This window comes from Paenibacillus sp. A3M_27_13 (assembly GCF_024213315.1).
GTDB classification, from domain to species: Bacteria; Bacillota; Bacilli; order Paenibacillales; family Paenibacillaceae; genus Paenibacillus; species Paenibacillus polymyxa_B.
The window spans coordinates 1-57,671 of record NZ_JANAVE010000013.1 but is presented as its reverse complement, the minus strand read 5'-3'; the positions used below and the strand labels follow the sequence as shown (position 1 = coordinate 57,671).

At 47.4% G+C, this 57,671-nt stretch carries 60 protein-coding genes and 1 riboswitch (2 of these 61 only partly in view); of the genes, 3 read left to right on the top strand and 57 right to left on the bottom strand.

Translation table 11 applies throughout. From position 1 onward, the window contains the following. On the bottom strand, window positions 1-5 hold the 5' end (the start) of the coding sequence (locus NLX82_RS26375) for a helix-turn-helix domain-containing protein (protein ID WP_175405216.1). The gene continues 196 nt to the left of window position 1, outside the view; only the first 5 of its 201 coding nucleotides appear in the window; it begins with the start codon at window positions 3-5; its stop codon lies beyond the left edge, outside the window. Next, window positions 1-505, bottom strand: the 5' portion of a protein-coding gene (gene folK / locus NLX82_RS26370; RefSeq protein ID WP_023986458.1) for a 2-amino-4-hydroxy-6-hydroxymethyldihydropteridine diphosphokinase. Its footprint begins 44 nt before the window's first position; the window shows 505 of its 549 coding nt (coding positions 1-505); the start codon lies at window positions 503-505; its stop codon lies off the left edge, out of view. The genes NLX82_RS26375 and folK overlap by 49 nt, the downstream gene beginning before the upstream one ends. A 9-nt stretch (window positions 506-514) precedes the next feature. Beyond that, window positions 515-877, bottom strand: a complete 363-nt coding sequence (folB, locus tag NLX82_RS26365; RefSeq protein WP_023986457.1) for a dihydroneopterin aldolase — start codon at window positions 875-877, stop codon at window positions 515-517. A 457-nt stretch (window positions 878-1,334) separates the two neighbouring features. Next, entirely contained in the window at window positions 1,335-2,201 is an 867-nt protein-coding gene (gene folP, locus NLX82_RS26360; RefSeq protein ID WP_023986456.1) for a dihydropteroate synthase, read from the bottom strand. Further along, a complete protein-coding gene (locus tag NLX82_RS26355) occupies window positions 2,198-3,094 on the bottom strand; it encodes an aminotransferase class IV (RefSeq protein WP_023986455.1) in 897 nt (298 codons plus the stop codon). Before NLX82_RS26355 ends, folP begins: the two co-directional genes overlap by 4 nt. 3 nt (window positions 3,095-3,097) lie before the next feature. Beyond that, window positions 3,098-3,673, bottom strand: coding sequence for an aminodeoxychorismate/anthranilate synthase component II (gene pabA / locus NLX82_RS26350; RefSeq protein ID WP_254349269.1), 576 nt, complete (start codon window positions 3,671-3,673; stop codon window positions 3,098-3,100). Between the two features lie 5 nt (window positions 3,674-3,678). Continuing rightward, window positions 3,679-5,301 (bottom strand): anthranilate synthase component I family protein, encoded by a 1,623-nt coding sequence (locus NLX82_RS26345; protein WP_076265356.1) that lies wholly within the window; start codon window positions 5,299-5,301, stop codon window positions 3,679-3,681. Window positions 5,302-5,427: 126 nt separating this feature from the next. Then, window positions 5,428-6,366: a cysteine synthase A gene (cysK, locus tag NLX82_RS26340; RefSeq protein ID WP_028542507.1), complete on the bottom strand. Its 939-nt coding sequence runs from the start codon at window positions 6,364-6,366 to the stop codon at window positions 5,428-5,430. Between the two features lie 239 nt (window positions 6,367-6,605). Then, on the bottom strand, window positions 6,606-7,550 hold the full coding sequence (locus NLX82_RS26335) for a peptidyl-prolyl cis-trans isomerase (protein ID WP_023986453.1): 945 nt from the start codon (window positions 7,548-7,550) through the stop codon (window positions 6,606-6,608). A 20-nt stretch (window positions 7,551-7,570) separates the two neighbouring features. Further along, window positions 7,571-8,455, bottom strand: coding sequence for an Hsp33 family molecular chaperone HslO (gene hslO / locus NLX82_RS26330; RefSeq protein ID WP_254349268.1), 885 nt, complete (start codon window positions 8,453-8,455; stop codon window positions 7,571-7,573). 219 nt (window positions 8,456-8,674) lie between these two features. Then, window positions 8,675-9,442: a type III pantothenate kinase gene (locus tag NLX82_RS26325; protein ID WP_023986451.1), complete on the bottom strand. Its 768-nt coding sequence runs from the start codon at window positions 9,440-9,442 to the stop codon at window positions 8,675-8,677. Between the two features lie 6 nt (window positions 9,443-9,448). After that, window positions 9,449-10,339, bottom strand: a complete 891-nt coding sequence (nadC, locus tag NLX82_RS26320) for a carboxylating nicotinate-nucleotide diphosphorylase (protein WP_254349267.1) — start codon at window positions 10,337-10,339, stop codon at window positions 9,449-9,451. Beyond that, a complete protein-coding gene (nadB, locus tag NLX82_RS26315) occupies window positions 10,329-11,942 on the bottom strand; it encodes an L-aspartate oxidase (RefSeq protein WP_254349266.1) in 1,614 nt (537 codons plus the stop codon). The genes nadC and nadB overlap by 11 nt, the downstream gene beginning before the upstream one ends. A 277-nt stretch (window positions 11,943-12,219) precedes the next feature. After that, complete coding sequence (gene ftsH, locus NLX82_RS26310; RefSeq protein ID WP_028542511.1) at window positions 12,220-14,259, bottom strand: ATP-dependent zinc metalloprotease FtsH; 2,040 nt, start codon at window positions 14,257-14,259, stop codon at window positions 12,220-12,222. 97 nt (window positions 14,260-14,356) lie between these two features. Then, complete coding sequence (gene hpt, locus NLX82_RS26305; protein WP_023986447.1) at window positions 14,357-14,896, bottom strand: hypoxanthine phosphoribosyltransferase; 540 nt, start codon at window positions 14,894-14,896, stop codon at window positions 14,357-14,359. A gap of 47 nt (window positions 14,897-14,943) precedes the next feature. Further along, window positions 14,944-16,392, bottom strand: coding sequence for a tRNA lysidine(34) synthetase TilS (gene tilS / locus NLX82_RS26300; RefSeq protein ID WP_254349265.1), 1,449 nt, complete (start codon window positions 16,390-16,392; stop codon window positions 14,944-14,946). 66 nt (window positions 16,393-16,458) lie between these two features. Further along, window positions 16,459-17,397, bottom strand: coding sequence for a protein kinase domain-containing protein (locus tag NLX82_RS26295; RefSeq protein WP_023986445.1), 939 nt, complete (start codon window positions 17,395-17,397; stop codon window positions 16,459-16,461). Then, window positions 17,381-18,130, bottom strand: a complete 750-nt coding sequence (locus NLX82_RS26290) for a vWA domain-containing protein (RefSeq protein WP_254349264.1) — start codon at window positions 18,128-18,130, stop codon at window positions 17,381-17,383. The genes NLX82_RS26295 and NLX82_RS26290 overlap by 17 nt, the downstream gene beginning before the upstream one ends. A 126-nt stretch (window positions 18,131-18,256) precedes the next feature. Continuing rightward, the gene (spoIIE, locus tag NLX82_RS26285) at window positions 18,257-20,764 is read right to left on the bottom strand and encodes a stage II sporulation protein E (protein WP_028542513.1); all 2,508 of its coding nucleotides are present in this window, start codon (window positions 20,762-20,764) and stop codon (window positions 18,257-18,259) included. A gap of 292 nt (window positions 20,765-21,056) precedes the next feature. Further along, window positions 21,057-21,263: a hypothetical protein gene (locus NLX82_RS26280; RefSeq protein WP_023986442.1), complete on the bottom strand. Its 207-nt coding sequence runs from the start codon at window positions 21,261-21,263 to the stop codon at window positions 21,057-21,059. A 6-nt stretch (window positions 21,264-21,269) separates the two neighbouring features. Beyond that, entirely contained in the window at window positions 21,270-21,794 is a 525-nt protein-coding gene (locus tag NLX82_RS26275) for a S1 domain-containing RNA-binding protein (RefSeq protein ID WP_014279051.1), read from the bottom strand. A gap of 123 nt (window positions 21,795-21,917) precedes the next feature. Beyond that, window positions 21,918-22,247: an FtsB family cell division protein gene (locus NLX82_RS26270; protein WP_013308137.1), complete on the bottom strand. Its 330-nt coding sequence runs from the start codon at window positions 22,245-22,247 to the stop codon at window positions 21,918-21,920. A 4-nt stretch (window positions 22,248-22,251) separates the two neighbouring features. After that, the gene (gene yabQ / locus NLX82_RS26265; RefSeq protein ID WP_023986441.1) at window positions 22,252-22,830 is read right to left on the bottom strand and encodes a spore cortex biosynthesis protein YabQ; all 579 of its coding nucleotides are present in this window, start codon (window positions 22,828-22,830) and stop codon (window positions 22,252-22,254) included. Continuing rightward, window positions 22,827-23,111, bottom strand: a complete 285-nt coding sequence (gene yabP, locus NLX82_RS26260) for a sporulation protein YabP (protein ID WP_013368685.1) — start codon at window positions 23,109-23,111, stop codon at window positions 22,827-22,829. Before yabP ends, yabQ begins: the two co-directional genes overlap by 4 nt. A gap of 179 nt (window positions 23,112-23,290) precedes the next feature. Continuing rightward, complete coding sequence (locus NLX82_RS26255; protein ID WP_016818913.1) at window positions 23,291-23,569, bottom strand: RNA-binding S4 domain-containing protein; 279 nt, start codon at window positions 23,567-23,569, stop codon at window positions 23,291-23,293. Beyond that, window positions 23,569-23,841, bottom strand: coding sequence for an HU family DNA-binding protein (locus NLX82_RS26250; protein ID WP_007428028.1), 273 nt, complete (start codon window positions 23,839-23,841; stop codon window positions 23,569-23,571). Before NLX82_RS26250 ends, NLX82_RS26255 begins: the two co-directional genes overlap by 1 nt. A 333-nt stretch (window positions 23,842-24,174) precedes the next feature. Next, window positions 24,175-25,674, bottom strand: coding sequence for a bifunctional methyltransferase/pyrophosphohydrolase YabN (gene yabN, locus NLX82_RS26245; RefSeq protein ID WP_068938701.1), 1,500 nt, complete (start codon window positions 25,672-25,674; stop codon window positions 24,175-24,177). A 159-nt stretch (window positions 25,675-25,833) separates the two neighbouring features. Next, window positions 25,834-27,492 (bottom strand): putative polysaccharide biosynthesis protein, encoded by a 1,659-nt coding sequence (locus NLX82_RS26240; RefSeq protein WP_068938702.1) that lies wholly within the window; start codon window positions 27,490-27,492, stop codon window positions 25,834-25,836. Between the two features lie 141 nt (window positions 27,493-27,633). Further along, window positions 27,634-28,176 carry a stage V sporulation protein T gene (spoVT, locus tag NLX82_RS26235; RefSeq protein ID WP_254349263.1) on the bottom strand — a complete coding sequence of 181 codons (543 nt, stop codon included), beginning with the start codon at window positions 28,174-28,176 and terminating at the stop codon, window positions 27,634-27,636. 167 nt (window positions 28,177-28,343) lie between these two features. After that, window positions 28,344-29,462, bottom strand: coding sequence for a peptidylprolyl isomerase (locus NLX82_RS26230; RefSeq protein WP_023986437.1), 1,119 nt, complete (start codon window positions 29,460-29,462; stop codon window positions 28,344-28,346). Beyond that, window positions 29,446-32,973, bottom strand: a complete 3,528-nt coding sequence (gene mfd / locus NLX82_RS26225; RefSeq protein ID WP_254349262.1) for a transcription-repair coupling factor — start codon at window positions 32,971-32,973, stop codon at window positions 29,446-29,448. The genes NLX82_RS26230 and mfd overlap by 17 nt, the downstream gene beginning before the upstream one ends. A 134-nt stretch (window positions 32,974-33,107) precedes the next feature. Next, window positions 33,108-33,338: an anti-sigma-F factor Fin gene (fin, locus tag NLX82_RS26220; protein WP_013308128.1), complete on the bottom strand. Its 231-nt coding sequence runs from the start codon at window positions 33,336-33,338 to the stop codon at window positions 33,108-33,110. Window positions 33,339-33,424: 86 nt separating this feature from the next. After that, window positions 33,425-33,985 (bottom strand): aminoacyl-tRNA hydrolase, encoded by a 561-nt coding sequence (gene pth, locus NLX82_RS26215; protein WP_023986435.1) that lies wholly within the window; start codon window positions 33,983-33,985, stop codon window positions 33,425-33,427. 74 nt (window positions 33,986-34,059) lie between these two features. On the opposite strand from pth, the gene NLX82_RS27850 reads away from it, so the two are divergent. After that, window positions 34,060-34,260, top strand: a complete 201-nt coding sequence (locus NLX82_RS27850; RefSeq protein WP_023986434.1) for a hypothetical protein — start codon at window positions 34,060-34,062, stop codon at window positions 34,258-34,260. Between the two features lie 68 nt (window positions 34,261-34,328). Here NLX82_RS27850 and NLX82_RS26210 read toward each other — a convergent pair whose 3' ends face one another. The 13 genes from NLX82_RS26210 to NLX82_RS26150 all read right to left on the bottom strand — a co-directional run bounded on the left by NLX82_RS26210 (window position 34,329) and on the right by NLX82_RS26150 (window position 46,917). Beyond that, window positions 34,329-35,282, bottom strand: a complete 954-nt coding sequence (locus NLX82_RS26210; RefSeq protein WP_013308125.1) for a ribose-phosphate diphosphokinase — start codon at window positions 35,280-35,282, stop codon at window positions 34,329-34,331. A gap of 59 nt (window positions 35,283-35,341) precedes the next feature. Continuing rightward, window positions 35,342-36,739: a bifunctional UDP-N-acetylglucosamine diphosphorylase/glucosamine-1-phosphate N-acetyltransferase GlmU gene (gene glmU / locus NLX82_RS26205; RefSeq protein ID WP_080658680.1), complete on the bottom strand. Its 1,398-nt coding sequence runs from the start codon at window positions 36,737-36,739 to the stop codon at window positions 35,342-35,344. A gap of 345 nt (window positions 36,740-37,084) precedes the next feature. After that, window positions 37,085-37,372, bottom strand: coding sequence for a septation regulator SpoVG (gene spoVG / locus NLX82_RS26200; protein WP_007428016.1), 288 nt, complete (start codon window positions 37,370-37,372; stop codon window positions 37,085-37,087). A gap of 175 nt (window positions 37,373-37,547) precedes the next feature. Next, the gene (gene purR, locus NLX82_RS26195; RefSeq protein ID WP_013308122.1) at window positions 37,548-38,375 is read right to left on the bottom strand and encodes a pur operon repressor; all 828 of its coding nucleotides are present in this window, start codon (window positions 38,373-38,375) and stop codon (window positions 37,548-37,550) included. A 181-nt stretch (window positions 38,376-38,556) separates the two neighbouring features. Next, window positions 38,557-39,411, bottom strand: a complete 855-nt coding sequence (ispE, locus tag NLX82_RS26190) for a 4-(cytidine 5'-diphospho)-2-C-methyl-D-erythritol kinase (RefSeq protein WP_013308121.1) — start codon at window positions 39,409-39,411, stop codon at window positions 38,557-38,559. A 144-nt stretch (window positions 39,412-39,555) separates the two neighbouring features. After that, on the bottom strand, window positions 39,556-39,735 hold the full coding sequence (locus tag NLX82_RS26185; protein ID WP_007428013.1) for a small, acid-soluble spore protein, alpha/beta type: 180 nt from the start codon (window positions 39,733-39,735) through the stop codon (window positions 39,556-39,558). Window positions 39,736-39,897: 162 nt separating this feature from the next. After that, entirely contained in the window at window positions 39,898-40,179 is a 282-nt protein-coding gene (gene veg, locus NLX82_RS26180) for a biofilm formation stimulator Veg (RefSeq protein ID WP_013308120.1), read from the bottom strand. A gap of 201 nt (window positions 40,180-40,380) precedes the next feature. Then, on the bottom strand, window positions 40,381-41,277 hold the full coding sequence (gene yabG, locus NLX82_RS26175) for a sporulation peptidase YabG (protein WP_023986432.1): 897 nt from the start codon (window positions 41,275-41,277) through the stop codon (window positions 40,381-40,383). Window positions 41,278-41,332: 55 nt separating this feature from the next. Beyond that, the gene (gene rsmA, locus NLX82_RS26170; protein WP_023986431.1) at window positions 41,333-42,217 is read right to left on the bottom strand and encodes a 16S rRNA (adenine(1518)-N(6)/adenine(1519)-N(6))-dimethyltransferase RsmA; all 885 of its coding nucleotides are present in this window, start codon (window positions 42,215-42,217) and stop codon (window positions 41,333-41,335) included. Window positions 42,218-42,224: 7 nt separating this feature from the next. Then, window positions 42,225-42,770: a ribonuclease M5 gene (rnmV, locus tag NLX82_RS26165; RefSeq protein WP_013308117.1), complete on the bottom strand. Its 546-nt coding sequence runs from the start codon at window positions 42,768-42,770 to the stop codon at window positions 42,225-42,227. A 146-nt stretch (window positions 42,771-42,916) separates the two neighbouring features. Continuing rightward, window positions 42,917-44,065 (bottom strand): resuscitation-promoting factor, encoded by a 1,149-nt coding sequence (locus NLX82_RS26160; protein WP_071559543.1) that lies wholly within the window; start codon window positions 44,063-44,065, stop codon window positions 42,917-42,919. Window positions 44,066-44,336: 271 nt separating this feature from the next. Continuing rightward, window positions 44,337-44,619: riboswitch (cyclic di-AMP (ydaO/yuaA leader) on the bottom strand. 201 nt (window positions 44,620-44,820) lie between these two features. Beyond that, window positions 44,821-45,591: a TatD family hydrolase gene (locus NLX82_RS26155; RefSeq protein ID WP_068938706.1), complete on the bottom strand. Its 771-nt coding sequence runs from the start codon at window positions 45,589-45,591 to the stop codon at window positions 44,821-44,823. Between the two features lie 42 nt (window positions 45,592-45,633). Further along, window positions 45,634-46,917: an HD domain-containing protein gene (locus NLX82_RS26150; protein ID WP_023986428.1), complete on the bottom strand. Its 1,284-nt coding sequence runs from the start codon at window positions 46,915-46,917 to the stop codon at window positions 45,634-45,636. 331 nt (window positions 46,918-47,248) lie between these two features. On the opposite strand from NLX82_RS26150, the gene NLX82_RS26145 reads away from it, so the two are divergent. Beyond that, window positions 47,249-47,503 carry an AbrB/MazE/SpoVT family DNA-binding domain-containing protein gene (locus NLX82_RS26145; protein WP_007428005.1) on the top strand — a complete coding sequence of 85 codons (255 nt, stop codon included), beginning with the start codon at window positions 47,249-47,251 and terminating at the stop codon, window positions 47,501-47,503. Window positions 47,504-47,627: 124 nt separating this feature from the next. Here NLX82_RS26145 and rsmI read toward each other — a convergent pair whose 3' ends face one another. The 10 genes from rsmI to NLX82_RS26095 all read right to left on the bottom strand — a co-directional run bounded on the left by rsmI (window position 47,628) and on the right by NLX82_RS26095 (window position 55,645). Next, window positions 47,628-48,509: a 16S rRNA (cytidine(1402)-2'-O)-methyltransferase gene (rsmI, locus tag NLX82_RS26140; protein WP_023986427.1), complete on the bottom strand. Its 882-nt coding sequence runs from the start codon at window positions 48,507-48,509 to the stop codon at window positions 47,628-47,630. Further along, window positions 48,506-49,261: a tRNA1(Val) (adenine(37)-N6)-methyltransferase gene (locus tag NLX82_RS26135; RefSeq protein WP_254349261.1), complete on the bottom strand. Its 756-nt coding sequence runs from the start codon at window positions 49,259-49,261 to the stop codon at window positions 48,506-48,508. Before NLX82_RS26135 ends, rsmI begins: the two co-directional genes overlap by 4 nt. A gap of 90 nt (window positions 49,262-49,351) precedes the next feature. Then, entirely contained in the window at window positions 49,352-49,726 is a 375-nt protein-coding gene (gene yabA / locus NLX82_RS26130; protein WP_025722558.1) for a DNA replication initiation control protein YabA, read from the bottom strand. Between the two features lie 27 nt (window positions 49,727-49,753). Next, window positions 49,754-50,554, bottom strand: a complete 801-nt coding sequence (locus NLX82_RS26125; RefSeq protein WP_013308110.1) for a PSP1 domain-containing protein — start codon at window positions 50,552-50,554, stop codon at window positions 49,754-49,756. 138 nt (window positions 50,555-50,692) lie between these two features. Beyond that, the gene (gene holB / locus NLX82_RS26120) at window positions 50,693-51,688 is read right to left on the bottom strand and encodes a DNA polymerase III subunit delta' (RefSeq protein WP_023986424.1); all 996 of its coding nucleotides are present in this window, start codon (window positions 51,686-51,688) and stop codon (window positions 50,693-50,695) included. A 247-nt stretch (window positions 51,689-51,935) separates the two neighbouring features. Beyond that, on the bottom strand, window positions 51,936-52,379 hold the full coding sequence (locus NLX82_RS26115) for a YaaR family protein (RefSeq protein WP_013308108.1): 444 nt from the start codon (window positions 52,377-52,379) through the stop codon (window positions 51,936-51,938). 197 nt (window positions 52,380-52,576) lie between these two features. Next, the gene (locus NLX82_RS26110; protein ID WP_007427998.1) at window positions 52,577-52,906 is read right to left on the bottom strand and encodes a cyclic-di-AMP receptor; all 330 of its coding nucleotides are present in this window, start codon (window positions 52,904-52,906) and stop codon (window positions 52,577-52,579) included. A 74-nt stretch (window positions 52,907-52,980) separates the two neighbouring features. Next, a complete protein-coding gene (gene tmk / locus NLX82_RS26105; RefSeq protein WP_013308107.1) occupies window positions 52,981-53,628 on the bottom strand; it encodes a dTMP kinase in 648 nt (215 codons plus the stop codon). 103 nt (window positions 53,629-53,731) lie between these two features. Continuing rightward, window positions 53,732-55,315, bottom strand: a complete 1,584-nt coding sequence (locus NLX82_RS26100) for an aminotransferase class I/II-fold pyridoxal phosphate-dependent enzyme (protein WP_076265347.1) — start codon at window positions 55,313-55,315, stop codon at window positions 53,732-53,734. Between the two features lie 144 nt (window positions 55,316-55,459). Then, a complete protein-coding gene (locus NLX82_RS26095) occupies window positions 55,460-55,645 on the bottom strand; it encodes a sigma factor G inhibitor Gin (protein WP_023986422.1) in 186 nt (61 codons plus the stop codon). Window positions 55,646-56,045: 400 nt separating this feature from the next. Between NLX82_RS26095 and NLX82_RS26090 the strand changes: the two genes are divergently transcribed. After that, window positions 56,046-56,573, top strand: coding sequence for a hypothetical protein (locus NLX82_RS26090; protein ID WP_023986421.1), 528 nt, complete (start codon window positions 56,046-56,048; stop codon window positions 56,571-56,573). A 373-nt stretch (window positions 56,574-56,946) separates the two neighbouring features. Here NLX82_RS26090 and NLX82_RS26085 read toward each other — a convergent pair whose 3' ends face one another. Continuing rightward, a complete protein-coding gene (locus NLX82_RS26085; protein WP_013308104.1) occupies window positions 56,947-57,366 on the bottom strand; it encodes a hypothetical protein in 420 nt (139 codons plus the stop codon). Between the last annotated feature and the right edge of the window lie 305 nt (window positions 57,367-57,671).

Genomic DNA, 57,671 nt, shown 5'->3' with positions numbered 1-57,671 from the left:
TCCAAAGCTGTATGCCGTCCTTTCCATCCACAGAATTCAATGCAGTATGCACGATACTGTACAGACCGGACGGATCTTGGTTCGGAACGATATCAGCCAAAGGAACCAGCACAAAAGCACGCTCCAACATACGAGGGTGAGGAAGCTCCAAATCCGGTGTAGCCAGTTGCGCCGCTTCCATCCATAACAAATCCAGATCAATGGTTCGTGGCCCATTAGGAATGTGTCTTACTCTCCCCAGACGACTCTCCACCTCCAGCATATATACCAGAAGCTCCTCTGGAGCAAGTGTTGTAGATACGGCTACCGTCATGTTCAAAAAAGAAGGTTGATCCAGATACCCAACAGGCTCTGTTTCGTACAGGCTGGAGCACCGAAGCACCCGTATACCCGGATGTTCGTCCAGCGCCGTAATGGCTTCATACAGGGTATGCTCGCGCTCCCCCAAATTAGCCCCTAAAGCAATATAAGCCTCTGATGCCTCAGAGGTCGAATGTGCATTCATGTATCGTTCCTACTTTCTTGCGCGATAAAGCTCAACCGTCACGCCTTGAAAATGAATATCAAACGGCGGATGCGGCTTTGTGACTTTGACAGTCAGTGCATTGACACTAGTATAAGTGTCCAGTAGGGAAGATGCAATACGTTCGCCCAAAGCTTCAATCAATTGGTAAGATTCCTTTTCTACAATATCTTTAACGGTGTAATGCACCTCGGCGTAATTAACCGTTTTGTCCAAGGCATCCTGCTCACCCGCTTCACGCAGATCAAGCTCCAGTTCCAAATCAATATAGAAACGTTGTCCCAGCTTGCGCTCCTCTGGAAAAACGCCATGATATCCGTAATACTCCATACGATGCAAAACCATTTTATCCATCGTGGGTATCCCCCCCTGTTTTTTATTAGATTTTCTCAATAAGCTCAACTTAAAAGTTTCGTATCGTGCCATTGCGCAGTCGGATGGTGCTCCCCATCGCCACTGCCCCAGATTTCTTGAATAAAACCTATAATAAAGGTAGAAATTCGGGGAAGTGATGCTTCCGAAGCGAGCTTTCCTACGGAAAGCTTTTAAAGCGACCGCTTTGCTTGTACAGCACCATTCCGCCTACTCCGTTCTCGTTCTACTTGATCTATTCTTCTGTTCACCTTACACAATAAATAACTCCCTAAAAATACAGTGACTTTATGGCGCGTTGTAGCGGAATGAAGGATTTGAATCCGGAGAAGCGAAGCGCTCGCCTTTGCAACGGGATTCTAACAGTCATATGCTTACCAATTCAAAAGAATCCCGTTGCAACAGCGATCGCAGGATCAAATCATTCATGAAGCGTCTTCTAACCACCATAACTCAGTGCATTTTTAGACCCGTACACCATCGCATCACACATACGTACGGTGCGCTTGATTTGCGCCACATCGTGTACACGCACAATCTGGCACCCTTGAGCAATGCCAAAGGCAACGGTAGCCGCCGTGCCCTCCACCACATCATTCACAGGCAAATCCAGTGCTGTACGAATAAACCTTTTGCGCGACGTAGCCAATAACAGCGGAAAGCCCAGCTGACTCAATGTATCGAGAGAAGTCATGGCATGAATATTTTCATCGTAATCCTTGGCAAAACCGATACCTGGGTCTAAAATGATCTGTTCCTCACGTACCCCCGCATCCAGCGCTAATCGGATACTTTCTTTTAAATCGGACAGCATATCAGAAACCAAATCACTATAGTTACGGTCATGACGATTATGCATCAAAATGACCGGGCAATCGAATTCCGAAGCTACACGTGCCATATCGGGGTCTGCCTTAAACCCCCACACATCATTAATGATATGTGCGCCAGCCTCAAGTGCCTGCCTGGCTACCTCGGCTTTGTAAGTATCTACAGATAACGGAATGTGCGGTGCGATACGATGGATAGCCTGAACGACCGGAATGACCCGAGCCAGCTCCTCTTCCACACCTACTGGATCATGACCCGGGCGAGTAGACTCCCCACCAATGTCAATGATATCCGCTCCATCTTCCACCAGCTTCAATGCATGTAAAACAGCAATCTCGGGACTATAATGTAATCCTCCATCGGAAAATGAATCCGGGGTCACATTCAGTATACCCATGATCTGTGTGGAATGTCCGAGCGTAAGCTCGGCATCCCCCATTCGGTAACTACGTTGATAAAGGGTCGGTATGTTCACTTGATCCCTGCTTTCTGTCTATAATCGTGCAACAGCAAAGCTGTTATGGACCTGGGCTGTGTCAAGGGAACCGATAAATGGTTCGTTGCTCCTCCCGGCTCCAACAACAAATCCACGGGCCGTATTTCTTGTATAGAGTTGGTCATAAAAATTTCATCAGCCTGTTTCAGCTCGTCCCAGCGGTACAGGCCTTGCTCACAAGGAATGTCTCGCAGATGCGCCAGCTCCAAAATGAACTCACGCGTAATGCCTGGCAGAATCCCTGTAGACAAGTCAGGGGTATACAACGTATTGTTCCGCACAAAGAACAGATTGCTGACCATTCCTTCTGCCAGAAAACCATCCGCCGTAAGCATCATTCCTTCAGCCTTATAACGGACAGCCTCGGCATACTGCTGAAGTTCCCGCTTTGCAAGAATATTATTCATATAATGGAGCGACTTTAAGCGAACCTCACCCTCTGGAGTGTTTCTGGGGGTTCGCAACAACTGAAGCGCCGATGGGGAAGTGGATTGCCCGGTTTGTGTATTGGTAGAGGGCAACGGTTTAGCGAACAGAATATGATTAGGACGCGTATAGTCCCCCGTCGGCAAGCCTAGCACCTCTTCGCCAGCTGATACGGTGTAACGGATATAGGCTTCATCCAATCCATTCGCCACCATCAGATGTTGGATGTGTCTCGTAAGTTGCTCCTCATCCGGTTGAAAAGGAATGCCGAGCATTCGGCAACCTTCCTGCAGTCGATGTAGATGCCGATCCAGCAAGAATGGGACACCCTTGTAGGTGCGGAATGTTTCAAACAAGCCCATTCCGTATAAAAAGCCGTGATCACTTACGTGAATCACGGCTTTTGCGGCTTCCGTGAGGACGCCGTTGACTCCGATATATTTCATGAATCAGACGCCTACCTTGCGTTTTAGGAAATTGCGTAACAGTTGATGCCCATAATCCGTAATAATGGATTCTGGATGGAACTGAACTCCTTCTACGGCAAATTCTTTATGCCGCAAACCCATAATTTCACCTTCTGCGGTTTCCGCGGTAATCTCTAGACACTCAGGCAGACTCTCGTGCTCCACCAGCAATGAGTGATACCGGGTTGCTGTGAACGGAGAAGGCAAGCCTTCAAATACTGACGTATTGTGATGAAGAATCGGTGATGTTTTACCGTGCATGAGTCGTTCAGCCCGGATAACCTTACCGCCAAAAGCCTGTCCGATGGCCTGGTGGCCGAGGCAAACGCCAAAAATCGGAATGCGACCTTTAAAATGGCTGATCACATCCAGTGATATCCCTGCCTCATTCGGCGTGCATGGACCCGGCGAGATCAAAATATGCTCTGGTGCCAGCTCTTCTATGCCTTTCACATCAATCTCATCGTTCCGTTTTACGGTTACTTCTTCGCCAAGTTCACCTAAATATTGAACAAGATTGTACGTAAACGAATCATAATTATCAATCACCAAAATCATACGACTCACCCTCCTGTGATACCGCTTCTGCTCAAAGCGGCTTCTTCTTCACCACATTGTACCGCCTTCATGACAGCTCTAGCCTTGTTCCGACATTCCCGATATTCCCTGTACGGGTCTGAATCAATGACGATCCCCGCACCTGTCTGTAAATAGGCAGTGCTGCCTTTAACAGCTAGTGTTCTTATTATAATATTTAATTCCATATTGCCGTTATAGTCAATCCATCCAAGGGACCCTGTATAAGGCCCCCGACGAACGGGCTCTAATTCTTCAATAATTTCCATGGTGCGCACCTTGGGTGCCCCGGTAATGGTTCCGCCTGGAAAGGTAGCAGCAATTACATCTATAGCTGTACGACCCGAGGCTAATTTTCCTTCAACCTGAGAAACCAGGTGCATAACGTGCGAATAGTATTCGACCGTCAGCAGTTCAGGCACATGCACCGATCCGTATTCGGCAATCCGTCCGATATCGTTACGCTCCAGATCGACGAGCATAATATGCTCGGCGCGTTCTTTTTCGCTTGATAGAAGCTCTGCTGCCATAGCGGCATCTTCATCCGGTGTTAGCCCTCTTCTTCTCGTACCTGCAATTGGTCGGGCGCTCACACGTCCATCCTCCAGCTTCACCAACAATTCCGGCGAGCCACTAACGATCCGTAAATCTGGCATACGCAGCATACCCATATAAGGGGAAGGATTCAGCAGACGAAGCCATTCATATATATTTTCAGGGAGGGCTGTAAGCGCACGTTGCTGACGAATCGATAAGTTAACCTGGAATACATCCCCTTGGGCAATGTATTCCTGCACACGTTTCACGGCTTGTTCAAAATCTTGTTGGTTGAATGCCGCTGTCCAGCCTTCAGATTCAAGATGAGCAGCCTCTAACCCTTCTTCGGCGAGCCTAGCACAACGACGAGGGTACGCAGAATCAATCTCTCCTGCATTTATGATGTTATTCCACTGAGTCAGCATACGTTCTGCACGTTGGGCAGCTTCCGCGTAATGCTCGCAAAGTATAGGATTTGGCCCATCCAGCATAACGTGACTGGTCAAATCGGTATCACTGCTGACTTTATCGGAATGCGCAGGAGCGGGCATATGAACAGCACAATATATGGAGGATTTTTCGTGATCATAAATCCATAGCTCATCCACCCTCATCCATACATAATCAGGTATGTCTGTATCGTCTGCAGCTTGAGATGGCAAACGCTCCAACGAGCGAGCTACATCGTAGCCAAGATAACCCGCAAATCCTCCAGAGAAAAAAGGCATGCCAGGTACACGCGGCGCACGGTAAGGAGCGATCCAGTTGCTCATGACTTTCAAAGGTTGACCATGCATTTCTCCATGTTTCCCGCTTTGCAAATCAGTCCAAACTGCATGTTCTCCCTTGCCCTCCAATATAGCAACCGGATTTAAGGCCAGATAGGTGTACCTCCCACCTTTAGCGCTCTCCAGCAAAAAGGCATATGGAGACGAATCCTCCCAAGCCTTCCGCCACGATGACGGTAGCCCCCCCACGGGTAATGGGTACTCAGCAATATAGGGAAGTATGCTCCAGCCTTCCTCCTGCCAAACCTGCCACTGCGTCTCCGTCACTCTAGCTGTCGATTTCATCCGTGTGTGCTTCCCCTTCCCTACTTTTCAATAAGTCTATATTCTCTCCTTAAAAAGAAACCCCCACCCCCCTGCAACAGGGAAATGAGGGAATCCTTACGTATAGTATACACAATTACGACATAATTACAGCTCGAAATTGTATAGTGGTGTGCTCAGGTAACGTTCTCCATTACTTGGAACAATGACAACGATCCGTTTACCCTTGCCCAATTGCTTAGCAAGTTTCAAAGCCGCATGAACAGCCGCGCCAGATGAAATACCGGACAAAATGCCCTCTTCCTTGGCCACTCTACGTGCTACCTCGAAAGCTTCATCGTTTTCTACATGAATAATTTCATCATAGATATCGCGGTTTAAAATTTCAGGAATAAAGTTGGCACCAAGTCCTTGAATTTTGTGGGGTCCTGGCTTACCGCCTGCTAACAGTGGGGAAGAGGCAGGCTCTACAGCCACAACTTTAATATCAGGGAATTCTTTCTTAAGCACTTCTCCGGCACCAGAAATGGTTCCGCCAGTACCTATTCCAGCTATAAAAGCGTCCAGAGTTCCGCCAATGGAACGAATGGCTTCCACAATCTCAGGACCGGTCGTTTCACGGTGAATTTTGATATTAGCTTTGTTCTTGAACTGCTCAGCAGCAAAATATTCCGGATTTTCACTCAGCAATTCTTCCATTTTCTTAACGGACCCGTTCATGCCTTCTGATCCTGGTGTTAGCACAAGTTCGGCTCCATAAGCACGCAACAAATTACGACGCTCTATGCTCATCGTTTCTGGCATAACGATCACTGCCTTATAGCCCTTCGCAGCAGCAACCATAGCCAAGCCGATTCCTGTATTACCGCTAGTTGCTTCAATAATCGTACCGCCTGGCTTAAGCAAACCTTCACGTTCAGCTTCTTCTACCATGCTAATCGCAATACGATCTTTTACACTGGAGCCTGGGTTCTGATATTCCAGTTTCAAATAAATTTCGGCGCTATCTTCCGGTACGATCCGGTTGAGCCGAACGAGGGGAGTTTCCCCGATAAGTTCGGTGATGTTATTAACAACTTTAGCCATGATAATTCCTCCCTGACTGTAGATGATGTATTAAAAATTGCGAAATCATATTGTAGATCAATCTTAGTCAATCACTTTAATTCTGTACCGTTCATTTAATTTCCGATAAAAATAGTGGGTTTTATACGCTAATCATAACAATCTTCAATTCCAATGTCAATACGAGTGAGTAAGCCGCGATGCTGTCAACCCGCGTTATCAGCATCGTGCTTCCTTCAAACCAATATTCTTTCACTACGTTACAGAGCAGCGGAGGATGCATCTTTTCCAGATAAAATACGCGCTCCATATTTATCACGTAGACTCTTCTCGACCTCTTCCAAAGGAGCGGCCTGTGCAAGCGCAAGAGATCGGCGAATTTGCTGCCGGATCTGCTGCTTATCCGGAGAATTCTTCAACCGGACATCCTGTACATAAATGACAGCATAGCCATCGTTAACAGAGATCGGACCTGCAACATCCCCGGAGCTTAGCTCTCTCGCCGCCTTCATGATCGCCTCCGGTTGCAATGGATCATATTCATCCACCCATCCCAAATGCCCGCTGCTATCCTTGCCAAAAGGCTTACCTGAATACTCTTGAATCAGCACATCGAAGCTCTCCCCCTGCTTGACCCGATCTAGCAACGCTTCTGCTTCCTCCGCATTATCCACATAAAGAGCTGCCAATTGGATCTGCTTACCGACGGCAAATTCCTCAGGGTGCTGTTCCCAATACTCGTCAATCTCAGCTTCCTGAACTTGAATACCCTGCGTGGCTATTTTCTCCAAACCAATCCGGTATTCCGCTTCATTCCGCAAGTCAACCGGATCTAAGCCAAACTGTCGCTGCATTTCATCAAAGTAGGCATGATCTGAGTCATACCCTTTACTATCCTGCTCCAGCACCTGCTGTAAATCCTCTTGGGTGATCTTGATACCGAGACGCTTGGTTTCAGCCTGCACGGCTTTACGATTCAACATTTGCAACAGCGTATTGGTTCCATATCGCTTTTTCAGTTCCGCTACCCACTGTTCCTCCGATATGCCTTCCTGACCCATCTCCGCCACAGTATGATCGCCGTCATCCTTGCTTACATCACCCGGCTTTGACAGCCCCCGAAGCATGATAAGACCACCCAAGGCGGCGACGCTAACGGTCAGAATAATGACAGCTGTCCATAATCCTTTTTCCCGTGTAGTCATCGCTTGCACCGCCCATCCGGTTAGGATTTGGCTTGATCTAACAGATTTTGCAATTCATCCTTATTAAACTGATAAGCCTCATTACAAAAGTGACATACGACCTCAGCCTGTCCTTCTTCCTCAATTAGCTGCTCTAATTCGCTTTCTCCCAAACTGATCAATGTTTTTTCCACGCGCTCACGTGAACACTCACATTGAAAATGGATATCCAATTCATCGAGAATCCGAACGTCCGGCAGCATCCAGCGCAGCATTTCATCAAGTTCCAACCCTTGATCCAGCAAAGCAGTAACGGGTGGAATGGAGCTGACTGCATTTTCGATCGCAGTAATCTCATCATCATTCAAGCCTGGAAGCAACTGAATAATAAATCCACCGGCCACAATAACCGTGTTATCCGTATCTACCAGCACACCCAAGCCCACCGCTGACGGGGTCTGTTCCGATTTGGCAAAATAATAGGTAAAATCCTCACCCAGTTCACCGGAAATAATCGGAGTACTGCCGCGATACGGTTCTTTTAACCCCAAATCCTTGATGATATGAATGAACCCCTCTGTACCTACGGCACCCGCTACATCCAGTTTGCCCATACTATTGCTCGGCAAATGCACATGCGGTTCAGTAACATAACCTCGCACTTCCCCTACAGCATTGGCATCAACGACGATTTGCCCAATCGGTCCATCACCTTTAACTTGAATGGTCAATCGCTCTTTTCCTTTTAGCATAGAACCCATAATAGCACCTGCTGTGAGGGTTCGCCCCAAAGCAGCGGTAGCCGTTGGATACGTATCGTGTCTTCTCCGCAATTCCTCTACCAATTGAGTTGTCCGAACAGCAAAAGCTCTAACCCTCCCATTCATGGCTGTGCCACGAATAAGTCGATCCTGCTTATTTTCCATATTGATATCCTCCCCTATTCACCAGGACAGCTATGCTGCTTATTTTCGTTAGTATTGCTTATCATTGAAGCATAATTTCCTACTATATAAACAACCTGCATCTACAGATCACGCGAATTGTTCAAAAACGTAACATATTTCAGTATAGACGAAAAACGCCGCTAATCCAAACCGATAAAATCATTCGGTTGGACTCAGCGGCAGCTTATACCCACTTTTTTATTCGGCGTTACGTTGGTAAATGATGCGCAATCCTTCGAGCGTCAACATCGGCAACACTTTCTGAATGCTCTCCGCCTCTGATGCGATTAGCTCTGCAAGACCTCCGGTAGCAATAACTGTAGGCTCCGCCTGCATTTCTTCCTTAATGCGCCGCACAATGCCATCCACTTGCCCAGCATAACCGAAGATAATCCCAGCTTGCATGGCATGAACCGTATTACGACCAATAACCTTTTTGGGTTTCTCCAACTCGATGCGGGGTAGCTTGGAAGCCCGTTGATACAGTGCCTCCGTCGAAATCCCGATACCCGGCACAATGACACCGCCCAAGTAGTTTCCCTTATCGTCAATACAATCAAACGTCGTCGCTGTCCCAAAATCCACCACAACCAGCGGCCCGCCGAACCGTTCTACAGCCGCAACAGCGTTCACGATCCGATCCGCACCTACTTCACGCGGATTCTCATAACGCAGGTTAAGACCAGTCTTGATTCCCGGTCCGACGATTAACGGCGTTTTGCCTATGTATTTATCGCACATTTCTTCTAATACACGGACCAACGGCGGAACGACAGAGGAAATAATAACTCCCTGGATGTCATCCTTTAATACGCCACCCATACTAAAAAGATTATGTATGAGTACGCCGTATTCATCTGCGGTTGCCTGTCTGGAGGTACTGATCCGGTAATGGTGTAACAGCTCCCGCCCTTCGTATATCCCCAGAACAATATTGGTATTACCTACATCCACTACAAGAATCAATGGGTGTCACCTATCTTTCTTTGCGTTAAGGTCAAGGCTGATATCCAGGTTATGAAAAGAGTATGTCAGCCTGCCTACAGAGATCACATCTACGCCACTCTCAGCCATCTCACGCACTGTATCCAGCGATACATTGCCCGAGGCTTCTGTTTTGACATGTGGTGCCCGTTCCCGAATGAACCGAACGGCTTCCTTCATATCTGGGGCAGACATGTTATCCAGCATAATGATATCCGCCCCAGCTTCCAGGGCTTCCTGAACTTGTTTCATGTTTTCCGTCTCTACTTCAATCGTCATCGTATGCGGTATATTAGCGCGCGCTCGACTTACAGCCTGTTCAATCCCACCTGCACCCTTAATATGATTATCCTTAATCATAACAGCATCGTACAGGCCAAAGCGATGATTCGAGCCACCGCCTACACGCACAGCATACTTCTCCAGCAACCGATGTCCCGGTGTTGTTTTACGTGTATCCACCAAGCGAGTGGACAAACCATGCAATTGATCTATAAAAGCCCGAGTCCGCGTGGCAATGCCAGACATCCGTTGGAGCAAATTTAACGCCAGTCGTTCTCCGGTCAGAATTGCATGAGTACTTCCATTCACTTCCGCCAAAACGCTTCCCTTTTCACTCCACTGTCCGTCCTTCACCAGCGGAGTGAACGACAAGGAAGGGTCCACTACCTGAAATACAAGGGCAGCCACGGGTAAACCGGCAACCACGCCGCTCTCCTTGGCATGAATGACAGCCTTGGATTGGTGGCCCTGCTCAATCGTCCAGCGCGTGGTCACATCGCCAGAGCCCGTATCTTCTCGCAGCCAGCTGCGAATTTGTGCTGTCAGTTCTTCCTGATATCCACTAAACTCTCCATAAAGTTCGCTGTTAGATGTCATGAACGTACTCCTCCGTTATCCCTTGCTCACGTCTCTGCTGAACATGCTTTCGCCAGACGCTATCATCTGTCTCAGGAAAATCCTCGCGATAATGCGCTCCCCGGCTCTCCTCACGCAGCAGCGCACCATCTGTTACTAATAAAGCACAGGTGAGCAAATTGGCAAATTCGATCTCTTCCCGGCTAGCGATCACAGCCTCAAAAATAGGCATTTGCCCTTGCAGCTCGTCTAATGCTGCTTGCAGCCCCTCGCCGTGCCGACGAACTCCAGCATAACGAACCATTGCTTCTTGCAGCTTATGCCGCTGCTCCGTGACGGATGAAGCCGGGAACTCTGTACGGTTATCGCTATAAGATATCAATGTATGGCCGACCAGCGGTGGCAATGAATGCAGTCGCTCAATAATCCTGCTGGCAAATACAATAGCTTCAGATAACGAATTGCTCGCCAGACGATTAGCTCCGTGAACTCCTGTAGAAGAGGTCTCCCCGCAGGCGAACAAACGCGCAATGGAGCTTTCCCCGTGTAAATTGGTCTGGACACCACCCATCATATAATGGGCAGCAGGCGCAATGGGGATCCAGTCTGTCGTCATATCCAAACCAAATGAGAGACATGTCCGATAAATTGTTGGAAAACGTTGCATCACCCGCTCTGGCGGCTCGTGTGTAATATCCAGGTATACAAACGCAACTTGGGTGCGCTCCATCTCATGAATGATAGCACGAGCTACGATGTCTCTGGGTGCAAGCTCCTGCCGGGAATCATACTTGTCCATGAAGCGTTCTCCGTGAATATTGCGTAACACGGCTCCTTCTCCCCGTACGGCTTCGGAAATTAGAAACCTTGGAGCGCCCAGATGGCACAACGCCGTAGGATGAAACTGTATGAATTCCATATCCCGTACAATCGCCCCAGCACGATATGCCATAGCGATACCATCCCCGGTTGCAATATCCGGATTGGTCGTATAACGGTATAATTGCCCGCTACCTCCTGAGCACAAAATCGTTGCATTAGCGGTTATATACGACCTTTCCCCACCTGGCTTTTGGACGAGGGCCCCAATACACTCACCATGCTCCGTCAGCAGATCAATTACCATGCACTCTTCCCATACTTCGATACCGGGATGGGCAGCAACCTGCTTTGACAACGCACGAACAATTTCATAACCCGTAGCATCTCCATTTGCATGCAAAATACGCCGATGACTATGCGCTCCTTCCCGTGTCAACGCTAGTTCACCATCCACACGATCAAAAGCCGTTCCCAAACGTATTAACTCCTGAATGCCAACTGGACCTTCATGGACAAGCGTACTGACCGCCTCAGATTCACACAGACCTGCACCAGCAATCAGGGTATCTTCCATATGATAAGCTGGTGTATCCTCGTCCGATGTGACAGCAGCGATGCCGCCTTGAGCATAACGCGTGTTGCTTTCCATCAAAGTCTTCTTGGTAATCAGCAACACTTTCCGATTCTCCGCAGCCTTAATCGCCGTATATAAGCCCGCAATGCCCGAGCCGATTATTAACACGTCGGCCTCCAATCGGGTCAATTCCGCTACATCAAAATCAACTAGATACCTTGGAATCATGCCTTCACCTGATTTCACAGAAGAATAGCGCACACCATAGGTTCTACAGTATGCGCTCACGTATATGTTCAAAATGATAGAAAGTCGATTGCAGCGGCTGTTGGCTTTTATAAGCTAAGAAGACGACAGCCGTTTATTTAACAATAAATGTACACAACGTTCCGGTGTCTGTCAAATCACGTTAGCAATAATCTTCCATTTAAAAAGCTCCGGAAAACCCATAATACCTGGTTCCCCGGAGCTTACATATACGCTTATTCAACTATCCATCGGATGATTAGGTTGTTGTCGGTGGAGTACCACCGGAGTTGCCCGAATTGTTATCATCCTCTGGCTTTTGCAGATTAGGGATATCATTCGGTTGATCCGTTGTATTCTTAGGCTCGTCATCCTTACCTTGAATACGTACACGGACGTCTCCAATGTTGTCGATCACAGGCTCACCATTTTCCGGTGTTCCTTCTCCCTCAGTCGTGCCACCATCCAAAGAACCTGTCTCGATCAAACGTTTGATTTGTTCAAGTTCCAAGGTTTCTTCTACCAGCAAGGTTTGAGCAATCAAATGAACCTCTTTGGAATACTTGGTCAGGAGTTCTCTAGCACGCTCATAAGATTCAGTGATGAAGCGATTCATCTCCTGGTCAATCTGATAAGCGATCTGATCACTGTAGTTCTGCTCATGACCGATATCGCGTCCAAGGAATACTTGGCCTTGTGAAGTACCGAACTGCATTGGACCAAGCTTCTCACTCATACCATATTCTACGATCATGCTGCGTGCAATGCTTGTCGCTTGCTGGAAGTCGCTATAAGCTCCCGTTCCGATCTCACCAATGAACAGTTCCTCGGATACGCGTCCACCCAACAATCCAGTGATTTTGTCCAGCAATTCCTGCTTGGTAGTCAGCATACGGTCTTCCTTCGGAAGCATGATGACATATCCGCCTGCACGTCCACGTGGAATAATCGTTACCTTGTGAACCATGTCGGCATTTTCCAAGAAGAAACCAATAATCGTATGGCCTGCTTCATGATAAGCAACAATTCGTTTCTCGCGGTCACTGATTACGCGGCTGCGTTTTTCTGTACCTACGATAACACGGTCGATGGCTTCATCTACTTCTCGCATCGAAATATCTCTGCGGTTACGACGAGCCGCCAACAAGGCAGCTTCGTTCAACAGATTTTCCAAATCAGCGCCTGTAAAGCCTGTTGTACGTTTCGCAATTACGTCCAATTTAACATCCTTCGTTAATGGCTTGTTGCGAGCATGTACATACAATACTGCTTCACGGCCTTTAACATCTGGACGGTCAACCGTAATTTGACGGTCAAAACGTCCTGGACGAAGCAACGCCGGGTCTAAAATATCAGGACGGTTTGTAGCCGCTACGATGATGATACCTTCGTTTGCGCCAAATCCATCCATCTCTACGAGCAATTGGTTGAGCGTCTGCTCACGTTCATCATGTCCGCCACCCAATCCGGCGCCACGTTGACGTCCAACGGCATCAATCTCATCAATGAAAATGATACAAGGTGCGTTCTTCTTCGCGTTCTCGAACAAATCACGAACACGAGAAGCACCGACCCCGACAAACATTTCTACAAAATCAGAACCCGAGATGCTGAAAAACGGCACTCCGGCCTCGCCTGCAACAGCTCTCGCCAAGAGTGTTTTACCCGTACCTGGAGGGCCCACTAACAGAACACCTTTTGGAATACGAGCGCCCACAGCTGCAAACTTGCGTGGGTCCTTCAAGAATTCTACGACTTCGACAAGCTCCTGCTTCTCTTCGTCAGCCCCTGCCACGTCCTCGAACGTAACCTTCTTCTTCTCTTCGTTATACAGACGGGCTTTGCTCTTGCCGAAGTTCATAACTTTGCCGCCACCGCCCTGTGCCTGATTAAACAGGAAGAAAAACAACAGGAACATGATCACCAAAGGAATGATAGAAGTCAAAAACGTCAGCCAAATGCTTTCGCCTTCCATTTTCTTCTGCACGTATTCAAACCCGTTCGTTTCGCTGGCATTAACCAGTTCACTTAGTGCTTGATCCGTTGGTGGAACATATACGGAAAAATTGGTCGATTTAGCATTAGCCGGCTGCTTCTTATATGCACCGGTTACAAGATAGGCGTAACCGTCAAATTGGACCGTTACTTTAGAGATGTTATTAGCTTTAACCTCTTGCCGTAATTGGTCATATCTAGGGAGATCGGAGGCTTCGTTACTGTTGCTAACAAACTGAACGATACCCACCACAACTAAAAAAAGAATCAAATAAAAACCAGAATTCCGGATGAACCGATTCATCCCCTACCTCCTCTCGAGACACTTAAGTTATTTTACCATAGCCTGTAAGTCCTTCTCAACAAAGGGCCTTATTTAGTCCTAGGACTGGAGGCTGAGATTAGCTGGTGTAGATTTCCGGCTTTAAAATCCCTATGTATGGGAGGTTCCGGTAGTGCTCGGCATAGTCCAGACCGTAGCCGACAACAAACGCATCTGGAAGCGTAAATCCAGTATAATCTGCTTCAAGATTAACTGTCCGGCGTGCAGGCTTGTCGAACAAGGTTACGACACATACCGAATTGGCATTACGGTTTTTAAGCAATTCAATCAAATGCGTCAGCGTCAGGCCGCTGTCGATAATATCTTCGACAATCAGAACGTCGCGTCCTTCCACAGATGCGTCCAAATCTTTAATGATTTTGATGATACCTGAGGATTTTGTGGATGCTCCATAACTTGATACAGCCATGAAATCAAGCTCCAACGGCACTGTAATGGATTTAACCAAATCAGCCATAAAGATAAACGCACCTTTCAGCACGCAAATCACCAATGGATTTTTCCCTTCATATTTTACGCTGAGCTGTGCACCCAATTCCTTAATTTTACTCTGAATTTCTTCTTCGCTGATCAATATTTCCTGAATATCATTCTGCAACGGTGTAAACCTCCTAAGTTTATACTATGAAAGCCGTTCCTGCGCAATTACCGGTGCCCCGGACTCTCTCGTCTTTGCCATGACATATATATAACCGAAGACGTGTGCTTTTGCACCGCGGCATGTACAGAACGTCGTACGCCCGGAATCCAGAGAATAGCCCCAGAGTGGTCGCAGACGATGGGAATAACGGAACGCATTGAAGGAGGTATTTTTTCATCAATAAAAATATCTTTAACCTTTTTTCTTCCGTTTAATCCCATTACATGCATGGTATCTCCAGGTAATCGCGAGCGTACAGTCAAAGGCAGACTCAATTGATCTGCGTCGAACCACGCTTCCTCCTTATTCACCGGATGGTCCGCATCCGAATAGGAAGCCCTTCGCCACCGAAGTATACCACCTGCCTCAGGCAACTCTAGCTCACCGGAAATAGGCAATACACTTAGTCCATAGCACCATTCGCCCATAACGACTTGCGTACGGTCAAACAAAACCGCCTGGTCATATTCGCGGACTCCAACCGCACCGCCTCCCAAATCCAAACTCCATGTAGACGATGCCTCTTGGAGAAGTCTTAGTCGAACGGTCTCAATTTTACGAAAATCAAAATTTTCACTGTCCGAAGGCAGATAATTTAATATTAGTTTAATCAACCTCCGTTGTAAAGCAACGGATAGCTTACGGTATGAAGCGATGGGAAACATGTACCTGCCATTATCCAAGCGCACCATTTTCTCGTATGCCGACAGTGTGGATGCCTCCATAAAGTCATTTTCGTCAGCCATCGTTTCGGCCAGCCGGTTTAGGGACGGTGTCAGTCGCTCATTATATTGCCCCAAAAAAGGAAGCACATCCATGCGAATGGCGTTACGACGGTATTTGGAAGATAAATTAGTGCTGTCTATCACATAGGAAAGACCATAAAAGTTACAAAACTCAATCAGGTCAGCCTTGTACATACGTAGTAGCGGGCGAATGAGTTGCACATTTTTTTCCCTGCGCGCCAAACGCATACCCGCCAAACCTGCTGGGCCGCTACCACGCAGCAAGTGCAAGAGAACCGTTTCGGCTTGATCGTCGCCGTGGTGGGCCATTGCAATATGCTGCGCTTCCCACTTTGTAGCCATATCATGTAAAAAGCTGTAGCGCAGCTCGCGGGCTGCTTCCTGTGGCCCCTTCCCGCTCTCCTTCATATAAGCGGGTACATCCACCCGAGCCATTTCAAATGGAAGTTCAAGCTTTCTGGCAATATTGCGCACCTCTTCAGCCTCCGCATCCGATTCCTCTGGTCTGAAGCCATGATGAACGTGAGCGCAGACGAGTTGTAAAGGCATATGTATAACGGATATTTCATGTAAAATGTGCAAAAGGGCCACCGAATCCGGCCCACCGGATACAGCAACCACAATGCGGTCTCCGGGGCTCCACAGTGAATGATCTCGCGCCAAGGCGAGCACTTCCTGTACAACACCGGTCGGTTTTGTTGTTCCCATTCACGACCCTCTTTTCTCCCGACCGTAAAAATGATGATCATCTGTTATCTTATGTAAGTCATGCTGCTACCTTAACGCAATCCAGAGCGCTCCGGCAAGCAGCAAAAGCGATACCGTGAAAGCATATCCCAGCCAGCGTGGGTTCCCTCTTTTGACCGACGATTGCCTGACATGTGCGGAAGCCAAACGTGACCAAGATCGGGCCGCTGCACGAGTATCGGAATATTCTCCACGCACTGCACCCAGTAGCCATTCGGCATAGGGGCGTAATACACGGCTGCGGCGAATGATGACCGTCAATTCTGCCGTATTACGCAACTGTGGCAGCCTGCTCGCAGCCGCCTTTAACGATTCGCTCTCCAATATATGAATCGTTAGAAGAGCGAAGGCAAACAGATCATACTGGGAATCGGCATTTCGGCTGCCAGCATTCCAGAATCCCCTGTCATACCATTCTGTAAATTGTTTAACACTCCGACCAGCAAGAGACACCCCACCGTAGTCAATTAATTCAGCCTCTCCATAGGCATTGACCAAAATATTCTGCGGCTTCAGGTCGCCAAACACCCATCCTGCCTGATGGAGATCCGCCAGACGATTCAGTATACCGGTTCCAGCCACACCATACCATTCCGGCCCTTTGGCTGCCACAAAACGATGAAGCGGATCACCCTTAACATATCGCATAACATAAAAGGGGATTTCTCCGCTGCGTAACACTACATCATCCACCTCAAACAAAAAGGAAGGATTTCCATTTCGCTGAAGGGCGGCCTGAGTCCCCTGAGACTGCAATGTGGTTAGCACATTAATCTCTGATTGCAGATCAAGCGTGTTCTTCCCCATTTTCAGAGCAAATTGCCGATCGGCCTGTGCTTCTTTTACCAAATATACAGTTCCGTTCGCTCCCCGGCCCAGCAAGCGCTGGATGACATAGCTGCTCCGCTTCCACTTGCCCTTGATGACCGTTCCGGGTGCAAGAACGGGATCAGACGACGTAGTCACCGAGCATCCCTTCTCCTTTGCCATAGGATTCTTCCAGATCTTTCTGTTCTCCTAGTGTAACATATCGGTAATAATCAATCACTTGTAAAATGGCAGGACCTGTCGGTGTTGCCCCTTTCATCCGCAAGCGTCCAAATATCGATTTGATCTGGTTAAGCTCAGAGGTCCAACCGATATCCATGACTACGTCTTCTCCCATTTTTCCGCCCGGAAAATGAAATACAGATATACGGCTGTGTCCGCTTCTGGACTGTAAACTGAGCAGCAAATCACGAATGCTGTCCTCTACAGCAGGCAGCTTGGGCTTCATGCTCGCACTTGCATCAATGAGCAAAGCAATCTCCAGGGTGCTTGTTTCTGTCAGCTCATCCATTACCTCAACCACTTGGGCTCGTTTTGCCGGAGGAAGTTCACCGATATGTTTGGCGCCACCCTCACCCAGAATGTGCGTTAACTCTCTATTAACCGCCTGCTGAATGGTTTGAACCACCGTTTTGCGCGTCATCATCTGCATGGTCTGAGCCAACTGCTTCGTCCCAACGATTTGGCTAAACCCTCCCCCTGCTTTAGCAATTTCTTGAATCTCCGCGCTGCCAAGCTCGCCAATAGTTCCATAATCTATGACTCCGGCGACGTTCACTGTAATACCTTCTCGTAAAGCTTGGGCAGCCGCCATGACTGGACTAACACCTACATTAGAGCATCCGTCTGTAATGATCAAAATTTGCTTCATCGTTTTTTGACCTCCGCTTCCTCTTAATCTATCCCGATAGATTCTATCTTTGCCTAATCCGGAACGATTCAAACGAAGGATGCGGATTTTTAAAAACGAATAAGGAATTTCCCGGGCAATGTCGGATTAGCTCACCGTCCGTGGACGTTCCAACCACCTCATGCCAGGTACATGGAGAGTTGCCCATTCTGGGCGGAAGTGATCTATTTTACTAACGACTACTGTCATATCATCATAGATTTGATTTTGTTGGTATCGAATAACCCTTTCTAGTAAGCAGTCGGCCAACTGCTGTGGATCTTCGCTTTCAATTTCCTGAATCATGCGTTTCATCCATATTTCCTTATTAACCGCATAACCCGGTGAGTCGTATATACCGTCTGTAATCATAATGAGAATATCACCCGGCTGGAGCTGCAGTGATACCAAATCAACTTCAATATCCTGTATAATGCCAATCGGCAAGTTGCTGGCAGATACGGGAATGACCTCCTCCCCTCTTTTAATAAAACTCGGCGTAGACCCAATCTTCATAAAGGTTGTCTGGGCCGTGTACTGATCAATCAGCGCCATATCGACCGTAGCATACATTTCCTCAGGTGATCGCAGCATCAGGACAGAGTTGACCGACTTGATCGCCAACTTTTCGTCCATACCCGATTGGAGTAATTCCTCCAAAATGTTAAGTGCTGCACTGCTCTCTTGCTGCGCGCGCTCTCCGTTCCCCATACCATCACTTAAAGAGACTGCAAAAGTCCCGTTCCCTAGCTCCATCATGCTGTAGCTGTCACCTGAGAAAAAATCGCCTCCTTTGGCGGCACTAGCTACTCCTGTAGCAATCTCATACGTTTTAGCAGAGCCGAACATGACTGTAGCTAAGCCTTGGCGGCGATCTGCCTCCGTTTCGCGCATCACAGCTATATGCTCGTCCAGTATGTCCGACAGAAGTGGAGCAATGATTTTCCGACATTCATCAAATCCCCTTGTATAGGCATGGACAATCTCAATTTCTACCTGACCCGCATCCAGGTTAATGATCTCAATGGATTGAATGGACAAGCCCAGTCTATCAAGAGCCTCTCGTATTTGCTCTTCCTGCCGATGCATGGTTTGCCCTTCCCGCTGAATTTCTCGCGCTAAATCCTCCATGATTTGTGATACACCCGATAGTTGGTCAGCAACAAGCTGACGACTATCGTATACTTGGCGCTTCCACTGCATATTATGTTGGTAGAGGCTATACTGCTGCTTCATCACTTGCAGGACAGCGCCCGTTTTAGCACATGCCTTGCTCCATTGCGGGGGTATCTGCTCCGGCTCCAAATCCGGGTTATCCTCAATGGCGCTCATCATTTCCGTCATATACTGATGGGTTTGCATAAACTTGCCGTCCCAGCACTGCTCACACTTGAAGCAGGACGCACATGTCCCTTCTGCCACCGCATTCATAAAGTGTTCGATTTCACCATCCGACTTCGTGCTCTCACTCGCAGATATCTGATGAAAGCTGCGGGATAGTTGACTGAATACACGGGAAAACTTCGTTACCCGCTCTGCGGTGAGATCGCGAACCCTTTTGGCATACTCATGCTGAGATTTGGCGTGGTCCTGCGTACCGGGAACATAGGTAGAAACCGCTTTAAAGAAACTTTTTGGGGTCATTAAGAATAATAGAATTGCCGCACAGCTCTCCCAGGTTGACGTCAGCACGTCTCCGGTCCCGTCCAAATAGATCGTCAGGATTGAGGAGCCTAGCAGCATCCCAAGCGCAACAGCACCTTTTTTTCCTTCACGCAGCATTCCTGCCAGCAAACCTGCAAAAGCGAGTAAACTCATCTGCACAATTGCAGACATATTGGCCAAGCTTAAAATTAAGCCAGTAATTACACCGACCGATGCACCCAGCGAAGCACCTCCCACCAAAGCAAACACCAAGACCAAATATCGCGACAGTACATGATCGACAGACAATGAATGAACAGTCCATCCTACTGCTCCCGTCATCACAGAGGCTAATAAAATAATAAGACATAAAATTTCCTCATTTTTGAGCTGGCTTGTCTTCTTGCGGTACGTAAACAACGGTATGGCCTGTGTGAACACCAGCGTAAGCATAAAGCTGAGAACCGCATCCGTTCCCACAATGATAAGTTCATACCATGTAAAAGTTGGAGCCATCACGGCGTTAAATAAATTGACCATAAACACCGACAAGAAAACCATAAGCGGGGCATAGGATAATTCCAGACGGTCGAAGGTTCGTAGCCCGCGATACAGGAGATAAAATACCAGTAACTCACCACCAATCATAAATAACGATGGGTAAGGAGCTAACAGGCTGCCTAACACAACGGATACAGCTACAGGCAGCATCAGATCACGCCGAAGAAACGTTATGACCGCAAAATAAGCGAGGGCAAACGGAGAAAGCTCGTCCAAAATAGTGGCGCGTCCCAGTAGAACTCCCATAGCTGACAATAGCAGCATCCATCTTTGCGCCGTTACCCATTGCACCACTTTATGTGAATCCAGCCGTTTCTTGAGTCTGGAAGACCAACCTTCCGTACGCTCTTTGGATTTGGACTTTCTAGATTTTAACCCCGGAAAATGTACCACGTTCCATTTCTCCATCATGCGTCAGGCACCCCATTCATCAATTTGATGTTCCCATCTTAAACCAGAACGATTGAGAAAGTTTGTCAGAACCTCACGTCTTATTCCAAGAAATTTCCGACAAAAAAACGTTCTGCGCGAAAGGACAGAGCATCACTCTGAACATCAAGCTACGCCCGTATGGAAGCCGATGAAAGAAACGTCCCGCTACTCCTTACATAACCTCTCGATGTCGTTCATCCTGATGTCCAAACTAGCGATTCGCACAGAAGATAGACGGAAAACCGTTGGAGTTTGTCGGACGATTATGTCCTCACGACAAAAAAAACATCCACTTTCCAGCATCGTAGCTCTTATCTTCTTCGCCAAAATTGCGAATCTCATAAATGCCCGTACGACTAACCACTGGATTCAGCGCCGACAGCCGCTGCTTATCGCATCTGTTGTCGGTAGAACGCAAAAAAACCGTAGCAGTCTCTCGACTGTACGGTTTTCCGTGTATGATTGATACGGTTGTCAAAGTGAATTAAACACGCTTCGCGCCGCGTCCTCCGCGTTTACCTTCGGTGTTCTTTTTCAGCGACGAAATGCGTTCCTCACTATCTTTCAGGAAGCGTGACATTTTATCCTCAAATGAAGGTTTACCCGGTGCAGGCTTGAAAGAACGGCCTCCACGATCGCGGTTGAAACCACCGCCACCACCACCGCGTCCTTGACTTGGACCTGAACCTCCACCGCCGAAACGGTCGCCTCCGCCTGGTCCTCCTGTACGCTCCGGTCTTGGAGCTCTTGGGGGACGGGCTTCACTTGCCGGCTTGTCAATCGTTTGCTTAATGGAAAGTCCGATTTTGCCATCTTTGTCAACATTAATGACTTTCACCGTCACAACATCATTAATCTTCAGGTGGTCGTTAACATCCTTAACATAGTTATCGGCGATTTCCGAGATGTGAACGAGACCCGTGACACCTCCAGACAAATCCACAAATGCTCCAAAATGCGTGATGCCTGTCACTTTGCCCTCTAACTTGGTGCCCACTTCAATTGCCATAGAATAAAATGATCCTCCCTTAAAATATACAACCGATTTTTTTGCAAAAAAATCCCGCTGTGGTGATTTGATTATACAAAATGGCGGAACCAAGGTCAACTAAGCATTGGCCCGATAATGTTCCTATTTCTGATCTCCGATGATTGGCGTCTCTTCCGGTTTGTAAAGACCGTACTTGCTTCTGGCAATCTCGCCAATGTACTCAGGGTCCTTGAGACGATTCACTTCGGTTTGAAGCTGTTGTTCCGTTTGTGTAGCAGCTTGCTTCTGCTTTTCCTTCTGGGTGAGCTGTTCACTTCGATCGGCCATAATCATGCCTTGAGAAAAAAAGGTAAAAATTGCCCAACTACCAAAGGCGGCAAGCGATAGCAACCAAATCATGATTCGCCTGCGCCCGCCCGCGTTGGACTTGGACGTAGAAGATGAATGGCGATCTACAGACGAATTACGCATGATACTACCTCCTTCCAAACCATCTTTTCGCTGTGTTTTTCAGTCTGATACCCAGCTTTACGAGCAACTCTGGAGTCTTCCAGCGCGCTTTAAGCGGACCGATCAGCCATAGGATCGGCTTCCAAACCGGCATCAGGATGTATATCAGCATCCTTCCCAGGAACACAATAAGTGTCCATGTCCATCCGACCAGCTTGCGTAACAGCCGATACAGCGCTAACACCGGAAGAACAATCAGGATGCGCAGTATGCTGTTCACGATCAACGTCAGTCTGCGAACTATCTCTAATAACATTACCACAAAACGTTGGGTTGTAACACTAAAGGCCCAAAAATAGAGCCAAACCCCCAAAAGTAGTCCTAAAAAGACATAAAACCGCAGCTCACCGCGATTACTCGCGTATAGCACACGGAAAATAAACAAAGCCGAGGCCACCCAGTACAGCACGTCCAACATATGAACGCTCCAGCGGGCAAAATGAAAGCGGATGGACAGCACCCGGTAGCTGTCAAACACCACTCCCATGGCTATGCCCGACAACAGCATCCATGTCAATGTCAGCCATTGTGTGTAAGGGTTCATTTGAAGAGCTTGCCGAATAGGCTTTTTCCGTTTTTGGCCGGGGCCCCGGGCTCCAGGTAGACGAGGGAAGTAATCAAACCTTCAATGGACAACAGCCCCTCTTCTAGACTGAGGTTTTTGATATGTAAATGTTGTCCGCGAATGGTGAGATGGCCCAGCTCGGTCTGAAGCAAAAATTCTTCACTGTCAAAGCTCTCCACATTGCTGACGCCTGAAATATCGAGTTGCTTGCGGCTTTGCATGCGCAGATCATGGTGCTTGGACTTCCCTTGTTCAATCATGGCATGTACCCCTCCTTCTGTTCTTAGCTTATGAAGGGGGCCGTATGATTTAGAACCGCTTTTGCTGTTAATCAGCATATGATGGACGAAACCTCGTCATCTAAAGAAAAAAAAGCACTCCTTCATAAAATAATGAAGGAATGCTTTCATGTACAGTTGTGAGAAAATCAGATGTCTGCTTACCAGTTCAAACCATTGTCCCTGGCAATAGGCTCTTCCTTTACCAAAGTGTACATACTTGCAGCCTCGTCCTTGCGTGTAGTGTCGGCGAGCCGTTCCACTCGCACGGTCACCAGCTTCTGGCCAAACTGGACGGTAATTTCATCGCCTACTTTGACCGCACTGCTCGGCTTGGCTTCGCGTCCGTTCACCAGCACTCTCCCTTGTTCGGAGACGTCCTTGGCTACCGTACGCCGCTTAATCAGCCGCGAGACTTTCAAGAATTTATCAAGACGCATTAGTTAACGGCTTCTTTAAGCTTATTACCGGCTTTAAAAGCAGGAACGGTCGATTCTGGAATTTCAATCGTGTTACCGGTTTGTGGATTGCGGCCTGTACGGCTGGAACGCTTGCGTGTTTCGAAAGTACCAAAGCCGATCAGTTGCACTTTGTCACCGCTAGCAAGTGCATCTGTAATTTCACCAAGAACGCCATTCAATACAGCTTCAACGTCACGTTTGCTCAAACCGCTTTTGCTGGAAATATTGTTGATCAGATCTGTCTTGTTCATAAGATAAAAGCCTCCCAAATGTCAAAAAATAATCATCACGCTGCATGTCCATTTATGGAGCAGACGTGAGGTCCAACTGTGGCCGAAGCCCTCCTGAATGTCACTGTAACACGCTTAACTATAAGCTACAGTTATTTTCAGAATTACTACAAGTTATTCTGGCTTGTCCGTAAAAATCCTGCAATGACAGGCGTTTTTTTATTCGACCCCAGTTAAGCCAACATCCTACTACAAAACTCTGCCCATTGGCAAGTCTTCACAAACTGGGCCTTCTTTCAACCCTGCATATGTCTCATTTTACTGTTCTGTGCAGCCAAAAGCGAATATGTGGAATCACGCTTTGCCAAGGAGCTTTTTCGCTTCCTGCCAGTAAGTCTCCATTTCATCTACGCTGCTGTCTTCGGGACGGCGTCCCTGCTCGCGTAATTTCTGCTCAATATACTGGAAACGGTCGACAAATTTGCGATTGGTGGCGGACAATGCCTCTTCCGGATCTACTCCCATGAACCGGGCTGCATTCACTGCAACAAATAATACATCGCCTAACTCCAGCAACTGGGCTTCCACGGCATGCCCTTCACGAACCGCTTCCTTCAGCTCAGCCACTTCTTCGTCCAATTTATCGAATACGCCCTCAATGCTATCCCAGTTAAAGCCTACTTTAGCTGCTTTCTTCTGGAGCTTGTACGATTTCATAAGAGCAGGCAGATCACGTGGAACCCCATCCAGTACGGAAGGGTCTGCTGCCGTCGTGCCTTTAAGCCGTTTTTCCTCAGCCTTCATCTGCTCCCAGTTTTGCAGTGCCTCTTCCGCATCATTCGCTTGATTGTCACCAAATACATGTGGATGACGGAAAATAAGCTTATCATTCAGCCCCTGGATAACATCATACACATTGAAGGTTCCGACTTCCTCTTCCATTTGGGCATGCAGTAAAATTTGCAACAACAGATCGCCCAGCTCTTCCTTCATATGCTCAGGGTCGTCCTCATCTATCGTTTCAATGACTTCATACGTTTCTTCGATCAGATTTTTGCGGATCGACTGATGTGTCTGTTCACGATCCCATGGACAGCCTTCCGGACTGCGTAAAATATCGACAATCTCGTGTAAACGGTCAAAAGAACGCCGTTTCAGCGCCTCATCTTCACTGCGAGGTATGTATACCAAGGATAGGTTCCCGTAGCCCTCTACTCGATCTAGCTCGTACAGCGGCACCTTGTGCACCGCTTCCTCGCCTTCCACCCCAAGAGCGTGACCGACGTACACCTCATAATCGTCAGGATACCGCTCCATCAGGCACAGCTTCACATCAGAAGCCGTGAAGGTGTCATACACCTGTCCGATCAGCGTATGCAGCTGAGGCTGGAGCCAGCCGGCATCCAGTGTACCTGCGTCCAACAGTTGGAAACCCTCGATCGGATCAAAACCAAGACGCACAAAAGCCTCATCCAGGAAACTTTCGCCACCCAGAATGTTCAGTTCAATCCCTTGCGCAGGACAACGCTCCTTAAGCAACTGCACCGCTGCTTCTGCCACCATCGGGTGACCGGGAACCGCATAGACGATTTCGCTTCCGTCTGCCGCCTTAGCAGCTGTCGTAATTAATTGGCTGGTAATTTCCTCGTATACCTCTGGAAAGGACTCCTTTGTCTCATATACCTTGTCAAACGACTCAAAAGCCACTTCAAACTCATTCAGCACTTGAACCGCAGGATGCTCCTTGGTCCGCAGATAGAGCGCTGAAGCGCCCCGCATTTTGTTCAATATCCCTATCGTAAGCTGATCCGGATCTCCCGAGCCCAAACCTACGACCGTTAATGTTACGCTCATATCCAATCCTCCGTTTCGCAGAAACAAGGTTCGTGCTCGAAAAAATATACGGCCTAACCCCGCTTCCGCTTCCTTTGCTTTGGGACTTACTATACCACAAAGTTGTATAGGCTCATAAAATGGCTGTGCCACTTTCGCGCCCTAAGCCCTATGCCTGGGCTAAGCCAGTACACGCAGCCTGCGCAGCACGGCTGCCAGCGGGCGTCCGAGCTTGGGCACCGCCACAAGCTCGGCTTCCGTGATCAGCCTCAAGCGTGCGAGGCCGATCACGAACACAACGGCGCCTGCTGCTACGCCCAGCAGGCTCTCCGCGGCTGCCGTGGCGCGACCTCCGGCAGCCCATCCCAAGGCACCCAGCACAGCGCTGGTGCCCCACATCGCCGCCCCGGCCGCACCAGCCAGGGCGATAAGCAGTGCCGCCGGCTTGAGCACGCTGGCGGACCAGCTCCCACGCAGGCCTACCAAGCGAGCCAGCAGCACGATGTTGATCACCGCCGCCAGCAGATAGGCGACAGCCCCCGCAATGGCGGCTCCAGCCGTGCCTAGCTGCGGCACGAGCAGCCAGTTTAGCAGCGCCTTGGCTACTGCGGCCGCGAGCATCGCCAGAGCCGGCGCGCGAACCGCGCCAAGCCCTTGCAGCAGCGCAGCCGAGATGATGCTGAGCGTACCGCCTACGGCGGTTAGCGCCATCCAGCGCATGACCTCGCTGCCGGTGTCGTCCGCATACAGCATCACATTGACGGGCACAGCCAGCACGATCAGGCCTGTCGCAGCGGCTAGTCCCAGCAACCAAAACCAGCGCAGCGATTGCTCGCACTGGCGACGTGCCAGCTCCGTACCGCCGGTCACCCGCGCCTCAGCCAGCGATGGAATGAATAATGCCGACAGTGTGGTAGCAAACATCATGACTAGCTGTACCAGCGGCAGACCTCGGTTATACACGCCAAAGGCCACCATAACCGCAGTATCGTCCAAACCCTCCTGCTTTAACAAGCGAGGTACGGTAAAAGTGTCTACCAGGCTAATTAACGGAACGGCTAGCGCTCCAAGGCAAACAGGCAAGGCATAACGCAGCAGCGCCTTTAGCAAGGCACCGTTGCTTTCCGCCGGGTGTAGCTCTCCAGTTTGTGCTTGCACTGTCGCCATGACCGTCCCTTGCCTTCTAAGCCTCTTCCTGTGATTTCGCCAATATAGCAACATGACGACCAATCCCGCTGCTCCACCTGCTGCTGAACCAAACACTGCTCCGGCGGCAATCATATCCGCCCCCGCTCCTTGCGACAGCATGAGCAGCAACAGCATAATCATCACGCTTACCCGTATCGCCTGCTCCGTCACTTGGGAGATAGCAGTCGGAAGCATATTTTGCAAACCTTGAAAATATCCTCTCAATCCCGCCATAACCGGTACGAACAAAAAGGCAAACGCCGCCGCCCTCACCGACGGAATAACGTGAGCATTGTCGATCCATTGACCAATGAGCGGCGCGCACGTATACATCAGCACGCCCAAGATCAATCCAAAGACACCCAAGACAAGCGAAGATAGCCGAGCAACACGTTGCCCCGCTGCCCGGTTTCCCACTGCCTCAAACTCAGCTACAAATTTGGATATTGCAGCCGGAAATCCAGCAGCTGCAATGGTAATGAACAGCGTATAAAAAGGATAAACCGTATTATAAATGCCAAACACGCCGTCGCCGCCGATATTCTGCAGCGGGATTTTTTGCACTGTGCCGATCAGCTTGCTCGCTACTGCTGCCAGTGTCAAAATGACAGCACCCCGTAGCAGCCGCGAAGCGGCGCGATTTTCCTGCATTCTCCGTCTCCACTCCCACCTGAAATATGCATCTTTCACGAGTCCTATTATACCGCCTCTTCTCCCGGAAAGAAAAAAAACCCTGTACAACGCAGGACGGCTTTCGCCATTCTGTACGTCATACAGGGGTGAAACGGGATGTTACTGTTCCATTTGTTTGCCCAGGAAGCCAGCGGCTGTTTCAGCCATTTTGATCTCCATTTCGGACATTTTTACATTTTCGTCCTTGCTCAACAATACAACGGAACCAATGGGATCACCACCGGAAACAATGGGAGCCGCCACAAAGGACGAGAGTGTTTCTTCGTGGTCTCGCGTTAGCTCATAGGAGCCGCTGGCTGTCTCCAGCACAGTTTTGCGATTATCCATACTACCTTCGATAATGCTACCGATTGGCTTGTCCAGAAACTCTTTTTTAGAGCCTCCAGCCACCGTAATAATGGTGTCCCGATCGGTAATCATTGTAATATGGCCCGTGCTTTCAAACAGGGACTCAGCATATTCTTTGGCGAAATCACCAAGTTCACCAATAGGTGAATACTTTTTCAAAATGACTTCTCCGTCACGATCCACAAAAATCTCAAGCGGATCTCCTTCACGAATTCTCAAGGTGCGGCGAATTTCCTTTGGAATAACTACCCGCCCAAGGTCATCAATACGGCGAACTATACCAGTAGCTTTCATTTCACATGTTGCCCCACTTTCTCAAGAAGAATTTAGTAAACTACTGACGGTATCGAAAGACGCTTCCACTCCCCCAGAAGCGGTCACGAAGAACGTCACGGTCATGGTGTTTATGGTGATATCTGACCATAGTATTCATCTGTTCCCAATTCCTTATGCATGTTCAGTTATTTACCTTCGTTTGTAGCTCCATCTTTGGCTGTTCCTGCATTGGTATCGCCCGTACCGTTTGTTGCTGCGCCCGGTGTAGTTGTGCTACCAGCACCGGAAGTTGCACCGCTTTTCTCTTGCGTAGCTGGTACCTTCGGCAGATTGATTTTCAAATCAAGCTTCGTCAAATCATTTTCGGTAAAGTTTTGGATACTTTCCCCGGCCAATTTATTTTTCAGGGCAGCCTTTTCGTTGTCTTTCAATTTATCAAACGTTGGCTCATTGCGGGACTCCACTTTGATCACGTGATATCCGTATTCCGTTTCCACTGGCTCCCCGATTTTGTTAATCGGCTGAGTCTCAGCGGCCTCTTTAAATGCAGGTACCCATTGCGCTACGGATGCATTCTCATACAGGCCTCCGTTAGACGCAGAACCTGGGTCTTCTGAATACTTCTTGGCAATCGTCGCAAAATCCGCTCCTCCGTCCAGCTTCGCCTTCACTTCTTTGGCCAGCTTGAGGGTATCCTCTTTTTTGCGCTGTTTCTTCGTTTTAGGATCTTCGAAGTTAATTAATACATGACGCACGGTTGCTGTTGTGAATTGATCTTTATTTTTCTCAAATTCCTGTTTTAGCTGATCATCTGTTACTTTGTTAGTTTCGCTGTTGATTACCGTCATTACACGCGTGAAGTAATCTTTCACACCTTGTTCGGTCAGTTTTTTATCACTCAGAAATGTCTTGAACTTATCTTCTCCGACTGACTTTTTATACTGCTCCAGCTGTTCGTTCCCTTCTTTGGCACCCTGCTCCTTGGCTTTGTCGTCCGCTTTGGCCGCCAGAAGCTTGTACACCACTTCCTGCTTTACAATTTGCTCCCGTACCTGATCCGAAGCTAACGCAGCCTCATATTCCGGGTAAAGGAATTTCATCATGCTGATTTCTTGGTTGAACTCATTTTCGGTAATGGTTCCACCCTTATAGGTCACGACAACCTTGCTGTTGTCCTTCGGTTCATCCTTGACCTTGTTCTCATCCGCTTGCTTCGTACATGCTGCCAGCACGGATATAGCTAGCAGCGCTGCCATTCCCAAGGAGAGCATTCTCCAAGGTTTTCTTTTATTTAGTTGTGGCATTTTGCAGTTCCTCCTTCAATGTGAATGCTTCTTTCAATGCACTCAAAAATTGTTCCAGCAGTTCTAGCAACTGTGGATCATTTAGACCTTTGCCCTTTATGTGTGCGCTCATAGAAGTGCCCTGTTCAAATTGTACACGTCTTTCAAAGCGATTGCCAATCTCGGCAAGTTTAGCAGTCTGTACCGCCTGCTGACGCCCTTCATGGAATTTCAGCACTATATTGTCATCCCGTTGCACTATGGACTCGATGCCATACATGCGTCCATATACCTTGAGACGAGCCACGGCTAGCAAATGAAGCACAGCCTCTGGCAGATCGCCAAATCGGTCGACCAGTTCATCTTCCAGTTCAGAAGCCTCGTCAAAGGTGCTGACCGCTGCAACCTTTTTATAAATCTCAATCTTCTGGATGCTGTCATAAATATAGTCTCCCGGCAAGTAAGCATCGACGCCTAAATCAATCGACGTACTCCAATTCCGATTGGACTGATCCTCTTCTCCAAGTACGCTGACTTTACGTTTATTAATTTCCTCAGCTAGCATCTGCGAGTAAAGATCAAAACCGACGGATGCGATGAATCCATGCTGCTCAGCGCCAAGCAAGTTACCCGCTCCACGGATGGACAAATCGCGCATTGCAATCTTGAACCCGGAGCCCAGCTCCGTAAATTCTTTAATCGACTGAAGGCGCTTCTCTGCCACTTCCGTGAGCACCTTATCCCGCTGGTACGTGAAGTAAGCATAGGCAATCCGATTGGAACGACCTACACGCCCACGTAGCTGATAAAGCTGGGATAGCCCCATTTTATCGGCATCATGCACAATGAGTGTATTCACATTTGGAATATCCACACCGGTTTCGATTATGCTCGTGCTGACCAGTACATCATATTCGCCATCCAGGAAATCCAAAATAGTTTTCTCCAGTTCGGTTTCGGACATCTGTCCGTGACCCACGCCCACCTTGGCCTCCGGTACGAGCGCATTGATCTCTGCAGCCATCTCCTGAATGCCCTGCACGCGATTATACAGATAGTACACCTGCCCTCCGCGTGCCATCTCGCGTTCAATGGCCTCACGAACTAGAGTCTGGCTGTGCTCAACCACATAGGTTTGCACTGGAAAACGGTTTTCCGGTGGCGTCTCAATGACTGACAAGTCACGTACACCCAGCATGGACATATGCAACGTACGCGGAATAGGTGTTGCCGTTAACGTCAGCACATCTACGTTCGTTTTCAGCTTCTTCAGCTTTTCCTTATGGGTTACGCCAAATCGCTGTTCTTCATCGACAATCAGCATTCCCAAGTCCTTAAACACCAGATCCTGCGACAACAGACGATGGGTACCAATGACAATATCGACCGTGCCTTGCCGGACCCCTTTAATCGTCTCATTCTGCTCTTTGCGCGAGCGGAAACGGCTCAATACCTGAATATTGAACGGATACCCTGAAAAACGTTCACGGAACGTCTCATAGTGTTGTTGTGCCAAAATTGTCGTCGGTACCAGCACCGCTACTTGTTTACCTTCAATAGCAGACTTAAAAGCAGCACGAATAGCAACTTCAGTTTTGCCGTAACCTACATCACCGCATAGCAAACGATCCATCGGGCGACTCTGCTCCATGTCCTTCTTAATCTCTTCAATGGCCCGAATCTGGTCACGTGTCTCATCATACGGGAACATATCTTCAAACTCTTGTTGCTCAGGTGAATCCTTTTCAAAAGCAAACCCTGGTGCCGACTGTCGTTCTGCATATAGCTTGATCAAGTCATCCGCAATATCCTGAACCGAGCTGCGCACCTTACTTTTAACCCGTGTCCACTCATTGCCACCCAGTTTATAAATCTTGGGTTCCTTGTCCTCTGAGCCGACATATTTCTGAATCAGATCAATTTGTTCAATCGGCACAGACAGCTTATCTCCACCCGCATAGAGGACATGCATGTAATCCTTATGGATACCGCCAACCTCCAGCGTGCCGATCCCCATGTACTTCCCGATCCCGTGATTTTGGTGTACGACATAGTCGCCCACCTTCAGCTCGCTATAGCTCTTAATCCGTTCTGCATTGTCCACATGCCGGCCCTGCTTACGAGCTTTCCTCTGCTTCTGGGAAAACATTTCACCCTCGGTAATGACTGCCAGATGAATAGACGGCATTTCAAAACCGCTTTGCAGATTGCCTATAGCCATCGTCGGCTCATCAATACCGTAATCTTCAAGCACTCTGCGCATCCGGTCCAGACGTTCATCTCCACTCGCCAGCATCATAACCTGTGTGCCTGCTTTGCGCCAACGATCCATCTCCGCCTTGAGCACATTCATTTGGCCATGGAAATCCTGCATGCCTCGGCAGATGAAGTTCAAAATATTTTGTGGCTGGGTATGAGGAACCTGACGGAGGAAAATCGACAGGAACAACGTCTGAAATCTCCGGTTGTACAGCAGATTGTCCGCGTCATCTGACAGTTCTAGCTGCGGTAACGTTTTACCGTTTTGAAGCAAATGCAGATTCCATTCTGACTCATCTCGTTCCAGTTGCTTGGCTGTTTCCAGCATACGTGCCGGTTCATCAATAATCAGAATCGTATCTTCCGGCATATAGTCTGCTAGGGTTTTACGTTCAGGATACAGCAGGGAGATATATTTATAGATTTCGTCAAAATACACATGCTCTCGCAGCAACTCAATTTCACGATGGATCTCTTCTTTCAGATGCTGCTTAGCTTGACGATCCGTCATTTTGCCCAGCTGCTCCTCCAACAAAATAGCAGCGGCATCCGCCGCCTGGTCCATACGCTGGTTATTCGCAATAACTTCCTTACACGGTGTTACGGTAACGTCCTGAACCTTCTCCACCGAACGCTGATCTTGCGGATCAAACTTACGGATCGAATCAATTTCATCGTCAAACAGCTCCACACGATAGCCCCAACGGGTTGTCATTGGATAAAAATCAATAATTCCTCCGCGTACGCTCATCTCTCCACGTGATTCCACACGCTCTACACGCTGGTATCCCATCTCGACCATATGTAGCAAAAACGCTTCCAGCTGAATCGTTTCGCCTTCTTTCAGCTCAATACGAGCCTCACGCCATGTTTCCGGAATTGGCAGTAAACGTCGGACACCAGAAAACGGCACGACAACAATCCCACGAAAACCCTGGGCGCAGCGTATCAATACATCAATTCGTTGGGACAATGTCTCTGGACTGGATATTGCTGCTTCAGCAGCTACCAGCTCATTAGCAGGATACAATAAAACCTGATCAGGAGAAAGCGCTTCCTGTAAGTCATCTGCTATTTTTTGAGCGGCAAACATATTGTGCGTCATGACCATTAACGGTCGTCCGGTATCTTCGGCAAGCGCGGCCATCAGTACCTGTCGGGAAGAGCCTGATAAACCTGATATCAGTTGTTCCTTCATTCCTGATGATATACCTGCTGCAATGGATGCATAATCAGCATCCTTCGTAAAAGCCTGAATAAGTGCTTGTAACAAAAAAGGCACCCCTTTATGCTTATAAATAGTTACATGTAAACCGAAAAAGAAGCCTCAGCAATGCTGCCAAGGCTCCATAAGCGGAATTGCCGCTTCACCTCTCAAGCTGGTACATCCTACCAGTTGAATACCTGTTATTGGAGCGGATTAACGAGCAGACTCAGCTCAGGATTATTCTCCAATGCCTGACTGCAATGCTCGCAAATGACTTTGACGGTCACTTCACCACCCGAATTATACGCTATTATATCTCTACGTTCGGCAGGGGTCAAGGAATGGAAGCCCAACCTTTCTTCGGTTATTGCCGCGGAATCAATTCGTCCCAAGAAAGTTCGACAATGTCTGCATACATAATTAACAATCATGTAATGTATATGCCTCCTGAAAGTTTTCTATACCTTTCAGTATGTCCAACAATCTTCCATTTAAGCCCGTCTGCCTGCGTCTGAACTTACTTGTTGAATTCAGCCATCGTCCGTTCAAACGGATGACTCAAGCTATGCTCTAAGGCGTTGCACGTGTCCTCGATCATTCCGGCCAGTAATTCTTTTTCCTTCTTGGGAAAGGTACCCAGAACATAATCGACAATAGCATGTCCAGGTTCCGGGCGGGAAATGCCCATACGTATCCGATTGAAGGACTGCGTGCCGGTATGCTGAATGATCGATTTAATGCCGTTATGACCGCCTGCGCTACCTTGATAACGCAATCTTATTTTACCGACTTCAGTATCCAGATCATCGTACACGACAACCAGATCTTCCATATCGGCCTTATAGTAGTCCATATAAGCACGTAGAGACTCGCCTGATAGATTCATATAGGTCATTGGCTTAATCAGTACGGTTTTTACGCCACCAATGTGGCCTTCTCCAATCAACGCCTTGCATTTGCTTTGGTTAATCTGGATGTTATGACGCGAGGCAAGAGCATCCAATGCCATAAATCCGACATTATGTCTCGTTTTCTCGTATTGGGGACCGGGGTTGCCCAATCCTACAATCCACTTCATAACCTTGACACCCTCTTTCGCAGTCTGTATTTTTTGGTAAAATAGTTGTATTGAATAGGAAGGTGCGTGCCGGTATGCTCAATCAAGGTGATATCCTCTTATATGACAGCCATTTTCTATATCATTTAAAACATTCCGTTCCTGTCCAGATATATGACGGGAATGTACATATTCAGATTGGCATCGTTGCGCGTTTTAATGAGCATTTCGTCGAAATAGAGGACACACTATACAATCGTCAACGCTTCACATTCATATCTCGCCCAGGCTTTTAGCCTGACATGCTGATAGGGGTTACCTTTTCCATATGGAAAAGGCAACCCCTTTTTTAATGAGCCAGCGCTTATTCGATTTCAAACAGTTTGCTGATCGACAATTCTTCATGCACACGGATGATAGCTTCTCCCATTAATGGAGCCACAGACAACACCTTCAGCTTGCTTGTCGGATTCGGGTGAACGATCGGGATCGTATCCGTCACAACCACCTCTTTTAATGGCGAATTCTCCAGTCTTTCCATCGCAGGACCAGAAAGCACAGCATGTGTACAACATGCATACACATCTTTTACGCCGCCTTCTTTAAGCGCATTTGCCCCTAATACAATCGTTCCGGCTGTATCAATGATATCATCAATTAAAATAGCCGTTTTACCCTCAATGTTCCCGATGATGTTCATCACTTCACTGACATTTGGCTCTGGACGACGCTTATCAATAATAGCGAGCGGCGCACTCAGGAAGTCCGCCAGCTTACGCGCACGAACAACCCCGCCATGATCGGGTGAAACGACAATCGGGTTCTCAATTTGCTTGGAACGGAAATATTGGGCCAGAATTGGCGCTCCCAGCATATGGTCCACTGGAATATCAAAGAATCCCTGAATCTGCATCGCATGCAAATCCATGCTGATCACGCGGTGAGCTCCCGCTTTTTCAATCAAGTTAGCGACAAGTTTCGCTGTAATCGGATCGCGTGAACGAGCTTTACGATCCTGACGAGCGTAACCGTAATATGGCATAACGACATTGATACTTTTGGCAGAAGCGCGTTTAAGTGCATCAATCATAACCAATAACTCCATCAAGTTGTCGTTAACCGGCAGACAAGTTGACTGTACAATATACACATGGCAGCCGCGTACGCTTTCCGACAGCTTAACCTGGATTTCACCGTCACTAAACGATGTGGTATGGGATTCCCCCATTGGGATGCCGATGTAGTCCGCAATCTGGTGGGCTAACTTCGGATTGGAGTTACAAGTAAATATTTTGAGTTTGGAATCGCAATAAGTCATTAATAGAAACCCTCCGTGCTGGTTCATTCATTACAGATTCAACAGCTTGCTGATTAAGGTCATTCCGATCTTTTCTTCTTCGCTTTGGCACGTGCGCGGATTTTGTCCGCATATCCGGCTTTGTTCTCTTGACGTGGTCTGGCAATGGCCAGATCGTTATCAGGGACAGCATGTGTTACAGTGGAGCCTGCTACAACATAAGCACCTTTTCCAATCTTAATCGGGGCGATCAGATTCACGTTGCTGCCAATAAAGGCATCGTCTTCAATTTCTGTAATAGATTTATTATATCCATCATAATTGACCGTTATTGCCCCGCAGCCAATATTTACGTTTGTACCCACCTTGGCATCACCGACATAGCTCAAATGAGACACCTTGGAATGATCTCCAATGGTCGCATTTTTCACCTCAACAAAATCACCAATTTTCACATGTTCGCCAAGCTTCGCGCCTGGACGCAGATAGGCAAACGGCCCCACAGAGGTACTGCTTCCCACTTCCGCTTCGTTCAACACCGAATGTTTTACCGTTGCGCCTGAATGGATAATCGTATTCTGAATCTCAGCCTGCGGACCAATCACACAATCTTCTCCGATTTGTGTTTGACCATGCAGCCATGTGTTCGGGTACAGTACCGTATCGGAACCAATAACAACCTCGCTCCCGATATAGGTAGAAGACGGATCAATGACAGTGACACCATTCAGCATATGCTTGCGGACGATGCGCTCACGCATATAGCCCTCAGCTACCGACAAAGCGACTCTGTCGTTAACACCGATGGATTCAGACACATCATCTGTCAAATACGCCTCAACCTGCTCACCTTCACCATGCAAAATACCAATGACATCTGTCAGATAATATTCCTGCTGTGCATTGGTGTTCGTTACCTTGTCCAGCGCTGCAAACAGCTTGGCATTGTCAAAGCAGTACGTTCCCGTATTGATCTCCCGGACAGCATCTTCCTCAGGTGAACAATCTTTCTGTTCCACGATCTTGAGCACGGCCCCGGAAGCATCACGGATAACTCGTCCATATCCTTTCGGGTCGTCCAACTCAGCGGTCAGAATCGTCGCAGCCGCCCCACGGCTCTCGTGCAGTTGCACCAAGCCCTCTAGCGTTTCCGCTGTGATCAAAGGAGTATCCCCACAAATGACAATGGTTGTACCTTTTTCCTGACCGAGCAAGTCCTTGGCTTGTTTGACAGCATGGCCCGTTCCCAACTGCTCTGCCTGAAGCGCATATTCTGCCGACGGTCCCAAATAAGACTGTACCGCCTCTGCTCCATGACCCACGACGACTACACTTCGGGACACACCGATTTCACGAACCGTGTCGAGCACATGCCCGACCATCGGTTTTCCGCACACCGGATGCAGAACTTTATATAATTTGGATTTCATACGTTTTCCCTGCCCTGCGGCAAGAATGACTGCCAACCTTTCCAACAAGTCCAACCTCCTATCCTGAAAATAACAGTTACCCCTTGGCTAAAACGTTAATTCCCAGATCAGATTTTGCTTAACTTTTCACAATCCTCCTGAAAAATAACGGCGAACCTTTGGTTAATGGCTATTTTTTCAGGCCAGCTTGTGCTGGACATTCATCCCCGGGACGCATCGCTGCCTAGTCCTTGTCTTATGAAAAAGCCGCTTCGGCAGCCCGGATGGCTCCAAGTTGCCTTAAAACTGACTGTTAACTCACTAAAGAATATATCTCATTCCAGACAAAAAGAAAAGAGAGCCACAGTTAGTGGCTCTCTTTTTCTTTTGTACCCCAATCCTGCTTTAGGCGAATTAAGCGCCTTCTTCAATAGCAACTTCTTCATCCACAGCTGCACGTTCGTACTCAGTCAATACAGCAGCTTGGATCTTCTCACGGGTTCCTGAAGATATCGGGTGAGCGATATCGCGAAACTCTCCGTCTGGAGTTCGTTTGCTTGGCATAGCTACGAACATCCCGTTATTACCGTCGATAACTCGGATGTCATGAACAACAAACTCATTATCAATCGTAATGGATGCAATCGCCTTCATTCTTCCTTCAGAGTTCACTCGGCGGAGTCTAACATCCGTAATCTGCATGTGTGTTTCACCACCTTTTTCCAAATAGGACTTGGTGTATACATTCCACACAGCAGTTCGAAATCCTTCTTTTTTTCGGCAATTCGTATCCTAAATTCAGGTAATTTTTTTGAAAAGATTTCTTTTCGACATATTTAGGTATTTTATGATGGATTGTGACAATTTACTGCCCTGTTCACTCATCAAAATAATTGCCCAGCTTGACTGTAATTTGCTTGCTTCGAGAATCGACTGCGGTCAGATTCGCCAGTGAAATATAATCGTGCAGCAGGCGCTCTTCGTTCTCCACCTCGCCTGATTCTACCAGCACACCTACACCAGCCACCTCAGCATCAAACTCAGCCAACAAATCGACCATCCCCTGAATGGTGCCACCGGCCTTCATAAAATCATCTACGATGAGCACACGCGATTTCTCACGCATCGCACGTCTGGATAAAGACATCGTATGCAGGCTCTTTTGTGATCCTGAAACATAATTAATACTTACAGCCGAACCTTCTGTCACCTGATGATCACGCCGTACGAGAACGACTGGCAAATTCAGCTGTGCTCCGGTTGCATAGGCAAGTGGAATACCCTTGGTCTCCACCGTCATAACCACATCAATCTGACGATTGGCAAAAGCGGTCGCAAATATTTTACCAGCTTCGTTCATCATCGCAGGTTGGCCCAGCAAATCGGACAAATACAGGTATCCTCCCGGTAATATGCGGTCAGGCTGCTCCAGTTGCGCACACAGGTCGTTCGCAAACGCAAGCGCATGCTGCTTGGAAAGCCTCGGGATCAGTTTGACGCCCCCTGCCGCTCCCGCCAGCGTCAGAAGCTCGCCAGTGCCCTCATCCTCAAATACTTCCTTGATGATGGCCAGATCCTCGCTTATGGACGACTTAGCTGCCCCGTAGCGATCCGCAAAATGAGTAAGAGGCACCAGCGTATGCGGCCGTGACAACAAAAATTGCGTCATTTCCACCAATCGTGAGCTTCTTTTAAGTTTTTTCACAACAATTCCTCGCGATCTATTCTCCTGCCGCCCGCTTTGTACAGTAAAGCACCGGCGGACTGGCCGGTTGCTGGCGGAATGTAAGTGGTATAGTAAAATCCGAATATTTAATAGTAAATATATCATCTTCGTACGTATTTGTACAACAATTACCACTATAATAAGAAAAAATTATCTAAAATCAGGTCAAAAGTCGTACTGCATACACATCTTTACAAAACCCTCTTAGTCCATTGTAAATCCGTGGCACTTTGGCTTCCTTCGATACCAGTCCGAACACTGTAGGTCCACTACCTGACATCAGCACACCATCTGCTCCTAAGCGGATCATGGAGCTTTTAAGATGCTCTACCTCTGGATACAGCTTTAGTGTTACATCCTCCAGTACATTCCCCAGCGCGTTGCATACATCGGTAAAAGAAGCGTTACGGATCGCATGCTCCATCTGGCGGGCAGACGGGTGGTGCGTAATCTGATCTGCTTTGACACGACCATACACTTCAGCCGTCGACACATTAATCGGCGGCTTCGCAAGGATCACCCAGCATTGTGGCGGATTCGGAAGTGGCTTGAGCAGTTCTCCGCGTCCGCTCGCTAAAGCTGTACCCCCTGTAATACAGAAAGGTACATCTGAGCCCAGCTCAGCACCCAGCACCCTTAACTCTGCATCCGAGATGCCAAGCTTCCATAGCTTGTTCAGTCCACGCAGCGCTGCGGCAGCATCACTACTTCCACCTGCCAACCCTGCCGCCACTGGGATATGCTTATCCAGATGGATGTGGACGCCCGTAGACACGTTATAACGTTCTTTGATCAGACGCGCAGCCTGAAAAGCCAAGTTCTTTTCATCCAATGGTATGTACCCGGCTTGACTTGAAATAATAATGGTATCACGCGGTAACTCAGACATCGTCAATCGGTCAGACAGATCGACCATGGTCATAATCATTTCGACCTCGTGATAACCATCGTCCCGCTTACGTAGAACATCAAGCATTAAATTGATTTTCGCCGGTGCTTTTTCATATATTTTCAAGGCGTTCACCCACCTTCAACTTTTCCCTCAAGACAGCTTAACATATTATATCAGACTCAGCGTGTCAAGTCATGAGGTTCAAAAAAGCGGAGATGACCCGGTCTAATCCCGGATATCCCCGCTTTTCATCAGCACCACCTATAGCTACGATTTGCGGGAAGCTGCCTGCTCGGCAAGTTGGATAGCCCGCTTGACCATATTGCCCGCATCCTTGGCTTTAATGCCTCCCCAACCTTCTTCCTTGACCGTGTCGTAAAACCCAAGATCTTTGGCCAGCTCGTACTTTAGCTCCTCCGACATGACACTCCGTCTTCTTCGGCTCATACATACGCCTCCTTCGGCAATGGAATAAGGAAGATCATTCCCGGCTTAGTATGTGCAGAGATGTCATGCTTCATCCTGCTCTGTATATACAAAACGGCCCCGTCATTTGAAATGACGAAGCCGTCGTTAAACCTGCAAAGCTGGTATAAATCACGAAATCAATTAAGGTGTTTCAAAATATTCGACTACACTTGTATGGGAGTCGGGATCATATACGCTGACTTCCACCGACTCGGTAAGGATGTCAGCATAGCTGTAGGAGACACGTTTAAACGTCTGTTGCTCCTGATCCAGCTTGACGATAAAAACAGAAGGGTACGTTTCTTCCAAGACACCAGTTCGTTCGACGGTCTTACGGCGTCCGCCGTTAGCCCGCAGCAAAATTTTTTGCCCTACATGTGCGTCGAGACTGCGTTTGATTTCCAACAGCGTATTTTTAGCCATTGCCTAACGACCACCTCTTTCCTTGTCCATTATAACGAATTTTAGAGGGATTGTCAAATCAAGCTAAATATTATAACAACACGAAAAATAAGTTGTCAATTTAATTTTTTGCGAACAGGAATAATTTATATAAAAAATGACAAAAAGCCTCTGAAAGCAGAGGCTTTTTGTTCAGATTAATCCTATTGGCACATTTGAATCCTAGATTGCGGAAGGCGTTACTTTAAGCGTAGACAAATTTTCAAGCTTCGGCAGGCCGATGCGATAGCTTCCCCTAGTTTCAATTCCACCCACTCCGCGACTGCCACTGATTGTCTGGTGAAACAGGTCCCCCATGTTGACCGTATCACGGATCGAAGTAAAGGCCGCCTTGGCAGCCACGTAAACGGGGTCCAGCGCGTGAATCAGGATACGCCCTGGTGAGCTGGCGAAGTTCGCTCCCGCACGTAGCAGCGCCTCAAAATGGGACTGGCACGCCCCCGCTACAATCGTCAGCGAATCCAGATGACGTTCATATTGTCTTGCTACCTGAATCGCCGCCACAAAATTTTGCGAATTTTTATAACTTTTCAAGCTGTACAAATCGTAAGGCTGTGGCTGCTTCAGCACACCGTCATGTCCGGTAATGACTACGATATCCGGACGGATACGGGGAAGCAGTCGGTACAACGTGTCCGCCATTGCCGATTCGTGAACGTGATGTCCCTCTGCAGGAACACGGAGCTGTTCATATAAACTGAGACATTTTTTCAAATAGCCGGGATCTCCATCCAGATGAAGAACCTTTCCCGGCATTTCAAAATACGTTGACTCGACCGGATCACTCCAGTCCCCAACCAGAGCTGCCTGACTACGAGCAGCTTGCTGCTGGCGTGCCCGTTGCAACAGATTAAGAGACTCACCAGCCTTAATATGGGCCTGCTGAGTCTTACCGCTAATCTGGTCTGCAGGCACTCTGACCAGATCGTTCACTGGGGAATCGGCCAGCAGCCGAAATTCTATTCCCTTAATGATCGCTTTATCCCGCTGGATGTCCTCAACACGAAACGTGACATCTCCGCCGTACGATTTCCGAACGACCAAGTCTCCTAAACTCATCACACTGTATCACCCCTCCTATATCGTATGGGTGAATGCACAGTTTGGTTCCAGCTTAGGATATACCTGCCTCCAACAGCACAGCGCTGAGACGCGCAAATTCCTCAATACTTAGCGTTTCTCCTCGACGGGAGGGTTCAATACCAGCTTGTTGCAACAACGGCTCCAGCGTGTCCCTGTTCTCTTTGGTGAAGAAACGGCTTTTTAGGTTATTGGAAATGGTTTTACGACGCTGGGCAAAAGCAGCATGAACCACTTCAAAGAAATGCTTCTCATCCACCACTTCCACTGGAGGGGCTTCCCGTACACGCAACCGGATGACTGCAGACTCCACATTCGGTTGGGGAATAAATACTGTATTCGGCACAATACAGACTAATTCAGGTTCGCTGTAATATTGCACCGCAATGCTCAGGCTGCCGTAATCCTTCGTTCCAGGAGACGCAGCCATACGCTCAGCCACTTCTTTTTGGATCATAACGACGATATTCTCCAAAGGGAGCTTGTCCTCCAGCAGCCTCATCAGAATCGGTGTAGTAACGTAGTACGGCAGATTAGCCACGACACTTACTTTGCTCACGTCTGCAAAATCGGTTGCGAACACCTCGCGCAAATCCAGCTTCAACACATCTCCATGACGTACCTTCACATGCTCGTAAGGGGCCAACACTTCTTCGAGAATTGGCAGTAGCCGCTGGTCAATCTCGACAGCGGTAACTGCCTTGGCTGATTGGGCCAGCTTCTCGGTCAAAGCACCAATCCCAGGACCGATCTCAAGTGCGCCCTTCGTCTCATCCAATCCGGCAGCATTTACAATCTTATTGAGAATATTTTGATCAATCAGGAAATTTTGTCCCAAACTCTTTTTGAACGAAAAACCGTGCCGTTGAATAATGTCCTTCGTACGCCGCGGTGTTGCTATATCTTGAATCCCTGTCATACGGATATCACAATCCTTCACTTTCAATTTGTGCCAGCGCCCCGGCAAATTCCTCGCGGCTGATCTGAAATACAGAGAGCCGTTTATGTAGCTGCTTTCCGTTACAATAACCAATACCCAGCACATTCCCTAAGGCCATACGGCGTGCAGCAGCATTGGGGTGGGTGATGAGTCCAGCATCAATCAGGTCCGCCCACTCAATCAGCGGGTCGGCGCCTTCCACTGTCGTATGGACCCGTGCAAGAGCGTGTCTGATCGCTTCCGGTGAGGCATTCTCCACGCCAATATCTCCTTTGCGCGTCGCTTCTGCCTCGGGTATAAAGGCCTGCTTGCAGCCGGGTACCTTGGAAGCGATAATCTTACGGATGCGCTCCCCTGCATGATCGGGATCGGTTAAAATGATGACCCCCCGCCGCTCCTGCGCCAATGCAATTTTACGCAGCGTCATTTTATTAATGGCTGAGCCGCCAGTTTCTATCGTATCCGCTTCAACAGCGCGGCGAATGGCCACCGTATCATCCCGGCCCTCTACCACGATCACTTCCTTGATCATTTGCGTTTCCCTCCACTGCTACACAGCAAGCTATATTTATCTTTCCCTGCTTTTGAAAACAAAATAAGAAGAGGATATCCTCTTCTTAGCATGGCATAACTATGTTGTTAATACTATCGCATTGCCCTCAACATACACAACCTGTTTTAGTTGATTTCAGGCTTTATCGGTCCGATAACATAAACGGTTTTACCGTGCTTACGACCAAATTGGTTGGCTCGGCTCAAACTCTCATAATACACATCGATTTTGTGGCCTTTAATCGCGCCACCGGTATCCTCCGCACGGCGGAAGCCCACCCCTTCGATATACACCCACCAGCCGATTGGAATTACACTCGGATCGACCGCGATGGTGCGTCCTTCCGTGACACGTGCGCCGGATGCAGTACGTGTACCGATACCTGGCTCCTGTGAGGAATACGCCGTCATGGAGACATTTTGTAAAACTTTGCTATATTTAAAATTGACGCCTGCTTTACGGACAGCACTGCCCGAACTAACCGTTGTTGCCTTAACGGCATCATTGGGACCGACGGAAGCAGCCAGAACGACCGGTTTTTTCTTCGTTCCTACTGCAATGACTTTATCCACACGGTTCTGTGCAACTTCCTTGTTAACCAGCTGTTTGGATACCAACTTTCCATCATGATATACCTTTTGAACGTGCTGGACGACCACACCCGATTTGCCGCTTTGAATGACCCGATTATCGCCTTTATAAAGACTCGGATCGGCCGTTTTGATGACCTGATAAGGCACCTGTTTTTTCTGTTCGACCTGCTGTTTCTTCACACGGACGATTTTTATGTCCATGTTAGACGAAACAGAGGCATCCAACGCAGGATAAACTTTATCCGTTGATGATAATTTATAGCCCGAGGTACGAATGGCACCTTCTACTGTATTTTCTGTTGTGTACAGCTTTTTCGTCTCATTGCCTGAAGATACTTTGACTTGATTGGCACGTTTAATGACTACGCGATCGCCATCCTGTATTGCTCCATTTAGCGGCATGGAAACTGTATCATGCGGCTGAAGTGAAATGGAATGCTCGCTCAGCAAATCTTGAAGCTTGGATTCCCGGGTTTCTACCGCAGACGCCTTGCCATCGATGACAAAAAAGACTTGTTTTTTAGATTGCGTGTACATCAGAATTGAAATCATAATCGTTAGCGCGATTAGAAAAATAGCAACCAAAGCAGCCTGGCGCACATTCTCTTGCTTCCAACGCAATACGTAAGACATGCTGGATGAGCGTGACTCATGGGTATCCTTTTTTTGGAAAATGCCCATTTCCTCCGTCCTCCTTACATAGCCCGCCGTCTGGAGTAAGACATAGTTGAGATTTGACGTGACTATAACAGATTTTCTACAAGACAAGCCCAAACTGCGACTGTCCTGCACCATGTACCCGTCTTCGCGGCATGCTGTCCTCCCCTGTTTAACCACAGTATGATGACAGATTTTCTTTTATTCACAACAAAAAAAGCCAGAGAAAGAGACTAGAGAGCTCTTTCGTGGCTTCCGGCATGTGTGAATATGCGGGAAAACTCATGCACGAGATGGCTTCTCTCTTGTTACGCTTACGGGGTTAGCTGTCGGGTTCGGACGTAGAGAGTCGCCCTAGCTTGGGTCAACCGCTCATGGCGGTCGCCTTCACATTCACCCCGAAGACCCAGAAAGAAATCGAAATACGGCTCCTCCACCTATTCAATCCCATTCGGGGAAAGAATTTCGGTCGAGCCGGCTGGCGGAAGAGACGTTCCCTTCTTGCACATATGCCGGACGTACTGTAAGCCATATCGGTTCCCCCGTTCCCTGTAAAAGGGACTCAGCGAGACTGGTTCATGAAATGACTTGTTGATGTTTACATTCAAACAACAATTCACTGAAAAGATGATATCCTGTTTCTATGCATGTTGTAAAGCAGGTTTCAAGTACATTTTTTAAAATATTCGGTTAAAATATTGTAATATTCTCGAGTTTCCTGCAACAAATTCATGATTAGCTTCGTCTATCTCTTTATTTTGATCGATTTCTTCACTTTTTCATTGAATGTCAAATCGTTCCAGGGCATTTTGGGTCGTTATTGACACTAATTCCTCCACTGTAATCCCTTTGATTTGGGCTGCAGCCTCTGCTACCAGTCTCACATGTGCAGACTCATTTCGCTTCCCACGAAACGGATGAGGCGTCAGATAGGGAGCATCAGTTTCAATGAGCAGACGGTCCAGCGGCACCTGTGCGAGCACCTCTTTTGGCTGCTTGGCATTTTTGAACGTTATTGGACCACCAAAGGAAAGGTGAAATCCCATATCCAGCACCATTTTGGCTGTCTCCCAGCTACCCGAAAAGGAGTGCATGACTCCTCCAATCTCACTCGCTTTTTCCTCGCGCAATATCCTAACAATATCTTCATGTGCATCCCGGTTATGAATAACAATGGGCATTTTGAGCTCACGAGCCAGACCAATTTGATTTCGAAACACCCGATGCTGAACATCCTTCGGTGATGTATCCCAATAATAATCCAGACCGATCTCTCCGATGGCTACAACCTTCTTATGACTGCATAACGATGCAATCCATTCTAAATCGCCCTCCTGCATTGTAATAGCATCCTGAGGGTGCCATCCGACTGCCGCATAAATAAAATCATACGTCTCGGCCAATTTCATGGTGGATGGAATGGTCTCACGATTAAATCCGATATTGATCATCCGTGTTACTCCTGATTCGACAGCACGTGCTATAACTTCTTCACGATCTTCGTCAAATTGTGGCGCATCCAAGTGAGTATGAGTGTCGAATAAATCCAAGGTTTACATCTCCTTTTTTTACTTACATTTCTATATAGTTGTCTATTCTTTGACAAAATAATTCCTTATTTCGGCAGGAAGCCTGTCTTTTACCGCGTTCAATTTATTCTGGGGAAAATACATATGATATTTTCCTCGGTGAATACCACTTATTGAGCGCACAATTTCCGAAACTTCGGATATTTCACTCACCTCGCCCTGACGTCCAAGCAGTAAAATCTGGTTGTCCGTCGAGCCACCCTGCCGAAACACATCATAAGGAAGATCTGTCGGAAAATCAATTTCAAAATCATATTCAGGGTGCAAACCAGCCTCTTTCAAAGCTTCTCTAATACTGTCAATGGTATCTGTATCCATATTTTCAATCTCTACATATTTATACAATCTACGGTCCATAAAACGGCTGCTCAAATCACTTAAAATCTCGTCCTTTTCTCGTTTCCACTGGCTAAATACGGTCTGGATTAATGACTCGTCGAGCATCAGATATTGCTCTACTGTAAGCTCTCCTTTCAACAGATCCGGCAGCGGGTCCAGCAGAAAACCAAACTCATATCCGTTTTTAAACAATTCCTTTGCTCGCTTGAAAATTTTACGTAAAAGGATTTCCGAGCTGCGTGTTACAGGATGAAAATAAATTTGCCAATACATCTGATAGCGTGACATTAAATAATCTTCTACTGCATGCATGCCTGATTCCTTCACAACAATTCTCCCATTATGAGGACGCAGCAGTCGTAAAATACGATCCAAATCAATCGTGCCGTAGTTGACACCTGTTGAATGAGCATCCCGCAACAAATAATCCATACGGTCGGCATCTAGCGGACTGGTTACCAAGTTGACAACGATTGGCTTATCATACGTTTTGGCTATAACCGCAGCCACCTTTTGTGGAAGCTTGTCGTCGACTTGCCGTAGCACGGCGTTGATCTTCGTGTCTCCCAGTACAATGCGGCATGTCCAATCCTCATGGTTCATATGAAAGGCTTCCTCAATTGAATGAGAAAATGGGCCATGCCCCACATCATGCAATAGGGCCGCACACAGAGCAACCAGCCTTTCCTCCTTCGGCCAATCTGGGAAATCTCCACGTTCAAATTGAGAAATAATACGTCTCGTAATCTCATATACGCCCAATGAATGTGAAAAACGGCTATGCTCCGCTCCATGAAACGTAAGATACGATGTGCCTAACTGCCGTATGCGCCGTAAACGTTGGAACTCCGGCGTGTTGATCAACCGCCATATCACAGTATCCTGAACATGGATGTAATTATGTACCGGGTCTTTAAAAACTTTTTCTTCACTGAGTGGCTGGTGCAAGATATCAGCTCCTTTAATATTCGGAATAATGGATTAAAATACAATAAAATCCTAAATGATTTCCTTCATTCGACATTCTTTGTCGTAATATGTCGAATTATAGTTTTTCGACATTTCCAAATCGACAAACTGAATAAATCATCAATAAGATAAGGCAATACACATGAGTAAAGGTCTTTAATCTAAATACTTTTGCATAATCAGACTGTTACTACATTTTTAAGGTTGACTGTTTTGGGAATCGTTGGTATAGTAAATATCAGAAAAGAGAAAATTTTGTCGAATCATGACACTTATATTATTTTAAACGGCGAGAGGAGCCTGATTTATTATGATGAAATCCACTGGTATTGTAAGAAAAGTTGACGAGCTCGGACGTGTTGTTATTCCAATCGAATTGCGTCGTACCCTGGGAATCGGAGAGAAAGACGCTTTGGAAATTTATGTTGATGGCGAACGCATCATGCTTAAAAAATACGAGCCTGCTTGTATCTTCTGCGGCAATGCTGAGAACGTAATTTACTTCAAAGGGAAAATTGTTTGCCAAGATTGCATTTCTGAAATCCCAACACCTGTGACAAACTGAGAATTTTAGTATATAATAGACTTATCAGATATTGTTAATTCTAACCTTTTTCATATATACTCCTTGTTGCCTTCCACGGTTTGAACCCAACCGTTGGAAGGCCCTTTTTTGTTTAGACAGATATTCATAAGAGTGCGTTGTAAACATCTCTCTTGGAGATTGAACGATCTGTGGCTGTACGCTTCATTGCATCCTTGCGTGTAAGTCCCTCTGCCTCGTAATGTGCGACGTGGGACTCCAAAGATAAGGACTGCCACCACGCCTGACGTTCCTGTTCCTCTTCCTCTTCGTCTTTTCCTTCAACCACCAGGCAATATTCACCAATCGGTGGATTTCCCTCTAGTCTAGCAAGGCATTGCTCCACGGTTCCCCGAACCCATTCCTCATGCAGCTTGGTCAGCTCACGCGCAAGCACCACTTTGCGTGAACCTAATGTTTCCTTCAACACCATCAATGTCTTCACAATGCGATGAGGCGATTCATAAAAAATAATTGTGCCGTGAGATACCTGAAACGATAGCAACAGCTTCTCTAGATCCTTTTTCTCCCGTGGTGGAAAGCCAGCGAAGGTGAACCTTTCTGTATCCAGTCCTGAGGCAATTAAAGCCGATAGTGCCGCATTTGCTCCTGGGATAGGAATGACGCTAATTTCCGCTTCCAGTGCCAGCTTGACCAGATCCGAACCAGGGTCAGAAATGGCCGGTAGACCTGCATCGCTAACCAGTGCCAAATTTTTTCCTTCTATTATATAACGTATCAGTTCAGGCCCACTGGCAGCCTTATTATGTTCATGATAACTGAAGAGCATATCCGGTGTAATTTCGAAATGGGTGAGCAGTTTGCGTGTCTGCCGCGTATCTTCGGCAGCGATAATACTACATGATTTTAAGGTGTTAATCGCCCTAAAGGTCATATCGTCCAGATTCCCAATGGGTGTTGCAACAAGATACAACTTTCCCCGTTCTTCTTCGCTGGTACTAAAGCTTTTTTGTACAGCTGCTTTCACACAGAATCCCCCTTGCTTACTTCTCCATAGATATCTCTTATTTCCTGAGTATAATTCCCATTTTCCTGATATACAATGAGCGGAGGCAACAGACGAACCTCCGGTTTGCCGTCACGTAATGCTTCAACCAGTACCATATTGGCTTCCATATGAACTCGTGGGTGAACAAAACGTATTCGTTTGGGTTCCAAACTATGATTACGCATCAAGGTTATAATCTCACCCAATCGCTGCGGGCGATGAACCATGGATACTTTGCCCCCATTACGGACGAGCCGGGTGGATGCCTGAATGACTTCTTCCAGTGTACAGTTCACTTCATGACGGGCAATTGCCTGGTGAGGATTCAGCTTGATATCGCTACCATTTAGCGGCATATAGGGGGGATTCACGGTAATCGCATCATAAACACCATGTCCCGTGATTTGAACCAGCTCACGCAGGTCCCCTTCCCGAATCTCAATTGCTGCTTCTAATCCATTCAAGCTGACACTGCGTCTAGCCATATCTGCCAAGCGTGGTTGAATCTCAATTCCTTCAATAGACGCTTTTGTTCGTGTCGTTAGCAACAGCGGGACAACCCCATTGCCAGTACACAGATCCAGGATCTTTCCACGCTGTGGAATACCAGCAAAACGTGCCAGCAAGACCGCGTCCATCGAGAAGCTGAATACTTCATCACTTTGGATAATGCGCAAATTATGTGAAAGTAAATCATCAATTCGTTCAGACTTCTTTTCATTTTCGTCCATAATGCTCTCCCATCTTTTATAACCAAAATCGCTTTTCACTCATACTTCCTTACAAAAAAGCCGTAGGCATCTTGCTCCTACGGCTTGTTTTTATTTATTCAAAAATGACAGACAGAAGAGGCAATCGCCTTCCGTTCGCAAATGTCCGTAATACACGTTGCATATATGAAATCCTTCATGATACAGCCTTGCTAGATTGTCGTAGCCTTCGCCCACGACCTCACCCGTTTGCCCTTCATCCTTAATGACGATCGGAGGAGGAAGCTTCGGCTTGTTTGCCGTCTTTTCTTCTCCAGAGGTTTCACGTTTGAGCATCTTGCGCACCTGTTCGTTTTCAATCGTTAGTCGTTGATTTTCCTCCAGCAGCTCTTTTACTGCCAGTTTCAATTCACCCAGATCGCTATGCAACTGTCCCATTTGGGTTTCCATTTCGTGAATACGCGCAAAAACATTTAATTTATCCAAGTTTCCACCCCGAAGCAACCTAATGGTTTACTTGACGACTACATCGTCCATTGGAAGTTCCTTGACCTTACTGATCTCAAACAGTTGAACATGCACCGTGCGATGACCTGCATTCACACCTACGACTTTACCTTCTCCCAAAGAGGTGATAACCATCTTACCCACCTGAGGTAGCTCTTCTCGCATGCTTTCGTAGTTATCATGTTCAAACTTGAGGCAGCACATCAATCTCCCGCACAACCCGGAAATCTTCGTCGGATTCAGCGACAAACTCTGATCCTTCGCCATCTTAATAGATACCGGCTCAAAATCCCCCAGCCATGAGGAGCAACACAGAATACGTCCACAAGGTCCGATTCCGCCAAGCATTTTAGCCTCATCCCGTACGCCGATCTGCCGCAGCTCGATCCGTGTACGAAAAATACTGGCCAAGTCCTTTACAAGCTCTCGAAAATCCACCCGACCCTCTGCCGTAAAATAAAAAATGATCTTATTGCGGTCAAATGTAAATTCTACATCTACCAGCTTCATTTTAAGGCCATGGTCTTTAATTTTATTTAAACACGTGCCGAATGCATCCTTGGCCGCCAATTTATTCTCTTCTACGACAAGAGCGTCATCATCCCCAGCAATACGAATGACTTTTTTTAAGGGCAGGACAACATCCGAATCATTTACCTCTTTTTTGCCCACTACAACCTTGCCATATTCAATACCGCGCGCGGTCTCTACAATGACGCAGTTTTCTTTCTCCACTGGAAGGTCCAGCGGATCAAAATAATAAGTCTTGCCCGCCTTCTTGAAACGGACACCCACTACACTATACAAAAATTAACCCCCTTGTATGCCACTAAACCTCATTTGAAGCCGACATTGTACGAATGGCCGCAATTGAAGTCTCACTGTCGCACAAACCGGGAACCTGGCGTCGCGGATTGTGCAGAGTGGAACAAGCGCGCCTTCCTGTTAGCCGGTGATAGAACCGCTTGTATCGGACAACCCAATCAGAAGCTGCTCCACGCATAATTGCCCGTTGACGTGAAAACGGAGCTTCTTCCTGCAATTCGCGGCCAAATCCATATAAGAGACCCATTGTTCCGTGCTGCGGGTGATTGCCAATTTGGAGACGGACTCCAAATGATCTATGAAAACAATGCTTTCGTGCCTTCCGTAACGGAAATGAAGCATATCCTTAAACCACAAATGAAACAGATGAAACAGAATATCCAGGTGTTCAGAAAGTCCAGTTTTAAAAATCTTCTGTTGAGCCAGAATAATAGACGAGCTCCCCCGACTCATGGACTCCTTCACTAATTGTAACACTACGTTTCTAATTTCTGCAAACCAATTCTGCTGGAGAATTTCTCTACATGATTCCAGTCCTGAAGCAATATGAACGACCGACCGGACAAGCCCTGCCGTATAGCCTTCCCCAATTAACGCCTGCATCATCACTTCTGGCTGTAAAGCGTGGAAAGGAACCTGCTGCGTCCGTGATTGAATCGTAGGCAGCAACGCCTGTCCATTTTCAGAAATGAGTATGCCGACCACTGGAATCTGGGGCTCCTCTAGAAATTTAAGTAGGCTATTAGCAGCTTGCACTGTCATGGTATCCGCCTGTCGAATAATATATACCTTCGGATTGGAGCTTTCAGATTTGTAAGAAAATATACGTTGAAGCCCGCGAATCTGATCAATTTTAATCGTAGCTCCATCCGGCTCTACAATGTGCAAATCTGGATGATTCCCGTGCTCTACCTTACGGCACGACAAGCACTCCCCACATGCATCATCCGTCTGTCGCTCACAAAATAAAGCCTTAGCAAAGATCTGCGCCATGTTCATCTGCCCGCTTCCCGGCGGCCCGCTAAAAACATAGGCATGGTTGACCGTATGATTCCGTAGTGCACTTTGCAGCATTTTTTTGGCTACATCCTGGCCCATTATATGTTGAAAAGACATATTTCCTCACTTTCTCCACTGAAAACAACTGTGATCCCTCAGCAAACCGTTGTTCTTCCGGGCAAACTTTGTTGCTATTTTCATGATTCCAACTTCAAATCCTCGTTTTTCGGGGCAACTGCTGCTATTTCCGTATCACGTCTGCCCACATATACATAGTCAAAAATAATCTGCCAGCATGATCAGCAAGCAGATTATTTCTTCGTGGCAACAGCCCGTCTGTATTCATTTATAACATAAGTCTGCATTAAAATGAGAGATTAATCAGCAATCCTCTGATCTCACCGACCCCTTGCAAAAGCTCAATCTTGCCTTGTTCAGTTTCAAGCAGCTCATCCGCCATTTTGAGCAACAGCTCATCCACTTCATCAATCAGCTTATAACGTTTGCTGCGTCCCCGGCGATCCCAACCCTTTGTGTCCTTCATGGACACGCCTCGCCGAACTGTATCTTCCAAAAAACGTTTAACCAGCATCTTATAAGCCTTCAACTCACGAATCGTCATTGAACGTGCAAGACGATCTCCCTGCATTTGTATTTCCTTAAAGCGCCGATTCAATTCCTCCTGCGAAGCCTGCTCCCCATTTTGCTGCATAACGTCGGAGAAGCTCTTGGGCTGAATTGGCTTTGCACTCATTTCATTTGTAGACAATGTACTTTGTAAAGGGCGATAGCCCGGATTTATTTTCATATAAACCTGCTTTCTCCCCGGATGCTTCCACTTTCCCCCTTCATGAACAGTTCAAACTAGAACTCGGGGTTTCTTCGGCTTTCCGGGGACTACGCTGTAGCGCTGCCGTTTTAGTGGATCTGCCCTCACTCCCATCATGTGAGAAGATACAGGCGATTCCCCTATCATATCGGCAGAATAGGCCCTATTGTGTAGATTCAGAAATGCTCGAAACGGTCTACAGGCATCACGAATACCGTCGCTCCACCCACCTGCACTTCAACAGGTAACGGTAAATAGGAATCCGTCGTCCCGCTCATAGGGGTAACGGGTGTGACCAGCTGTTCACGAACCTTGCAACTGCTGCGAATGACGTTCATTAATGAGTCCACCTGATTGTCATCAACACCGATCATAAATGTCGTATTACCTGCACGCAGAAATCCTCCTGTGCTCGCCAATTTGGTAGCACGGAAATTAGCTTTCACCAGTCCGCTGGATAATCTATTACTGTCCTTATCCTGTACAATCGCAATAATCAGCTTCATCCTGTATTCCTCCTTCAAGTCATATTAGAGACAACCTTGTCCCTAGCTCAATTTTACCGTATATCCTTCGACAATTATATGCTAAAATTCTGAACAAACCGCTTTTTCAGCAAATCCTTCAATACTTGCTCCACCTGCTCTGGCGCCGGAGATGCATCAACAATTGTAATTCGCTCCGGAAATTTGCGAGCCAACTCCAAATATGCCTCTCGCACCTTATGGTGAAACGATATACTCTCCATGTCGAGGCGGTCCATTTCTGCTCCTCGTGACGCATTAATTCTGGCCAATCCCAATTCGGGCTCAATATCCAGATAAAATGTGGCATCCGGCTCCCAATCATCAACCGCGAAGCGATTAATTGAAGCTACCTCTTCAATTCCGATCCCTCTTGCAAATCCTTGATAGACCAAGCTACTATCCACAAAACGATCACATAATACGATAGCTCCCTGTTCAATAGCCGGCTTTACCTTCTCCACCAAATGCTGACGCCGCGCCGCCGCGTATAAAAGTGCCTCTGTTCGAGCATCCATACTGGTATGAGCAGGGTCCAAAATGATAGAGCGAATCTTTTCGGAAATTTCGATGCCACCCGGCTCCCTCGTCGTGATGACTGGATAGCCTTCTTCCTCCATAAACTTCGCCAGCCGTTGAATCATAGTTGTTTTACCGGAGCCGTCTCCCCCCTCCAGTGTGATAAAAATGCCTTTGCGATTCATGTTATTCCCTGCTTTCCTGCCTGAAAAATAAAAGTCACCCACAGGCTACGTATGCTTCTTTTATTCAGTCTTCTGTATTTGTTAAGTCTCTAGTATCTAATCTTTATTGTAAACGGAATACCCGAATTGTAAGCATACTTTCATCTGCTATCCCATGCCACTTGGCTCCCAGCTCACGTAGACGACTCATCCGCAGTGCAATCGCTTCTGTGATTGTTTCTCCTGTATATAACAGCGGAATACCTGGAGGATACGGGATAATCATTTCAGCCACTACCCTGCCAGCGGAATCGTCTACAGACACGTTCTCTATCTGATCCGGGCTAATCGGTCGAAGCCCAAAAAGCACCGGACTAGAGTATCCCTTCATTCTATCATTGTTCCACGTGGAAAAATCTAATTCGAGTCTTTGCAGCTCTTTTTCCGTTGCCCTCGGCTCACCAGCCGTCTCCTTAAATCTTATATCATTATCTATATGCACAAGAGCCTGCAACAGGTGACTCGCATCCTTAGGCGTAGAGCCTAACGTAAACAATAAAACAACATGTTTTTCGTCGCTCATCTCTGGAGTACATCCATAAGTCTCCAACTCATGCTTGAGTCCAAACCCATCCAGTATCCCCCATGTATCATACAGCACCAATTTAAAAGGGTCCTGGGTTGAATATCCGCTTATTCCCTCCTCAGCCCTTTCTAGGACCTCAGAGATTCCCCTGTGAGCGCCTTTCCTCTCTAGTACCTGCTGTGTAGGTTCTAGCAAGCGAAAGCGTGGGAGCTGCTCCAGGCCCTTTCTAAAAGCATCTGCCGCCGCTAAGCCCACTGTAAAAGCATCCGCTCCATACGCCTCTATATACCATCTTGCCAAATCCAGTGAAGCCATTAACGGATAAGAAGGGCTAGAGCTCTGCACCATCGCCAACCGCTGACGAAGCAGTTCCCGATGGATTCTCTCTCCCTGCACATGTAACATGGCCCCCATGGTCATGGCTGGAAGCATTTTATGTGTCGACTGGACGACTACATCAGCCCCGCAGGATAGCGCAGAGGCTGGCAAACGAGGATGCAGCCCATAATGGGCACCGTGTGCCTCATCTACCAATAGCGGCACATGGGCTGCATGACAGGCCTTAGCCGTTGCCGTCAGGTCATGCCCCATTCCATAGTAATTAGGTAGTGTAAGTAACACCCCTTTAGCCGAAGGATAGGCCTTCAGTGCAGCCTTTATTGTATCCGTCGTTGGGGCAACCGCCAGTCCGCTTAGTGTATCTATTTCCGGATCCAGGAATACCGCGTTAGCCCCTGACAGCATGAGACCGTTCAGGACAGATTTGTGTACATTCCTCTGTACCAGCAGTAGATCTCCCGGCTCCGTACATACAGTTAAAATCATAGCCAAATTACCGACCGTGCTTCCTCCAATTAGCCAAAAGCTCTCCTCAGCACCAAAGCACTTTGCAGCCAGTCCCTGCCCTTCACGAATCACATCTTCTGGGTGATGCAAATCATCCAGTCCAGAAATTTCTGTCGCATCAATAGACATCACTTCTTGCAACAGAGACGCAATATTTTCATGCTCATATACTTGTCCATTTTTATGACCGGGTACATGGAAAGAAGCATTGCCCTGAGTCCGGTAACGTATTAGAGCTTCCATTAATGGTGCATGTACCGCCTTTTTCCCCATCATTCTGCAATCCTTCCAAACAAAGCTTTATATCTACCTTATTTTATCGTAAAATCAAGCGGAATCCTACTTTTACTCACAGAAAAAAAGGCCCGTATCGACAGACCTTGGAATGCCAATCCTTCAAAGACTAATTAGCAAAGGATATTATGCATTTTTCTGTACCCAGATTTGCTTTAATTGATCAATAAAAAAATGATATTTGGCATCAGTTGCATCCGTGTGCACCATTTCAGCTTCACACGTATCACAGATAAACTCGGAAACGATAAAAATGCCTTCATGCTTGTGCTGCCCGCATATAATGCAGCGGTGGCCGCCTTGATCATGCATATCCATCCCACCTTGTTTCTTTTACTATTAGTATGGGGCACTTTCTACTATTTTAAACCTTTTCATAGCCCAGTTCGACGATATACTCTATATATATTCCTTCTGGGCCATTATGGTGTTTGTACCCCGTATGTTTAAAAAACAGCCGTCTATGCCGATATAATAAGAAAAGCTCTTATGTATGGATACCCTTTCATCGGAGCCCTTGAACACTTCATCAGTGATAGCTTTTCCATTAATTATAGAGTAGGCTAGCTAACACTGGATGTTGATCATTCTGTATTTCTACAAAAACGATTAAATGCTTATTTAAAGCGGCATGAGCGAAGTACCGTCCCTTTTTCCGGCTGTGGACGGGAAGCCACTTGTGATGCAGTAGATTAATGAAAGGACTGTTCGCATGACAGAGGAAACCGGAACCAAAGCTACCTACTATCACTACAAGCTCATTAAAAAAATCAGTATACCGCGTCAACTAATATGGAGTCACATCACATTACCTATTATTATGCTTCTCTTTCTGCTTCTTGCCTTTTCCTGGACTAGCGTGTTTTTGTTTGCTCTTGCCTTTTTCCTAACCTTATGGGTACACTTCGTAATCTCACGATCTGTCCTATACATCGGTGGCGGAACATCCTTCCGCAAACGCTGGGCATTCCATCGTAAATTACCTTGGCTAGGCTATATGACAGACCAGTATATAGGCTATAGCATCTTTCGTCGTGTGCACATACATACCCTCTGGATCGGTATCTGCTTATCAGCCGTATTCATTCTCTGGTCTCCACCAGCCTTTACTGTATCCTTACTCTTCTGGCATCTATGGCTTATTGCACCGCGTCTATACATCCTCAGTCGGCTTACAGGCGAGAGAAAAGACGGCATGTTGAAGTTTACCGATGAAGATGCCTCATATTATCAACAGTAAATCTAACCACTCATTATCCGTACAGATAGAAAATTCAGGTCTGAACTAACCTACACCCATATAGACCGAAGCAATAAAAAAGGAGCAACCTCAACCGGTTACTCCTTTTTTTGTGACTTAACAACTGTAATCGTTATATTCGCTTATCAAGTAAACTTTTCCTCATCATTATCCTCGTTATTCATGTAGAGCATTTGATCAACATGCAAATATATAAAAGGAAGCCACCCCCTACTCAACTGCAGTTCTGAGTGCTTCCCCATATCCGATCTCTTCATTCATCATTATACACAGCATACAATACGCTATGAGTTTACTAAAAATATGATCTACAATAAATCCTATGCTACTTACTCGGTTAAAAACCGTGTCCCTAATTAAGATCCACGCTTTTGCTCTTCACAACAGCCTTTCTGTCTTTTGGAACCAATACAGTAAAAGAACCATCATGCACAGATAAATGCACCATGTGTTTATTTTTCTGAAACACCTTCTGATTCGAGGTGGATAAATTCGGTTCCTCAGTCCAGCCCCAAGCTGCAATCTCCTCTAGATAAGGAGCAGGTAGACTATCACTTTCCTTCAATGCTGGCAGTGCATAGCGAACATAGTCCATGTCCGAATTACTGCTGGCCCGATCGGTTTTACTAGCTTCTTTGGGAACCGGAAACGTCTTCTCATTGGCAGCACCCTCAAACGATGTCCAAGAAGGCTCCTCCTCCACGCACCCGGTAAGAATCGCGACAGCGACACTGAATAGCACCAATAGAGCAAGCCATTTATTTCGCCGCATGATCTTCCCTCCTTACCAGCCTGATTGACTATACAAAATCCTATGATGGAGTTTGCATAATTCTGCAATAATGCAGCGTGTGTGTATGGGATTCAATACCTATATTATACAGGGTTTACTCTTACATTCCGTAACAAAAATGTTACCTTCCTTTTGTAAGGATATTTCTAAAGTATACGTATATGCAAAAAAGAACCATAATCTCAATGAGATCATGGTCCTCTTTACTTGTTGCTTGGCGACGTCCTACTCTCCCAGGACCCTGCGGTCCAAGTACCATCGGCGCTGGAGGGCTTAACGGTCGT

What these genes read in the sequence shown, in the direction of transcription:
- tmk (WP_013308107.1), bottom strand. Translation starts at nt 53,628, where the DNA reads ATGAATCGCAAAGGCATTTTTATCACACTGGAGGGGGGAGACGGCTCC.
- NLX82_RS26145 (WP_007428005.1), top strand. Translation starts at nt 47,249, where the DNA reads ATGATGAAATCCACTGGTATTGTAAGAAAAGTTGACGAGCTCGGACGT.
- NLX82_RS26095 (WP_023986422.1), bottom strand. Translation starts at nt 55,645, where the DNA reads ATGCATGATCAAGGCGGCCACCGCTGCATTATATGCGGGCAGCACAAG.
- ftsH (WP_028542511.1), bottom strand. Translation starts at nt 14,259, where the DNA reads ATGAATCGGTTCATCCGGAATTCTGGTTTTTATTTGATTCTTTTTTTA.
- yabN (WP_068938701.1), bottom strand. Translation starts at nt 25,674, where the DNA reads ATGAGCGTAACATTAACGGTCGTAGGTTTGGGCTCGGGAGATCCGGAT.
- NLX82_RS26270 (WP_013308137.1), bottom strand. Translation starts at nt 22,247, where the DNA reads ATGCGTAATTCGTCTGTAGATCGCCATTCATCTTCTACGTCCAAGTCC.
- NLX82_RS26250 (WP_007428028.1), bottom strand. Translation starts at nt 23,841, where the DNA reads ATGAACAAGACAGATCTGATCAACAATATTTCCAGCAAAAGCGGTTTG.
- NLX82_RS26275 (WP_014279051.1), bottom strand. Translation starts at nt 21,794, where the DNA reads ATGGCAATTGAAGTGGGCACCAAGTTAGAGGGCAAAGTGACAGGCATC.
- rnmV (WP_013308117.1), bottom strand. Translation starts at nt 42,770, where the DNA reads ATGATCAAGGAAGTGATCGTGGTAGAGGGCCGGGATGATACGGTGGCC.
- NLX82_RS26185 (WP_007428013.1), bottom strand. Translation starts at nt 39,735, where the DNA reads ATGAGCCGAAGAAGACGGAGTGTCATGTCGGAGGAGCTAAAGTACGAG.
- yabQ (WP_023986441.1), bottom strand. Translation starts at nt 22,830, where the DNA reads ATGAACCCTTACACACAATGGCTGACATTGACATGGATGCTGTTGTCG.
- tilS (WP_254349265.1), bottom strand. Translation starts at nt 16,392, where the DNA reads ATGGGAACAACAAAACCGACCGGTGTTGTACAGGAAGTGCTCGCCTTG.
- folB (WP_023986457.1), bottom strand. Translation starts at nt 877, where the DNA reads ATGGATAAAATGGTTTTGCATCGTATGGAGTATTACGGATATCATGGC.
- pabA (WP_254349269.1), bottom strand. Translation starts at nt 3,673, where the DNA reads ATGATTTTGGTGATTGATAATTATGATTCGTTTACGTACAATCTTGTT.
- NLX82_RS26110 (WP_007427998.1), bottom strand. Translation starts at nt 52,906, where the DNA reads ATGAAGCTGATTATTGCGATTGTACAGGATAAGGACAGTAATAGATTA.
- rsmA (WP_023986431.1), bottom strand. Translation starts at nt 42,217, where the DNA reads ATGACAGGGATTCAAGATATAGCAACACCGCGGCGTACGAAGGACATT.
- NLX82_RS26100 (WP_076265347.1), bottom strand. Translation starts at nt 55,315, where the DNA reads ATGATGGGGAAAAAGGCGGTACATGCACCATTAATGGAAGCTCTAATA.
- NLX82_RS26210 (WP_013308125.1), bottom strand. Translation starts at nt 35,282, where the DNA reads ATGACTTATTGCGATTCCAAACTCAAAATATTTACTTGTAACTCCAAT.
- cysK (WP_028542507.1), bottom strand. Translation starts at nt 6,366, where the DNA reads ATGGCTAAAGTTGTTAATAACATCACCGAACTTATCGGGGAAACTCCC.
- NLX82_RS26230 (WP_023986437.1), bottom strand. Translation starts at nt 29,462, where the DNA reads ATGCCACAACTAAATAAAAGAAAACCTTGGAGAATGCTCTCCTTGGGA.
- NLX82_RS26115 (WP_013308108.1), bottom strand. Translation starts at nt 52,379, where the DNA reads ATGAAAATAAATCCGGGCTATCGCCCTTTACAAAGTACATTGTCTACA.
- pth (WP_023986435.1), bottom strand. Translation starts at nt 33,985, where the DNA reads ATGAAGTGGATTGTAGGATTGGGCAACCCCGGTCCCCAATACGAGAAA.
- NLX82_RS26255 (WP_016818913.1), bottom strand. Translation starts at nt 23,569, where the DNA reads ATGCGTCTTGATAAATTCTTGAAAGTCTCGCGGCTGATTAAGCGGCGT.
- spoVG (WP_007428016.1), bottom strand. Translation starts at nt 37,372, where the DNA reads ATGCAGATTACGGATGTTAGACTCCGCCGAGTGAACTCTGAAGGAAGA.
- NLX82_RS26335 (WP_023986453.1), bottom strand. Translation starts at nt 7,550, where the DNA reads ATGACTACACGGGAAAAAGGATTATGGACAGCTGTCATTATTCTGACC.
- NLX82_RS26355 (WP_023986455.1), bottom strand. Translation starts at nt 3,094, where the DNA reads ATGAAATATATCGGAGTCAACGGCGTCCTCACGGAAGCCGCAAAAGCC.
- NLX82_RS26240 (WP_068938702.1), bottom strand. Translation starts at nt 27,492, where the DNA reads ATGCAGGAAAATCGCGCCGCTTCGCGGCTGCTACGGGGTGCTGTCATT.
- yabG (WP_023986432.1), bottom strand. Translation starts at nt 41,277, where the DNA reads ATGAGTTTAGGAGACTTGGTCGTTCGGAAATCGTACGGCGGAGATGTC.
- fin (WP_013308128.1), bottom strand. Translation starts at nt 33,338, where the DNA reads ATGATTGTTAATTATGTATGCAGACATTGTCGAACTTTCTTGGGACGA.
- spoIIE (WP_028542513.1), bottom strand. Translation starts at nt 20,764, where the DNA reads ATGATGGAGAAATGGAACGTGGTACATTTTCCGGGGTTAAAATCTAGA.
- NLX82_RS26135 (WP_254349261.1), bottom strand. Translation starts at nt 49,261, where the DNA reads ATGGACGAAAATGAAAAGAAGTCTGAACGAATTGATGATTTACTTTCA.
- yabP (WP_013368685.1), bottom strand. Translation starts at nt 23,111, where the DNA reads ATGATTGAACAAGGGAAGTCCAAGCACCATGATCTGCGCATGCAAAGC.
- hslO (WP_254349268.1), bottom strand. Translation starts at nt 8,455, where the DNA reads ATGGAAAATAAGCAGGATCGACTTATTCGTGGCACAGCCATGAATGGG.
- NLX82_RS26090 (WP_023986421.1), top strand. Translation starts at nt 56,046, where the DNA reads ATGACAGAGGAAACCGGAACCAAAGCTACCTACTATCACTACAAGCTC.
- veg (WP_013308120.1), bottom strand. Translation starts at nt 40,179, where the DNA reads ATGGCTAAAAATACGCTGTTGGAAATCAAACGCAGTCTCGACGCACAT.
- holB (WP_023986424.1), bottom strand. Translation starts at nt 51,688, where the DNA reads ATGTCTTTTCAACATATAATGGGCCAGGATGTAGCCAAAAAAATGCTG.
- nadC (WP_254349267.1), bottom strand. Translation starts at nt 10,339, where the DNA reads ATGACATCTAACAGCGAACTTTATGGAGAGTTTAGTGGATATCAGGAA.
- NLX82_RS26160 (WP_071559543.1), bottom strand. Translation starts at nt 44,065, where the DNA reads ATGGGCATTTTCCAAAAAAAGGATACCCATGAGTCACGCTCATCCAGC.
- NLX82_RS27850 (WP_023986434.1), top strand. Translation starts at nt 34,060, where the DNA reads ATGCTCAATCAAGGTGATATCCTCTTATATGACAGCCATTTTCTATAT.
- NLX82_RS26345 (WP_076265356.1), bottom strand. Translation starts at nt 5,301, where the DNA reads ATGAAATCGACAGCTAGAGTGACGGAGACGCAGTGGCAGGTTTGGCAG.
- spoVT (WP_254349263.1), bottom strand. Translation starts at nt 28,176, where the DNA reads ATGAAAGCTACTGGTATAGTTCGCCGTATTGATGACCTTGGGCGGGTA.
- NLX82_RS26085 (WP_013308104.1), bottom strand. Translation starts at nt 57,366, where the DNA reads ATGCGGCGAAATAAATGGCTTGCTCTATTGGTGCTATTCAGTGTCGCT.
- NLX82_RS26290 (WP_254349264.1), bottom strand. Translation starts at nt 18,130, where the DNA reads ATGAAGCAAATTTTGATCATTACAGACGGATGCTCTAATGTAGGTGTT.
- nadB (WP_254349266.1), bottom strand. Translation starts at nt 11,942, where the DNA reads ATGATTCCAAGGTATCTAGTTGATTTTGATGTAGCGGAATTGACCCGA.